Origin of the sequence: Arenibacter sp. ARW7G5Y1, assembly GCF_003201775.1 — a bacterium.
Lineage (GTDB): Bacteria > Bacteroidota > Bacteroidia > Flavobacteriales > Flavobacteriaceae > Arenibacter.
The window spans coordinates 57,672-115,342 of sequence record NZ_QJJZ01000007.1 but is presented as its reverse complement, the minus strand read 5'-3'; the positions used below and the strand labels follow the sequence as shown (position 1 = coordinate 115,342).

49 protein-coding genes (2 of these 49 cut by a window edge) are annotated in these 57,671 nt (G+C 39.0%); 28 read left to right on the top strand and 21 right to left on the bottom strand.

Translation table 11 applies throughout. The features are described 5' to 3' along the window. Nucleotides 1-377 carry the 3' end of a VCBS repeat-containing protein gene (locus C7972_RS11895; protein WP_110356404.1) on the top strand. It extends 1,546 nt beyond the left edge of the window, so only the last 377 of its 1,923 coding nucleotides appear in the window; its start codon lies beyond the left edge, outside the window; its stop codon occupies nucleotides 375-377. A 569-nt stretch (nucleotides 378-946) separates the two neighbouring features. On the opposite strand, the gene C7972_RS11890 is transcribed toward C7972_RS11895, so the two are convergent. From C7972_RS11890 to C7972_RS11845, 10 genes are all read right to left on the bottom strand, one after another. Further along, a complete protein-coding gene (locus C7972_RS11890) occupies nucleotides 947-1,285 on the bottom strand; it encodes an SdrD B-like domain-containing protein (protein ID WP_110356403.1) in 339 nt (112 codons plus the stop codon). A gap of 25 nt (nucleotides 1,286-1,310) precedes the next feature. Next, nucleotides 1,311-3,263 (bottom strand): SusD/RagB family nutrient-binding outer membrane lipoprotein, encoded by a 1,953-nt coding sequence (locus tag C7972_RS11885; protein ID WP_181422867.1) that lies wholly within the window; start codon nucleotides 3,261-3,263, stop codon nucleotides 1,311-1,313. A gap of 58 nt (nucleotides 3,264-3,321) precedes the next feature. Next, complete coding sequence (locus C7972_RS11880) at nucleotides 3,322-6,633, bottom strand: SusC/RagA family TonB-linked outer membrane protein (protein ID WP_110356401.1); 3,312 nt, start codon at nucleotides 6,631-6,633, stop codon at nucleotides 3,322-3,324. Between the two features lie 356 nt (nucleotides 6,634-6,989). Next, a complete protein-coding gene (locus C7972_RS11875; RefSeq protein ID WP_220020894.1) occupies nucleotides 6,990-8,477 on the bottom strand; it encodes an alpha-L-fucosidase in 1,488 nt (495 codons plus the stop codon). An 11-nt stretch (nucleotides 8,478-8,488) separates the two neighbouring features. Beyond that, nucleotides 8,489-10,732, bottom strand: a complete 2,244-nt coding sequence (locus C7972_RS11870; RefSeq protein WP_181422866.1) for a DUF4838 domain-containing protein — start codon at nucleotides 10,730-10,732, stop codon at nucleotides 8,489-8,491. Between the two features lie 18 nt (nucleotides 10,733-10,750). Continuing rightward, nucleotides 10,751-12,991 carry a GH92 family glycosyl hydrolase gene (locus C7972_RS11865; protein WP_110356399.1) on the bottom strand — a complete coding sequence of 747 codons (2,241 nt, stop codon included), beginning with the start codon at nucleotides 12,989-12,991 and terminating at the stop codon, nucleotides 10,751-10,753. A gap of 128 nt (nucleotides 12,992-13,119) precedes the next feature. Further along, a complete protein-coding gene (locus C7972_RS11860; protein ID WP_110356511.1) occupies nucleotides 13,120-15,447 on the bottom strand; it encodes a family 20 glycosylhydrolase in 2,328 nt (775 codons plus the stop codon). A 58-nt stretch (nucleotides 15,448-15,505) separates the two neighbouring features. Next, nucleotides 15,506-16,573, bottom strand: a complete 1,068-nt coding sequence (locus C7972_RS11855; protein ID WP_110356398.1) for a carbohydrate-binding family 9-like protein — start codon at nucleotides 16,571-16,573, stop codon at nucleotides 15,506-15,508. A gap of 56 nt (nucleotides 16,574-16,629) precedes the next feature. Then, nucleotides 16,630-17,595 (bottom strand): glycoside hydrolase family 130 protein, encoded by a 966-nt coding sequence (locus C7972_RS11850; RefSeq protein WP_110356397.1) that lies wholly within the window; start codon nucleotides 17,593-17,595, stop codon nucleotides 16,630-16,632. Nucleotides 17,596-17,676: 81 nt separating this feature from the next. Further along, on the bottom strand, nucleotides 17,677-19,554 hold the full coding sequence (locus C7972_RS11845; RefSeq protein ID WP_110356396.1) for a sodium:solute symporter family protein: 1,878 nt from the start codon (nucleotides 19,552-19,554) through the stop codon (nucleotides 17,677-17,679). 315 nt (nucleotides 19,555-19,869) lie between these two features. On the opposite strand from C7972_RS11845, the gene C7972_RS11840 reads away from it, so the two are divergent. From C7972_RS11840 to C7972_RS11810, 7 genes are all read left to right on the top strand, one after another. Then, nucleotides 19,870-20,955 carry a sensor histidine kinase gene (locus C7972_RS11840; protein ID WP_110356395.1) on the top strand — a complete coding sequence of 362 codons (1,086 nt, stop codon included), beginning with the start codon at nucleotides 19,870-19,872 and terminating at the stop codon, nucleotides 20,953-20,955. Beyond that, the gene (locus tag C7972_RS11835) at nucleotides 20,952-21,668 is read left to right on the top strand and encodes a LytTR family DNA-binding domain-containing protein (RefSeq protein WP_110356394.1); all 717 of its coding nucleotides are present in this window, start codon (nucleotides 20,952-20,954) and stop codon (nucleotides 21,666-21,668) included. Before C7972_RS11840 ends, C7972_RS11835 begins: the two co-directional genes overlap by 4 nt. A 178-nt stretch (nucleotides 21,669-21,846) precedes the next feature. Continuing rightward, on the top strand, nucleotides 21,847-24,171 hold the full coding sequence (locus C7972_RS11830; RefSeq protein WP_258364835.1) for a PSD1 and planctomycete cytochrome C domain-containing protein: 2,325 nt from the start codon (nucleotides 21,847-21,849) through the stop codon (nucleotides 24,169-24,171). Between the two features lie 2 nt (nucleotides 24,172-24,173). Beyond that, the gene (locus tag C7972_RS11825; protein WP_110356392.1) at nucleotides 24,174-25,667 is read left to right on the top strand and encodes a DUF1501 domain-containing protein; all 1,494 of its coding nucleotides are present in this window, start codon (nucleotides 24,174-24,176) and stop codon (nucleotides 25,665-25,667) included. A 15-nt stretch (nucleotides 25,668-25,682) separates the two neighbouring features. Then, the gene (locus C7972_RS11820; protein WP_110356391.1) at nucleotides 25,683-27,740 is read left to right on the top strand and encodes an FN3 associated domain-containing protein; all 2,058 of its coding nucleotides are present in this window, start codon (nucleotides 25,683-25,685) and stop codon (nucleotides 27,738-27,740) included. 94 nt (nucleotides 27,741-27,834) lie between these two features. Then, a complete protein-coding gene (locus C7972_RS11815; protein ID WP_110356390.1) occupies nucleotides 27,835-28,398 on the top strand; it encodes a YeeE/YedE family protein in 564 nt (187 codons plus the stop codon). A gap of 120 nt (nucleotides 28,399-28,518) precedes the next feature. Further along, nucleotides 28,519-28,932 carry a YeeE/YedE family protein gene (locus C7972_RS11810; protein WP_110356389.1) on the top strand — a complete coding sequence of 138 codons (414 nt, stop codon included), beginning with the start codon at nucleotides 28,519-28,521 and terminating at the stop codon, nucleotides 28,930-28,932. A gap of 164 nt (nucleotides 28,933-29,096) precedes the next feature. On the opposite strand, the gene C7972_RS11805 is transcribed toward C7972_RS11810, so the two are convergent. The 5 genes from C7972_RS11805 to C7972_RS11785 form a co-directional block, all read right to left on the bottom strand. Then, complete coding sequence (locus C7972_RS11805; protein WP_110356388.1) at nucleotides 29,097-29,372, bottom strand: ATP-dependent Clp protease adaptor ClpS; 276 nt, start codon at nucleotides 29,370-29,372, stop codon at nucleotides 29,097-29,099. Nucleotides 29,373-29,393: 21 nt separating this feature from the next. Beyond that, nucleotides 29,394-30,230, bottom strand: coding sequence for a 50S ribosomal protein L11 methyltransferase (gene prmA / locus C7972_RS11800; RefSeq protein ID WP_110356387.1), 837 nt, complete (start codon nucleotides 30,228-30,230; stop codon nucleotides 29,394-29,396). Between the two features lie 238 nt (nucleotides 30,231-30,468). After that, nucleotides 30,469-31,221 carry a triose-phosphate isomerase gene (gene tpiA / locus C7972_RS11795; protein ID WP_110356386.1) on the bottom strand — a complete coding sequence of 251 codons (753 nt, stop codon included), beginning with the start codon at nucleotides 31,219-31,221 and terminating at the stop codon, nucleotides 30,469-30,471. 78 nt (nucleotides 31,222-31,299) lie between these two features. Next, a complete protein-coding gene (locus C7972_RS11790) occupies nucleotides 31,300-32,397 on the bottom strand; it encodes a BT_3928 family protein (protein WP_110356385.1) in 1,098 nt (365 codons plus the stop codon). 65 nt (nucleotides 32,398-32,462) lie between these two features. Further along, nucleotides 32,463-33,011: a DUF1599 domain-containing protein gene (locus C7972_RS11785; protein ID WP_110356384.1), complete on the bottom strand. Its 549-nt coding sequence runs from the start codon at nucleotides 33,009-33,011 to the stop codon at nucleotides 32,463-32,465. Between the two features lie 108 nt (nucleotides 33,012-33,119). On the opposite strand from C7972_RS11785, the gene folP reads away from it, so the two are divergent. Beyond that, nucleotides 33,120-33,959, top strand: coding sequence for a dihydropteroate synthase (gene folP, locus C7972_RS11780; protein WP_110356383.1), 840 nt, complete (start codon nucleotides 33,120-33,122; stop codon nucleotides 33,957-33,959). A 110-nt stretch (nucleotides 33,960-34,069) separates the two neighbouring features. Next, nucleotides 34,070-34,855 (top strand): diadenylate cyclase, encoded by a 786-nt coding sequence (locus tag C7972_RS11775; RefSeq protein WP_110356382.1) that lies wholly within the window; start codon nucleotides 34,070-34,072, stop codon nucleotides 34,853-34,855. A gap of 22 nt (nucleotides 34,856-34,877) precedes the next feature. Here C7972_RS11775 and C7972_RS11770 read toward each other — a convergent pair whose 3' ends face one another. Next, entirely contained in the window at nucleotides 34,878-36,644 is a 1,767-nt protein-coding gene (locus tag C7972_RS11770) for an ABC transporter ATP-binding protein (RefSeq protein ID WP_110356381.1), read from the bottom strand. Continuing rightward, complete coding sequence (gene truA / locus C7972_RS11765) at nucleotides 36,637-37,389, bottom strand: tRNA pseudouridine(38-40) synthase TruA (RefSeq protein ID WP_110356380.1); 753 nt, start codon at nucleotides 37,387-37,389, stop codon at nucleotides 36,637-36,639. Before truA ends, C7972_RS11770 begins: the two co-directional genes overlap by 8 nt. Before the next feature lie 222 nt (nucleotides 37,390-37,611). Between truA and C7972_RS11755 the strand changes: the two genes are divergently transcribed. Further along, nucleotides 37,612-38,109: a metallophosphoesterase gene (locus C7972_RS11755; RefSeq protein WP_110356378.1), complete on the top strand. Its 498-nt coding sequence runs from the start codon at nucleotides 37,612-37,614 to the stop codon at nucleotides 38,107-38,109. A 173-nt stretch (nucleotides 38,110-38,282) separates the two neighbouring features. Here C7972_RS11755 and C7972_RS11750 read toward each other — a convergent pair whose 3' ends face one another. Then, nucleotides 38,283-38,693 (bottom strand): DUF4293 domain-containing protein, encoded by a 411-nt coding sequence (locus tag C7972_RS11750; RefSeq protein ID WP_110356377.1) that lies wholly within the window; start codon nucleotides 38,691-38,693, stop codon nucleotides 38,283-38,285. 198 nt (nucleotides 38,694-38,891) lie between these two features. Between C7972_RS11750 and rho the strand changes: the two genes are divergently transcribed. The 4 genes from rho to C7972_RS11730 all read left to right on the top strand — a co-directional run bounded on the left by rho (nucleotide 38,892) and on the right by C7972_RS11730 (nucleotide 43,496). Beyond that, nucleotides 38,892-40,589 (top strand): transcription termination factor Rho, encoded by a 1,698-nt coding sequence (gene rho / locus C7972_RS11745; protein ID WP_110356376.1) that lies wholly within the window; start codon nucleotides 38,892-38,894, stop codon nucleotides 40,587-40,589. A gap of 237 nt (nucleotides 40,590-40,826) precedes the next feature. Continuing rightward, nucleotides 40,827-41,519, top strand: a complete 693-nt coding sequence (locus tag C7972_RS11740; protein ID WP_110356375.1) for a hypothetical protein — start codon at nucleotides 40,827-40,829, stop codon at nucleotides 41,517-41,519. A 31-nt stretch (nucleotides 41,520-41,550) separates the two neighbouring features. Then, nucleotides 41,551-42,240: a hypothetical protein gene (locus tag C7972_RS11735; RefSeq protein ID WP_110356374.1), complete on the top strand. Its 690-nt coding sequence runs from the start codon at nucleotides 41,551-41,553 to the stop codon at nucleotides 42,238-42,240. A 638-nt stretch (nucleotides 42,241-42,878) separates the two neighbouring features. Continuing rightward, on the top strand, nucleotides 42,879-43,496 hold the full coding sequence (locus C7972_RS11730; protein ID WP_110356373.1) for a nitroreductase family protein: 618 nt from the start codon (nucleotides 42,879-42,881) through the stop codon (nucleotides 43,494-43,496). A 16-nt stretch (nucleotides 43,497-43,512) separates the two neighbouring features. On the opposite strand, the gene C7972_RS11725 is transcribed toward C7972_RS11730, so the two are convergent. After that, a complete protein-coding gene (locus C7972_RS11725) occupies nucleotides 43,513-44,874 on the bottom strand; it encodes an NAD-dependent succinate-semialdehyde dehydrogenase (protein WP_110356372.1) in 1,362 nt (453 codons plus the stop codon). A gap of 522 nt (nucleotides 44,875-45,396) precedes the next feature. Between C7972_RS11725 and C7972_RS11720 the strand changes: the two genes are divergently transcribed. The 10 genes from C7972_RS11720 to C7972_RS11680 all read left to right on the top strand — a co-directional run bounded on the left by C7972_RS11720 (nucleotide 45,397) and on the right by C7972_RS11680 (nucleotide 53,216). Beyond that, nucleotides 45,397-46,281: a mechanosensitive ion channel family protein gene (locus C7972_RS11720; protein WP_110356510.1), complete on the top strand. Its 885-nt coding sequence runs from the start codon at nucleotides 45,397-45,399 to the stop codon at nucleotides 46,279-46,281. Between the two features lie 140 nt (nucleotides 46,282-46,421). Next, complete coding sequence (locus C7972_RS11715; RefSeq protein WP_031443085.1) at nucleotides 46,422-46,583, top strand: DUF1328 family protein; 162 nt, start codon at nucleotides 46,422-46,424, stop codon at nucleotides 46,581-46,583. Between the two features lie 70 nt (nucleotides 46,584-46,653). Beyond that, on the top strand, nucleotides 46,654-46,845 hold the full coding sequence (locus C7972_RS11710) for a hypothetical protein (RefSeq protein ID WP_110356371.1): 192 nt from the start codon (nucleotides 46,654-46,656) through the stop codon (nucleotides 46,843-46,845). Nucleotides 46,846-47,050: 205 nt separating this feature from the next. Continuing rightward, nucleotides 47,051-47,371 carry a hypothetical protein gene (locus C7972_RS11705; protein WP_110356509.1) on the top strand — a complete coding sequence of 107 codons (321 nt, stop codon included), beginning with the start codon at nucleotides 47,051-47,053 and terminating at the stop codon, nucleotides 47,369-47,371. 216 nt (nucleotides 47,372-47,587) lie between these two features. Continuing rightward, nucleotides 47,588-48,151 (top strand): AraC family transcriptional regulator, encoded by a 564-nt coding sequence (locus tag C7972_RS11700; protein WP_110356370.1) that lies wholly within the window; start codon nucleotides 47,588-47,590, stop codon nucleotides 48,149-48,151. Nucleotides 48,152-48,163: 12 nt separating this feature from the next. Further along, the gene (locus C7972_RS11695) at nucleotides 48,164-48,610 is read left to right on the top strand and encodes a response regulator (RefSeq protein WP_110356369.1); all 447 of its coding nucleotides are present in this window, start codon (nucleotides 48,164-48,166) and stop codon (nucleotides 48,608-48,610) included. A 12-nt stretch (nucleotides 48,611-48,622) separates the two neighbouring features. Further along, nucleotides 48,623-51,202, top strand: a complete 2,580-nt coding sequence (locus C7972_RS11690; RefSeq protein WP_110356368.1) for an ATP-binding protein — start codon at nucleotides 48,623-48,625, stop codon at nucleotides 51,200-51,202. Nucleotides 51,203-51,815: 613 nt separating this feature from the next. Next, nucleotides 51,816-51,956, top strand: a complete 141-nt coding sequence (locus C7972_RS23800) for a hypothetical protein (RefSeq protein ID WP_181422865.1) — start codon at nucleotides 51,816-51,818, stop codon at nucleotides 51,954-51,956. A 41-nt stretch (nucleotides 51,957-51,997) separates the two neighbouring features. Beyond that, on the top strand, nucleotides 51,998-52,159 hold the full coding sequence (locus C7972_RS24420) for a lmo0937 family membrane protein (RefSeq protein ID WP_110356367.1): 162 nt from the start codon (nucleotides 51,998-52,000) through the stop codon (nucleotides 52,157-52,159). Between the two features lie 25 nt (nucleotides 52,160-52,184). Continuing rightward, a complete protein-coding gene (locus C7972_RS11680; RefSeq protein ID WP_110356366.1) occupies nucleotides 52,185-53,216 on the top strand; it encodes an AraC family transcriptional regulator in 1,032 nt (343 codons plus the stop codon). Nucleotides 53,217-53,441: 225 nt separating this feature from the next. Here the strand turns inward: C7972_RS11680 and C7972_RS11675 are convergent, their stop codons facing one another. Together C7972_RS11675 and C7972_RS11670 are read right to left on the bottom strand one after the other, a co-directional pair. Further along, nucleotides 53,442-53,933, bottom strand: coding sequence for a Dps family protein (locus tag C7972_RS11675; protein ID WP_110356365.1), 492 nt, complete (start codon nucleotides 53,931-53,933; stop codon nucleotides 53,442-53,444). A 342-nt stretch (nucleotides 53,934-54,275) separates the two neighbouring features. After that, a complete protein-coding gene (locus tag C7972_RS11670) occupies nucleotides 54,276-55,847 on the bottom strand; it encodes a hypothetical protein (protein WP_110356364.1) in 1,572 nt (523 codons plus the stop codon). Between the two features lie 194 nt (nucleotides 55,848-56,041). On the opposite strand from C7972_RS11670, the gene C7972_RS11665 reads away from it, so the two are divergent. From C7972_RS11665 to C7972_RS11655, 3 genes are all read left to right on the top strand, one after another. Then, nucleotides 56,042-56,512 (top strand): hypothetical protein, encoded by a 471-nt coding sequence (locus C7972_RS11665; protein WP_110356363.1) that lies wholly within the window; start codon nucleotides 56,042-56,044, stop codon nucleotides 56,510-56,512. Nucleotides 56,513-56,735: 223 nt separating this feature from the next. Then, on the top strand, nucleotides 56,736-57,479 hold the full coding sequence (locus tag C7972_RS11660) for an SDR family NAD(P)-dependent oxidoreductase (RefSeq protein WP_110356362.1): 744 nt from the start codon (nucleotides 56,736-56,738) through the stop codon (nucleotides 57,477-57,479). A 50-nt stretch (nucleotides 57,480-57,529) separates the two neighbouring features. Beyond that, a protein-coding gene (locus C7972_RS11655) for an SDR family NAD(P)-dependent oxidoreductase (RefSeq protein ID WP_110356361.1) crosses the window boundary here: on the top strand, nucleotides 57,530-57,671 show its 5' end (the start). The gene runs 647 nt beyond the window's last position; the window shows 142 of its 789 coding nt (coding positions 1-142); the start codon lies at nucleotides 57,530-57,532; the stop codon falls past the right edge of the window.

Here is a 57,671-nt window from a genome sequence, read left to right as displayed (position 1 = left end):
AACGGTTCAAAAAGAGAGGTAAACTATATCTAAAACCAGGTCAACGTATCTTCAAAAATGCAGATGGTAGTATTGGCAACGATTTGCTGCGCTTAACGGAACGGGAAGCAGGAGGTAGTGGTCGTAGGAAAATTCAATTTACGGATTGGGATGGGGATGGGGACCTAGACCTTTTGGCCAATAGTGAGAATATTGAATGGTACGAAAACATAGGCGTAACCAACGATAGTACTGTTTATAAGAAAAGAGGGAACCTGATTAACACCAAATTGGCTGGCCATACCACCAGTCCAACCGTGGTGGATTGGGACAAGGATGGTAAACCAAACTTATTGATCGGGGCAGAAGACGGACATTTTTATTATTTAAAAAATTAAAGTCGAATATTCTAAAATTGTGGCTATCTAGTCGACAGCTAAAAGTGGGATTAATTTAAATTGGATAGTTTTAGTGAATTTTACATACACATACATGTATGTATAACATCCACTTCCGATTGAGTAAAACCGTATTCCCAAAACATTTGATCGGAGAAAAAAATACTATTCCCGTAACCCCAACATATCCCACTCAAATAGGCTTGGCAAGCTAGACATATTATTTTTAGGGAAGAATCATGTTTAGCGTTGTTAAATGCGATAAAGTAAAAGCCTAGACATTGCTGCATCGGGATCTGAAGAAACAAAACTGGCAATGAAATTATTATTATAAAACAAGGACTTTCGATACGCGATATAATGGTCTGGGAATTGTAGAGAATCCTAAAAATATCTGCCCGATTTCAAAACCGAACCTCTCTTCGCTATAGCTCCACAAGTTACATGGAGTTTTAAACTTTAAGTGGCGCCTTATTAAAAAAAAGAGCCAAGAATCTATTTATTAAATAAATTCTTGGCCTTTCCTCAGAACTGTTAAATTAACAGGTTTTTTTAATTTTTCTTAATGTTTATTTGGCATTAAGTGTTAAAGCAACCTCTTTGACAATTTCTCCACTGACATAAATAATTTGAGGAGTATTACCTGTATCCCAAACAACATCACCAACGGTAATTGTCGCTCCAATATAATAATTACCCTCATCGAGACCGGTAAAAGAGAAATTCCCCTCACCATCAGTAGTTGTATCAAATAGCAATTCCGTACTTTCAGAATATAACTTAACTGTTATTCCTGATAAAATCTCACCACTATCCGCACTTGCTGACCCAATAATCGATGCTTCATTATTTTTATTACATGAAACAAATAAGGCCAATGACATTATTAAAAAAAGTATCTTTTTCATTTATTTATATTATATAGTTAATAGTTTATTCCAAAACATTTTTCCATTTGTTTTGACGACCTGTAAACCAAAGTGGTAGATTGTAATCATCATGTTGACTGATTCTACTCCAGTTTTCTGGATCGGTCGCCTGAATGCTTGGGTCATAAAGAAAACGTTCTTTCCACTGAAACACTTCATAAGGAGAACCTGGGTTATCTCCAAGGTATTTTACCAAGCGACGTGCAGCCGCATAAGGAGTCTCAAAATTGAACATGTTGTAGTGCAACTGTAACTGATTAAAAATGGCCTCTACCTTATCCTCATTAGACAATCCAGAAAAGCGCTGTGTCTCATAATTAGCATAGGCGCCAGGGTCGATCTCCATGGCTGGTCTATCCCTATCAATTCTAGTCTGATCCATATTACTTGGGAAAGATGGAGTTGTTTGCTTAGAATACTTATTATTGGTATTCAAATTGTACCAATATTGACAAGATAGTTCAATTGCTTTTCTATAATGATCCTCTGCCGATCCGTTGACGGTACCAAATCCCCTAACGGCAGCTTCAGCTAAAGAGAGCTCGGTCTCAACCGCATGAAGCGTAGGATATCTTACATCAAAATTGTACTGTGGTCGAACATTGTATTCGGATATCATATTATTGTCCGTACCAATTGTCCAGCCTATATCACTGTATTGACTACAATGCTCACGAAATGCTTTCAGGAGAAAGGCTTCCCTTTTGGACAAGTCAGCGGCAGCCTCTTCGTTCAAGGTTATCTTCTGTTCATTGCCAGGAGTACCAAAAGATATCTCAGTTACTCCTATATCGGTCATTATTGGATGATTAATATAATAAGCCCTCATAGCTTTGCTGAAATAACTATTGGGGTCCGAACCATCATCCCAGCTAGTTTCAGCTCCAACATAGCGCCCAAGTATATCTTTTGAATATATATAAGCTATTCTAGGATCAACCGTACCGTTTAACAATCCTTCTTCAGAATTGTCCCCATCGAAATAATAAAGAGTTTCACCGTTTACAACTACGCTACTTTCAGTAGGAGTACAATGCATTACATCCTGTAAGAAATGTTTAGGAGCACGACACTCATCCGCCCTTTCCCTAAAAGCCCTAGTAATACCAAGCTCTACCTGCAAACGGTAAGGCTCAACAATAGCAATATCAGCTAAACCAGCTACATCAGTATATTGATCAAAAAGTGGCTTTCCGTTCAACTCTGCAAGTACAGTAGATGTAATCCCTGGTTCCATCTCACTAATATTCATGGCCCATCTTAAACGAAGAGAGTTAATATACTTACGCCACTGCATAATATCTCCGTTAAAAATAACATCTTGTTGTTGAAAAGATGTCAATTCAGCAGAACCTAAATCTACATTCGCCAAATAAGCTTCAATTTCCTTCAATTCCTCAATAATAATAGGATATATATCCTTTTGCCCTAAATATTGGGCTTTTTCCCCGTCAAGTGCTCCTGCAGAACCCGTTTGAAAAAATGGGATTTCATCATATAAGTCTGTAGCACGTTGATAACCGTATGCTTTCATCACATGTAACAATCTCATGTAAAGCACATCTAGGTTCGTACGGTCTTCTTCGGGTATTTTATTAAATTCCTTTTGAGCCCATAGCACTTGTTTTATCCAAGCACTATTAACATTATTAAACACCCCCCTATTGAAAGAATTAGACCCCCAATCATTTTCAACATTTTGAAGAGTATAAGAAAGACCGTAATCACTCACAGTATAATAAAGTTGAACTCCAGTTCCCATAATTCTAGATCCACTTCGCAATTGATGATAAGCGGAGCCATAATCTCCTCGTAAGAAAAATCCACGAGTAAGTTGGGATGTAAAATAACCAGCTATAATACTTATACCTGCATTATCAGCTTGTTGTTTCGAAAACCCATCAGGATCTTGATATAAATCCTCCAAATTATCCTGACATCCAACGGAATTCGCCAAAAGCAAGATTGCTAAGATTGATTTTAAAATAATATTTTTCATAATTTTTATTTATTAATTATAGTTTAGCCTTAACAGACAATCCAATCGAACGCTGTGCCGGAAGTGCAGTTGTACCTGAAGCTCCATCGGACCAACCTGTACCGTTTGACGACTCTGGAATCGTATTTGGAGCAGCTTTATAAAGATACGCAAGATTATTTGCAAATACAGAAAGTTCAATATCCCTCAATCCAATTTTTTCGGATAGATCTGGTAGTCTATAACCCAAAGAAACATTACGTAAGGCTATATAATCACTTTTAAATAAGCGATCTTCTGGAAAAAACCCGTTAGAAAAATAGGAAGCGTAATAATATTCCTCTGCCGAAACAACCTGAGAATTTGCTACTCCACTTGCATTTACACCCGGTAATAACACACCATCATTAAATGTGGGTCCACCGCTAGTATTCGCCCCAATCACTTTCTGACCACTACCATCTAAATGGTAGGCTATTCCTCCACTCTGCGCATCTCTATAGCTCAAGGACTCATTCAATACTCCCGAAGCCATCATATAAGTTTCGCCTTCATGGATAAAAGTAGCCCCAAATGAATAATCCATATTTACTATAAGGCTAAAGTTTTTATAGTTGAAACCACTAAATACCCCTCCTGTTACGTCAGGTAGCAATTTACCTACTTTTCTATTGCTCTTCGTGGAATAACTATAACGTTGTCCATTACTATCTACAATTCGTTTACCATTATTAGGGTCATTGTCATCTGAAGGATTGATGTAATTCTGCCATCCACTTTGTTGATAAATCACCCCATACTCACCCCCAACTTCGGCTACGGCGTTCAATCCATTTGTACTCCAAAGGGATAAAGAAGTTAGATCCCCATCAAGTCTCTCAACCTTTGTTTTACTTGATGCAAAGGTCATATCCAAATTCCATTGAAAATCATTACTTAAGATAGGCTTTGTTTTAAGAGCCAATTCCCATCCAGTGTTAGCTACATCTCCTGCATTTAACCTGATATTATTTACACCAAGTCCCGGAGGAGCCGTAACTTTCATAATTTGATCATAAGTATTTGAATGGTATAATGAAAAATCAACACCCAATCTATTGTTTTCAAAAAGATAGGCTTCAAGTCCAACCTCATATTCGCGCTTACGCTCCGGCTTCAAGTTTGGAACAAAATTTTCATCAATTGGAGGAAGGTCACTAGGTGGAGAAAGAATAAAACCACCACCAGATGCGGAAATTCCCAAATTAACATTACTGAAATAACGTGGTCCTGGACGTCCAACATCGGCCCAAGAAGTTCTTAATTTTAAAAATTTAAACACTTCTGGTAAATCGAAAGAATTGGAAGCTATCCAAGTTGCACTGGCTCCAGGGTAAAAATAACTGTTATTCTCTGGTGGCAAAATTGAAGACCAGTCTTGACGTCCTTGAACTTCAACATATAGCTGATCATCCCAATCTACTTGGAAAGAGCCAAGTACACTATACAATATGTCTTCCCCATTATCGAATGTATATTGAGGTTGAACACCTGAAGGAAGGTTGGAGAACGAAAAGTAATTAGGAATAACCATACCTCCTATCACTGAGGCGCCTTTAGACTCTAAATAATTATTTCTTATAGCACCACCAACAAAACCTGAAAGCCCAAAATCTTTAACATCTGTATCGAAATTTAAAGTAGCCTGTCCGTAAGTTTTACGAATATCCCTACTTTCATCTGTAAAAACCGAACCACTGTTAGGCCCTATCAAACTCGGATCCTGTAGCTTACCTTTATAAACACTACGCTCATTGGTATTATCCAAACCTCCCAAAACGGTAGCGCTTAAATAATCATTAAAAGTTAGGTCCAAGGTAAGCGACTGTATATTGTGAACTCTATCAAAGATTGATTCATTCTGAGTCCAATCCCATAAAGTACCAACTACAGAAGACCTACCCCCTGAAATAAAATTGCTTCTTAAATCTGGATTTGCAAAATAATTATATCCGTTTTCGGTAACCATATAACTTTTCAACAAATCAACGTCAATATCTCCTGAATAAGCTCCTAAACTAGATCTGGCTCCTTGAGCATCAAAGGACCCCGCGTAAGCAGAATTAAGATTTGTTGTAGTATAATAATTCCCTACATACTTCAAAGTTATGAAATCGTTCAAATCGTAGGATGCACTTATACTGAAAGTGTTCTTTTTATACTCTGCATTTGGAATAATTGGTTTCACATTCATATTGGTGTACGAAAATCGTACAGACCCATTATCGTTCCCAGAACTTACGGCAACATTGGAAGTTTGCTGTATACCCGTTTTGAACAATTGGTCGTAAACGGATTGCTTATTTGCTACCCATGGTCTCTGGGACCCATCCCACCAGTTCAACATAACGTTGGGATCAAATTTTGGACCAAAAGCAGCTCCCGATACGTCCAATGCTCTTTGGTTATTTTCATCTAGATAATAACCCTCTGCATCTGTTTGACTATTACTTGCGCTTCTACCTGTACCGTACTTAGTTTGTAGTTTTGGCATAAATGCGCTTTTATCCATTGAAGTGGTAAAAGAAGCCGAAACTCCAAGTCCTCGACTTTTGGCGCCACTTTTGGTAGTTATCAATATAACCCCATTGGCCCCTTCACTTCCGTATAAAACAGAGGCTTTTGCCCCTTTCAGAATTTGAAATGATGCAATATCATCTGGATTTATGTCATTAATCCCTGTTCCGTTATCCCTTCCGCTTCGCTCATTATAACTTATATTGGTATTCTCATCATGAATAGGAATCCCGTCAACCACAATTAAAGGTCTGGTTGTTGAGTTCGAATCAAATGAAACAGCATTTCGAATATTGATTTTCATTCCTCCAGAAGGTCCAACAGCCGTTGAGGCCACGCTAACCCCAGAAGCTGCTCCATATAATGACTGCAAGGCATTAACTGGAGTACCACTAGCCATAATACGCTCCGAATCAACTTGGGCTACAGAATAACCAAGAGCCTTGGCATCCTTTTTAATTCCCAAAGCTGTTACAACAACCTCTCCCAATTGCTCCGCATCTTCTTCAAGTACAACTTTAATCGAAGTTTGAACACCTACAGCTATTTCTTTTTTGGTATATCCTAAGGAAGAAAAAACCAATGTAGCATTATCACCTACATTAAGTGAATAGTTACCATCAAAATCTGTTGAAGTACCATTAGTAGTCCCTTTCTCCACAACGTTTACACCTGGTAGAGGGGTACCCAAATCATCGGACACTGTACCGGTGACCGTTTTGTTCTGCGCCATCATTCCCTGTACAAGGAGAAACGAGGCCAGTAATAAATAGTAATGAATTTTTTTAATCATACTAATAATTTTTAGTTAGTTAATCAGAAGTTAATTTAGGGAGTTACCCCAATGTTAATTAATTCATAAATTTTCGTATTCTTGGGTAGGTAAGGAAATTAATTCGACTAATGACAACTGCCAAAAGCCTAATGACGTATTTTCGAAAACGTTTTAGTATTCTTAAACAACACTATTTTGATCTTTATTACAAAAAAAACACCCTGATAGTTACGATTACCATCAGGGTGTTAAAATAGTTTATGATAAAATAGGTCAATTACCACCGGGAACAACTTCCATTCAACGTTGGCCTGTTCGCTTATTGGATTCTTATTCCATTACAATCCAATAAACTCCCGACCTATTACGATCTCTTATTTAATTTTGATAACAAATGCTTCGGTGTCCAACAATTTAGCGCCCAAATCCTTTGGAAGCTGAATAGCCATGCCCTCGTTTTTTTGGGTCCATTTCAATTTCTGTTTACCCCCCAGGAGCTGTGCCTTGGCACCTCTTGACGCAACATAATTTGGAAACACTATTTCGGAAGGTAAAGATGTCTGTCCCTTTTCCACTAGATACGTAAGATAGATCGCTCCATCAGGCTTGGCGGTAACACAAACGTTGTCAAATTTAAAGGGAGCCATGGATCGGGTACCATAAATGGCCTCCTTGTTCACCGACATCCAATCGCCAATTTCACTCAGCAATTTGTAAGCCCCTTCATCCCACTCCCCTTCTGGGCTGGGAGCAACATTCAACAACAAATTACCTCCTTTGGCCACTATATCCACCAAAGTATGTATGGCCTCACGTCCGGACATGTATTTGGCATCAAAAGAATAGGACCAACCACCGCCAGCTATGATACAGGATTCCCAAGGATAGGGAAGCGGCTTTTCCGGCACCCTATTTTCCGGGGTCAAATAATTTTGATTCTTACCGTGAACGGCCCGGTCCACCACTATTAATCCCGGCTGTTTTTCCCTGGCTTTGACCACTAATTCATCCATTTTTATATCTTGGTTAACGATACGGTTCTTTAAATATCCGTTGTCATTATTAACTAGCTGCTGCTCGTACCAACTGGTAATTTCGGATTTAGGTGTTTTGGCCACCCAGCCGCCATCCAACCACAAGATATCCACCTTGCCGTAGTCTGTTAACAATTCCAATATCTGATTATGGGTAAAGTCTATGTATGCCTGCCATTTCTCAGGATTGGCCTCTGGTTCATAATTAACATTCCTATCCCGAGGAGGGTAATAAGGATCCCAATAGGTTGGGGTATTCCAATCCGGTTTGGAAAAATAGGCTCCGGCCCATAACCCCTGCCCTCTAAAGGAATTAAAAATTTCCTTGGTGATATTGGCTTTAGGGTTGGTTGAAAATGGGGTTTTTGGATCCGTTATTTTGTAATCTGTGTATTTGGAATCGAACATGGAAAAGCCATCGTGGTGCTTGGTAGTGAATACCACGTACTTCATTCCCGCATCCTTTGCTGCCTTGGCCCATTTATCAGGGTCAAACTTCACAGGATTGAAAGTTTTTTGCAAATCCTCATATTCCCTTTTATACGTATTATAATCACTGGGATTAGAACCTTTGGTCCGTTCGCACCAACCATATTCCTCGGGACAAAGCGACCATGATTCCACTATACCCCACTGACTATAAGTTCCCCAATGCATCAGAAGGCCAAATTTCATATCCTGCCATTGTTCCAATTTCTCAAGCACCAAGGGATCGGTCTCGGGCACATATCGCTCGTCCTCATAGATGGCCTGTGCATCCATTGCTTGGGAAATGAAGGCCAAGATAATCGCCGTCATAAGATTTTTAAATCTAATTTTTGTATTCATTTATTCCGGATTTAATTAATTATTATTTCATCGGCAAATAGCCAAGAAGGCAGTCCAGCAGCATGGTGCCAATAAGGTGTTTTTGTGTTTGTAGCCCTAACCTTGATATATCGAGCATTCCTTTTTTCAAAATCCAATTTAAAAAATTGAATATCGTTGACCTTGCTGTCCTTGGTTAAGGGAAAAGGATTGTTAATAGTCCCAAAACTTTCAAAATGCCGGTTATCAAGGGAGCCTGAATAGGTAACCTTCCCAGGAAAAAAAACTATATGATTGGTAACCTGCAAAAAGGCCAAAGAAATAGTACTTATGTTCATAGGCTCCCCTAAATCCACAACCACCTCCATATCATTTCCTTCGTACCCCAACCAGTTGGCATAAAAACTGCTTCCCCCCAGAGCCCCATCGGTAAGTGCCATAGGGTCTTCCTTAGCGTATTTTTTTGGTTTTGTTATGGTAACCACTTTTTTGCCCATGGCAACATTGGGCATCCTTATTACTTCCAGTGCCGACATATAATTTGCCAGATACTCCGTTACGGTAAAACCCATTTCATTCATTAGGGTAATATTGTTCTTGGCCGTGGTGGCCTTAAAATTATCCAGTAGTGTGGTCACCAGCGGATTTATTATCTTTTTACCTTCCTCATTGGGGATCAAAAGCCGATAATTGTCGGTAATATTCTTCCTACTGGCCTCCAATTCGGCAAAATCCACCCCCAAACGTGCCACTTTTACCCGGGCCAAAATTTCGGGTTTTCCTGCCACCGCCTTTTCTGCAGCGTCAAATAATTGGGAGTATTCGGATAGCATCCCTGGACTTAAATAAGATGAAATTGCCTCCGATGGATCTCCGTAGAGAAATAGAAAGAAATCCTTGTCTTCCTTTAACTTGGTATGGATTACTTCAATATATTTTTTTATATGCACCCCGGCTTCTTCATAATAACCAGTGGCAAAATCCGTCAAGAGGGCATCAAAATTTAGATCGGGATTCCAAAGCAGTTTTGCCGTTATATAGGATCTTAGTTCAAATAGTTCGCTAGGATTGTTACTGTGTTGTTCAAAAACCCATTTTGCATTGTTGTCCCGAAACAATTGAATATTGGGCTGCAGTGTATGGATATTGGGAAATGGGGCAAAAAAATTGGTAAACTGTGTTGTATAATCCCAAATTCTAATATTGTTCGTTAGTTTACCCCATCCTATTAAATCGTTTGCAAAATCGTTACACTTCCCTGCAATGGGCGCACTTCTATCGCACTCAATAGAGCAAAGTGTTATCAATACATTTTCCAGAGGTTTTGTTTTGCATGGCTTTCTCGTATATTGATAGGCCAATGTGGAAATCATTTTATCCGGAAAAGTAGCTGCAACCTCATTTACAAATCGAATCATGGTGCCCGATGGACTGCCTTCTTCTTCATTGATTTTACTACAATCGTCGCACTGGCAATATTGTTGATTATCATCCTGGCTAACGGATATTACCCCTGCCTTGGGAAATTGCTGAAACAAGGAAGCTACAGAGTCCTTTACAATAGCCAACACATCAGGATTGGTCAAACACAATTGGGTAGGCAACCTTTGGTCGCCCCGCAGCGCATAATATTCCGGATTGGGTTTGTAAAATTTTTCCTCGGGCAAAAACTTGTGGAACGTATGTACCCTGGCACTAGGGACATAAGTGGGAAAGGATTCATCCGTTACCTTTTGTTGTTCCGCATATTCCGGATTGTCATAAAACAATCTTGAATGGACCGTTCTGGTAGTAATATCAGGGGTATACGTATAATTCAATGCGGGAAGATCTATATTTTTGGAAGTAGGTATTTTCTCCACCTTGGGTGCATACCACCTACAACCAAGATAACGCTCCAAGAATTCGTACACAGCATATTTTGTAGCCCTATCCGAACCTCCTCCTACCCAAAGGTTTTTTTCCATGGTCCTTATGGATATCCCTTGCTCCTCCAAATTCCTTTCATTATCAATACCCAGATAAATTTTATGCTTTTCAGTACTTTGGGAAGCTTTATCGACTATTTCCAATTTTGCACCACTAATTTTATATAAATATCGCTGCAATATTTCGGCAGATTTCTGATTACTTTCCGAGGCCCTACCCATAATTACAATTTCATAATCTGACTGGCCCGCATGAACCAATTCAATTCCATCCATATTGCAGGACGATAGGATCGATACTATTAATAAGAGACTTAGGGTTTTTAAATGTGCCTTTAAAATATTCATTCTCAATGTCATTTTAACCTATTTGTACAATTTCAGCTCCAATGTTTTGCCATTTACCAATTCATCATGTCCTATGAAATACCCCATATGGGGTTTTCCGTCTATCCTTATCTTTTCAATAAACCGGTTCTGCTCTGAAAAGTTTGAAATTATAGTAATTTTTTCCTGCTGATAATAATCACTATCCAAATGTATGGTTATCTTATTAAACCGTGGCGTTGCTATAGTGTAAATTGGATTTGAAGGACTTATGGGATAAATACCCATCATTGAAAACACGGCCCAAGCGGACATGGTACCCGTATCGTCATTCCCCGGGAGTCCGTCCGGCGCATCCCTATAATATTGATCTAGCAAATCCGAAACTATTTGCTGGGTCCGTCTTTCCTCTCCCTTCACATAATTGAATAAATAGGGATAGGCAATATCCGGCTCATTGGCCATATCATAATGCCCCTTATCAAAGACATCCTGCAATTTATTTACATAATGTTTTGGCCCACCCATAAGTTTCATAAGGCCCTTGGCATCATGGGTGACCATAAATGAATACTGCCATGCATTGCCTTCAATAAATCCCGGATTTTTCACAAAGTTGGCTCCGGCTTCCGGATTATAGGGACTTAACCAGGATCCGTCATCATTTCTAGGTCTCAGTAAATTAAATTCCCTATCGAAAAGGTTCCTGTATGAGATAGACCTTTTGGAAAAACGTTTATAGTCCTCTTTTTTACCCAATATTTTGGCCAATTGGGCTATGGCATAGTCCGAAATATTATATTCCTGGGTGGTTGATACAGATCCACTATTGGTGGTTTTGGTGGTGAGGTATCCTTTTTTCAAATAATCTTTTAGTCCAGGGCGAAGGGGATTATTTTCAATCTGATCTGCACTTTTGACCATAGCTGCATAGGCCTTTTCCACATCAAAATCCTTTATACCCTTCAAATAGGTATCGGCGATGACAATTCCGGCCGGATCCCCTACCATAGTAGTCGTTTCCGTGGCGTTCAACTCCCATTTTGGCAGCCACCCGCTCTCATCATAGATCTGCAACATACTCTTCACCATATCGGATTGTTGTCTTGGATAAACCAAACTCATAAGCTGATGCAAATTCCTATAGGTATCCCATAGGGAAAATACGGTATATCGGGTATCCTGGGTCCTTAAAATTTCCCTAGTTCCCATTTTGGGATAATCGCCATTATAATCATTCAGGGTACTGGGATGGATCAAAGTGTGATATAAAGCGGTATAAAACTTAACCTTATCCCCTTCAGCACCCCCTTCTACCTCAATCTTGGACAAATATCTGTTCCAATTCTCCTTGGACTCTGTCAAGATTTGGTCAAAACTTCGCGTTGATGTTTCCTTTTCCAAGTTTTCCCGGGCGTTTTCAATACTGACATAAGAGATTCCAACTTTCATTTCCACTACCGTGGGCTCTTTAAAGTTATATCGCATATAACTCCCTATACTATCGCCTATAACTTCCATGGTATACCCTGGCATTATCCTAGTTTTTCCATTATAGCCCATCCATTCGGCTTCGGTACCTGTATAAGTAGTTGGTTTCTTCCAAACCCCATACTCGGTCGCAGGCTTGGAAAACTTTGCCACAAAATAAACGGGGTATGCTTCTTCTGGTTTGTAATAACAAAATGAACCAACAGAACGAACTCCTTCAATTTCTGTGGGTGAAACTACCCTAACAGCGGCGCCTTGTTCATTGGTAAGTCCCAAACCAAGATTTATTAAAATATTGGCATCCCCTTTCGGAAAGAAATATTTGCTCACCCCTACCCTAGTAGTTGCCGTTGCCTCCACTTTTATATTATAATCATCCAACGTATTGGAATAGTATCCTACTTTGGAAACCTCATTGGAATAGGAACTTCCGTATTTTAGATAATCAACTTCAAGCCCCCCTGTAGTGGGCATGGCCAATATTACCCCTAATTCCGGACAGCCCACCCCACTTAAATTAACATGGCTGAATCCTGTTAAGAAGGTATTCTCCTGCACGTAAGGGGTAGACAGCCATCGACTGTCTTTTTCCAAGGGCAAATTTTTAGGTCCAGCCACATTAAAGGGAGATACACTCACCATACCTCTTACCGCTATAGGCCCGGGATTGGTAGTCCCAAAATTTGAAGTCCCTATAAAAGGGTTCACATACTCTACCGGTTGCTTTTGGGCGTAGGCTCCAAGAGCACAAACTACCAATATCAATACTAATTTATTCTGTAAACCCATCCTTATGTTTTGCTATATATGTTTGTTCTGAATATGTGCCATCTTAAATTTACACATACAATCCCTATCAAGAAAGCCTCACCTGAATTTTGGTGGGGGTTATGGGTGTGTTTTCCCAAGTCCCCAAACTATTCCACTACCACCTCATCAATAAACATCCATGAGCCACCTCCTGATGGCGGAGATCCTAAATTTGTTGCCTTAACTTTAATATATCTAGCGGTTTGTTTCCCTAGTCCAATTATAAAATCTTTTAATTCCGAACCATTGTTTGCCGTATATTCCCTTTTTACAATTCCTGCACTTCTGTATGATTTGCCATCATCCGAAAGAAAAATCTCGACCTGGATAGGAAAGTAGATTCCGGAACCTTGGTTTTCCAAGGCTCCCACCGTTACTTGTTCCATTTCCGTAGGGGACTCCATATCAATCACCAACTCCATATCATCACCTAACCATCCCTGCCATTGTCCGTCGTGAAAATTCTTGGACCCACGAACTACATTTACCATCCCCAATTCTTTGGCTCCCTGGTAACTATCGTGATATTTATTTAAATAGGTTACAGGTTTACCCACAGCTTTATGATAGGTAATTGTTTTTTCAAACAAGGCACCGGCAGGTCTATCTTCCTTAAAAACTTGTGCCTTGAGGGTTGTTGTCTTTGTGATTTCTATAGGATCGGTGTATTTTTCCGATGTTGTGGTAATGTTACTACCATCAAGGGTATAACGGATCTCCGAACCCGGAAATTCCGATATAAGTGCTATGGAAATAACGGCACTTTCGGGATTGACGGTAGTTTCTGTTGTAACCTGGTAGACACTTTTGGCATAATTGACACCCATGATTCCATATCTCTGGAATAGACTACCTACCCTGTTGGAAAAATCATTCCAATTCTTATTATCCTTACTACTCCAAACAGCTTCTGCCAAAGCGGCCAAACGCGGATAGGTCATATACTCCGCCTGGTCATTGGTCGGGACATATTCCGTCCATAAATTAGCCTGACCTCCTAAGACATGCTTGCCCTGCTGCTCGCTCATCCCTTCAACCACAGGGTCAAATTGATAGACCTTACTAAGGGACAGGTTTCCTCCCCAAGCCAAAGGCTCAACATCTTGGTCCCCTTGGTAATAATCAAAATAACAATGTGAGTTAGGGGTCATCACTACATCGTGACCAGCTTCGGAGGCTTCCAAGCCACCTTTTACCCCGCGCCAGCTCATAACAGTGGCGCCCGGAGCCAAACCGCCTTCCAATATTTCATCCCACCCCAATAAGGTTCTTCCCTTACTGCTTAAAAAACGTTCCATACGTTGTATAAAATAGCTTTGAAGTTCCTCAACATTGTCCAAGCCTTCCGCGGCTACTCTTTTTTTGCAATCAGGGCATATCTTCCAATTGGTCTTGGTAGCCTCATCCCCACCCACATGGATGTATGGGGACGGAAACAATTCCATCACCTCCCGTAAAACGTTCTCCAAAAATTCAAAAGTCGAATCCTTCCCAGCGCAATATATTTCAGTTATGGGCCATACCCCTCCAGAGGGTACCATGATCGGATTTTGAAAACATGATAACTCAGGATATGCCGCTATAGCACTCATTACATGGGCCGGCATTTCTATTTCCGGAACCACAGTAATTCCCTTACGACTGGCATAAGCCACAATTTCCTTAATATCCTCTTGCGTATAAAATCCGCCATAAGTGGTCTCCGTACCCAAATCCGGTGTAGGTCTTGCATTCCATGGCTTGTCTTCCTGGTCTACCCTAAACCCGCCTACTTCCGTTAATTTAGGGTACTTTTTTATTTCTATTCGCCAGCCCTGATCATCTACCAAATGCAAGTGCAGGGTATTCATTTTTAATAAGGCCAATTGATCTATGGTAGACAGAACATATTCCTTTTCAAAAAAGTGTCTGGAAACATCCAACATAAACCCTCGCCATTTAAAACGAGGACTATCCTTAATTTCAACAGTGGGAATATCCCAATTAATATTGGTGACCACGCTTTTATTTTCTATGGCGACTGGAAGTAATTGCCTAATTGTTTCCAAGCCATACAAAAAACCATTATAATCATTGGCCCTAATAACCACTTGATTATCGGTGACCTTTAGACTATAGCCTTCCTCCGCCAAGGACGAATCCGTGGATAACAGGACAAAGTTACTACTTGGTGCTGTGGGTACCACCTCCAGGTCCCATCCGGCAGCCGCGGTAAATCTATCCTTCAATACGTCCAGAGTCTCCTCATGATCCTTTGGCGCCACCAATTTGGTTTCCTTGTTAAAGCGGAAAGCCCCTTGGTTAAATGTCATTTCCAAAGGTTTGGGAACGATATTTATATCACCCTCCGTAAATATGGTTTTGCTTTCCTCTTTACAACCCATTAGGACCACCAAAAGAATTACACTAAAGCTTTGAATTACTGTCTTTTTCATTATACTCCCTTTATTCATTTCCCTTGACCACCCAAAAATTTATAAGAACGCATCACTATTATTCATCGACACTTCGAAATTTACCATCCTCGCTTATCGTCAATATTTTTCCTGTAAATGGGCTTTTAACCCAAATATCATATCCAAATCGGTGCTTGTCCAAATTGGGTTTTATAGACTTGCCCAATATAATCGTAGGTGCTGACACCCGTTTTTCGGCATTCTTTTTTTCTTGTAGAACCCCTCTGTATACCGAATACAAATACCATTTTATATAATCGTCCTTTGGAATGGAAAAACTATCCTTTCCTCCTACTTCTTCTGAAGAAAAATAAACATACCCCCAGTGCTCCGGTTCATGCATATTGATAACTCCTTGAGGTGACCAAACCCAATTATACTCGGGCATAAACTTGCCATTATTGTCCTTTTTCCTGGAATACCTCCCGTCCGTTAAATCAAATTTCCAATTTACCCTGGAAAAGTTGATCCTCCAAAAATCGTTTTCCGGCACATTATTACTATTGCTTGCTTCGGTGATCACCGTCCATGGAATAGCTATTTCAACGGTCCATCCTTTGTCCAAATCGGATGAATCATTCAGTGTACCATCAATACTTACCGCTGATTTTACCCCTTGTATATCCCAACTGTCTATTACTTTGCCATGATTCCTATAGGGTTTGGTTAGAAACAAATCCCACAATGTATTATGGGCATTCATCTCATATTCGTAATAATTGTGGGTATCCCCATCGGGGTCTATAAAAATCTCAAAATCATTATTGTAAAAAATAACGGTGTCCCGTTGTTTTAAGGTAGCCCAAACATGGGGCTCCTCCATTTCTGCCAAAACATATAGGTACTCATTGTCCCACAACATTTTCATTCTGGTCCTATAATCAGGTATCAATTTTCCTTCGATATCGATATAATCTTGGGACCAAGGTGCTTTTTGCCAAGAAGCGTCTTCCCCTTTCCCGTCTATAGTCAGTGTTTCACTTGCCTTAAATGCAACATAGTTTCTTGGTATAAGCTCTTGACCCTTTATTGCGGTAAAGCCAGCGCATAAAAACAATAGTGCCAATGACCAAGTTCTGGTTTGGATGGAAAATGTGGTCTTCATATTTTGATTTTTATTATTTCTATTTAATAAGCAAAAGCCGTGTAGGTCCCCACGGATTACAAACTATTCTCCTTTGTGAACTTTAGAATTTCGGATATACGCCCAAAGGCCAAGCCCGTAACCGTATCCGCAGCTCCATAATAAATGGCTACCTTATCCTCTTCAATTGAATACAGTGCGGCACATGGAAACACCACGTTTGGTACATCGCCCACACATTCATAATTGGTCTGTGGGGATAACAGATAAGGTTTGGTCCTATACAGTACCTTATCTGGATGCTCCTTGTCCAAAATAGCCGCTCCCATGGAATATCTAAATCCGTTACAGGTATTAATTACCCCATGGTAAAAGGTTAACCACCCCTCATCGGTAAGTATTGGAATTGGCCCTGCCCCAATCTTGGTGCATTGCCATGCGCTATCCACAAAAGGGGTCACCTTCATTACACAACGATGTTCCCCCCAATATTTCATATCCGGACTATAACTAATATATATGTCGCCAAAAGGGGTATGTCCATTATCACTTGGGCGACTCAACATTGCATATTTGCCATCAATTTTTTCTGGAAATAATACGCCATTCCTATTAAAGGGCAAGAAGGCATTTTCACATTGAAAAAATTCTTTGAAATCGAAGGTATACCCAATACCAATGGTTGGTCCGTTGTATCCGTTACACCAGGTGATCCAATACCTATCCTCAATAAAGACCACCCTAGGGTCGTATTTATAGTCAGATTCGATCATAGTGGTATTACCTGCCTGAAACTGAATAGGATCATGGTTAATATCCCAGTCTATCCCATTTTTACTGAATCCGGCAAAAATGTTCATCTGCACCGCCTTGTTATCACAGCGGAAGACCCCGGCAAAGCCATCTTTGAACGGCACTACCGCACTATTAAAAATACTGTTGGAAGAAGGAATTGCATCCCTCTTCACCACTGGGTTCTCCGTATATCGCCAAACTACATCAGTACTTTGGGCAGGCCTTTCTTGCCAAGGAATGTTACTCACTTTATCTTATATTTAAAATTAAACTTTATCCTACTAATTTAAACTATCCCAGACTTTAATATGGGGCATATCAATTATATCCTAATTGGGTATTTTTCTAACCTTATCCAACCAAGTGAATTTTAGAATTGCAGAGGTAATGCCAAAAACAACCAAGGCTATAATTGCCTTTGGGTAATCCCTGATCATAAAATATATTGGAAGAACGATCATACTGGACTGCCAAATAATACCAATGATACAGTTCATCATATCCCGCCAAAACTCATTATTCTTTTCAAAAGCAGGGTCTTCCGCTTTCAGTTCTTTATATATCGGACTCCACCAACCCCAAGGTTTCACATTTTTATAGAACGACTTTAATACTTCCTTATCGGTAGCCGGGCTAAAATAGGTTCCCAAAAACGATCCTAACATGGAAACTCCAAAAATTATCGGAAAAAGATAAATGGCATGAACATGGGAAAGATTATACAATAAACCATCCTCCACAAAATTGCCCTTGTTGTTATCCAGTACAAATTGCAGGGAAGCAACAATCAAGCCGGACAACATACCCCAAAAATAGCCCCAGCCATTAAATCGCCACCAAATCCATTTTAAAAAATTTGCTGCTACGTAACCTCCAAAAAGGGCACTTGTTATCCAAAGGGTGAGGGAATTGATGGAATCCGCGAAAAAGCCCATAACAACACCTAAAATCACCACTAAAAACGACGCTATATGACTCACTTTAATATAATGCTTTTGCGATGCTTCGGGTCTAAAATACTTTTTATAAATATCATTGACCAAATAAGCAGGGCCAGCGTTGACAAAAGCGGAGAAAGTAGACATAAACGCTGCAAGCAACCCTGCCAACAACAATCCCTTTATCCCTACCGGAACGTGAAAGTTAATTACTTTGGGAAGTAGCACCTCCAGTTCAGCTCCTGTAAGCGAAGGGTTAGCGATCATTTCCGGGCTTAGTACCACTAAAGCAATGACCACTATCCCGGATATGAGCAAATACCTGGGAATGAACAATACCAAATTGGTAAACCCGCTCATATAGGCAGCATCTTTGACTGTTCTGGTAGACAATATGCGCTGAAGGTCATAACTAGGGGTAGGGCCTGCTATACTCGCAAAGAAACCTTTAAAAAGCGTCATTCCTATCAAGGCTCCAAACATTTTATACCCCTCGGAATCGATCAAATTATTAAATGCCTGAAAATCCTTGTCCCAATGGGTTCCCAATTCCCAACCAAAGAACAGATTTTTCCATTCGGCACTTATTACCGAATTGATCTCTACATCCGTGAAAGCAAAAAAGGCATAGCCCGCTACCAGCACTCCGGCAACGACCATAATGATATATTGCAGTACTTCGGTAGCTACCACCGAGAACATCCCTCCCTTTACCGTATAGATCGTGGTCAAAAATATGATGATCATGGCATAGGACTGTTCTGAGTTCAACAAAACCATTTCCCCAATATGCAGGGTCATATCCCAAGGCAGGATAATGGTCAAAAATTTACCCACGCCTTCAAAAAAATAAGCAATAAATCCAACGGCAGCAACAATAGCAAATACAGCGACTATACTGTGGGAAGCCCTCCCTGCCCTATCGTCTCCAAAGCGGGTAAGTATCCATTCCGATCCGGTCATAATATTTGATCGCCGAATCCAGACGGCTAAAAACATCATCACAAAAATTTGATTCCAAATTGGCCATAGCCACATGAACATGAAGCTCTTTACTCCATACAAAAATAGTATCCCTACCATCCAAGCAGTACCCGAAACATCGAACATACCAGAACCATTACTAAGCCCCAAATAATACCATTTTATGTTGTTCCCCCCTAAAAAGTACGACTTGAGCCCCTTGGATGCTTTTTTTGAAACCCAAATACCTACAAAGAGGGTCAACACTATATAGGCAACAATTATGGCTACATCAATTACATTCATTTAATTTATTTTTAAGGTTGAAGCCAAAAACGTGTCAACCCGTGGTTTTTTTTAAATAAAAACGGTTAAAAAATATTACAGCCTTGTGTTTTTTAGCTACTAACGACAAGAACTCTTATTTTTTTTATAAATTCCCCAAATTTTCAAGACTGTATTGGCGATTTTTCAAAAAAGTAAACAAAAACCAACATGGGCATTCCATTTACCTGAACTAAATATTTAATTTTTTTTCAGGAAGAGGAATAAAATTAGACCAACAACCAACCCGTAAAGCCAAACGCCAATTTTTAGAAATCAAGACTGTGATCAATTCTCATGACAATTAAAAATCTAAATCATAAATTACTCAGTAGAAATAGTTCCGGTGATTTCAACATCAACTATAGGCACCATATCATTTTTTGGGCCGTATATATTTTATTCAATATTTTCCGCTGGGGAAATCTGCATCAGGATTTTGCCTATTCCATAAAAACCAACTTGTTGGGATTCCCCATACATATGGCCCTGGCATACCTCAATATTTATTTTTTAATGCCCAAGTTCGTTTATAAAAAACGATATATCACTTATACTATTTTACTTCTGACATCTTTACTTATAGGACTTTTGGTAAAATTCAACCTTACTTACTACTTGGTAAGCAACAACGTAATGCCCGAAGCCGGAGATGTTGAAAGCCTTACATTAAATTATGCCATAGTTACCATGCTGGGGGAACTTTATGTAATGTCGTTTGTTACGGCCATAAAAATTACGGTAGATTGGTTAAATGAAAACAGTAAACTCCATGAACTGGAAAAAAGACAGCTGACCACTGAATTAAAATTCCTGAGAGCACAGGTTTCCCCTCATTTCTTCTTTAACACTCTTAATAACATTTATTCGCTAACTTTAGAAAAATCGGACAAGGCTCCCCAAGTGGTCCTAAGATTATCAGAATTAATGCGTTATTTGCTATATGCTACGGACAAACCCTATCAGGATTTGACCAAGGAAATTGAATGTATCCAAAACTATATCGATCTGGAGCGTATCCGATTTGACAATTCCTTAAAAATTGATATGAACGTTTCTGGCGATATTGAAGGAAAGGGTATTGCCCCCATGCTCCTAATGCCCTTTATAGAGAATAGCTTTAAACATGGTGCCAGTAAAAATATTGGCAGTATGTATATCAAAATTAATTTGGAAATTGTGGACGACATCCTGAATTTTGAAATAAGCAACAACATCCCCCAAAATAAGTCGAGCAACAGAATAAACCCAGAAGTTGGCGGAATAGGACTTGCCAACGTAAAAAAACGTTTGGAACTGGGTTATGAACCCAAAGATTACAACTTATCAATCTTTGAAAAAGACAAAATGTTTAATGTTATTCTTAAATTAAAAGTGCAATGAGTTTTAAGGTAATAATTATTGACGATGAACCACTGGCAATCAACATATTAAAAAACTATGTAGAACAAATCAAGGAATTGGAACTGATTCAGACCTTTACCAATGCCATTGACGCCTCTACCTTTTTACAAAGAAATGAGGTAGATATCGTATTCCTCGATATCAATATGCCCATAATGAACGGTCTTGACCTGTTAGGCAGTGTAAATTCTAAGGCCATGGTAGTTATGACAACGGCCCATGAAGATTATGCCCTTAAAAGTTTTGAATTGGAGGCCATAGACTATTTAGTGAAACCCATACCTTTCCATAGGTTTTTAAAAACCGTCAATAGAATTATCAATTTAAAGGAAGGAGGCGCCAAAAATGAAACGCCTGCGACCAATGATAATCCCAGTATTTTCGTAAAGGTGGATAAGAAAAAATTGCAGAAAATTTATTTGGATGACATTATTGTAATAGAAAGCTTAAAGGATTACATCAGGATAAAGACCAAGGCCAGCAAACATATCATCCACAAAACCCTTAGCAGTTTTACCGATGAACTCCCTGCGGACAAATTTATCAGAATACATAGATCCTATACCATAGCCATTAACAAGATCGATGCCATTGAAGGCAACAGTGTAGAAGTACAGGGCATTAGATATACCATTGGGCGTAGCTATCTTAACGAAGTAAAGAGCAAAATTTTACATGACGGATTGGAATAAACCGTCCAAAATACACTTAATTCTTTTTTTTGGCAGCATTTAGCTGCTCGGGATTGTCATTTGTCGAAATTTAACGTTAAATTATTGCAAACCATCTATCTTAGAAGGTATTAATTTATTTAAAGTCAAAATGTTGTCCCATCCCGTAAGAAAATTTTTTGTCCGCTTCCCAAAACGGTTGTATTCAATACTGGCATTCCTTCCTGTTTTAATTGCCTTTGGTTGCAACACTGGGGCACAAACGTCCGGAACAACCGACAATGCTGATACCAATGGAAGAATTCCCGATAAAATAGACTTTACTTTTCACGTAAAACCGATCCTATCGGACCGATGTTTTAAATGCCATGGTCCCGATAAAAATGCCATAGAGGGTGGACTATCCCTAAACACTGCCCAAGATGCCTATATGGCATTGGGCAAAAAGAAGGATCATTACGCCATTGTTCCTGGCGATATAGAAAACAGTGAATTGGTCAATAGGTTATTTACAACAGACGAGTCCTTGCTGATGCCGCCCCCGGAATCCAACCTAACCCTCACCAAATACGAGAAGGAAATCCTAAAAAAATGGATAGAACAAGGTGCCGAATACAAAGAACATTGGGCCTTTATTGCTCCAGAAAAACCGAGCATCCCCAAAACAAATAATACTACATGGGCCCAAAATGAAATTGATCAATTTGTTTTATCACAACTGGAACAAAACGGCTTGGAACCCAGTAAAAAAGCTTCCAAGGAAAAAATGCTAAGAAGAGTGTGTTTTGACCTTACCGGGCTACCACCAAGCGTGGAACAGATAAACGCTTTCGTCAACAATGATTCCCCTACTGCTTATGAAGAAATTATTGATTCCCTGCTAAACACGGTCGATTATGCAGAGAACATGTCCGCCGAATGGATGGATATAGCCCGATATGCGGACACCCATGGATACCAAGACGATTTTGAACGTATCATGTGGCCATGGCGAGATTGGGTAATTCACGCCTTTAAACAGAACATGCCCTATGACCAATTTGTAACCTATCAATTGGCAGGAGATCTTTTGCCCAATGCCAATGCGGAACAAATTCTTGCCACCGGCTTCAACAGGAACCACAAGATCACCTTTGAGGGTGGGGTTATACCCGAAGAATATCGTATTGAGTACGTAGAGGACAGGGCGGTGACATTTGGAACCGCCTTTCTGGGTCTAACGTTGGAATGCGCCCGCTGCCATGATCACAAATATGATCCTATAAGTCAAAAAAACCATTTTGAATTGTTCAGTTTCTTCAACAATATTGACGAATTGGGACTGACCCCCGGGGGGGCGGGAAAAATTCCAAAACCCTATATGACCATTACCGAAAAGGAGAAAAACGGTGTATTAAGTTTTGTTCAACTCCAAAAATCCTCCATGAAGGAAGTTCCCGTTATGGTCATGAACGAAATGGAGGAAATTAGGCCCTCCTATATCTTGAACAGGGGTGTCTATGACCAACCCACTACTCAGGTCTATCCCAATACACCAGAGTCCATTCTACCTTTCCCTGAGGACTATCCCAAAAATAGATTGGGACTGGCCAAATGGTTGTTTCACGAAGACAATCCTTTGACCGCTAGGGTTACCGTAAATAGATTTTGGCAACGTATGTTCGGCAGAGGTTTGGTGGCATCTTCCTTCGATTTCGGCAACCAAGGCTCCTTGCCAACACATCCCGAATTGCTGGACTTTCTGGCCATCAAATTAAAGGAAGAAGGTTGGGATACCAGAAAAATATTAAAATATATGGCCCTTTCCGCAACCTATCAACAAAGCAGCAAGGTATCCAAAAAATTACAGGAATTGGACCCGGAAAACCGTCTCTTGGCACGTGCGCCAAGGTTAAGGCTAACAGCCGAATTAATTAGGGACCAAGCCCTGAAGATCAGTGGACTGCTCAACAAAGAGGTTGGTGGACCAAGCGTTAAGCCGTATCAACCCGCCGGAATTTGGGAAGCCACCACTGGTGGAGGTGGAGGAAGTACGGCCACTTACATAACCAGCACCGGAAAAGATCTATACAGAAAAAGTTTGTATACCTTTTGGAAAAGAACCGTTCCCCCGCCAAGCATGATGACTTTTGACGCGGCATCCAGGGATCTTTGTACGGTAAAACGGCAAGAAACGAACACACCCTTACAGGCATTGGTATTGTTAAACGATCCACAAATAATTGAGGCATCGCGGCTAATTGCCAAAAACGCCATTGATCGCAATACAGAAATAATTGATCAAATAAAATACATTTTCAAGCTGGCAACATCCAGATCTCCGGATGAAGATGAGTTATCCATGCTGAACAATTATTACACCAGTATGCTCCAAAAAGTGGATGAAGAAGGAATAGACCCACAGGACTACCTGTCCATTGGCGATTATGAAATAGACGAGAGCTATTCAAAAAAACAATTGGCCGCATTGGCGTTAACGGCACATACCATTTTAAACTTAGATGAAACTATAACCAGGGGTTGATCATGAGCGAAAAAAAAATTATAGAAGAACGATCCTTGATTTTAAACCGAAGGTCATTTTTAGGAAAAACGGCCTTGGGAGTAGGCGGGGTAGCCCTGGCATCCCTTTTGGGTGCCAACCTTTTTAGAAAGAATAAAAATGGCATACTTACCAAGGATGATAGTTTGGAAGGGGTGAAAGGAATTTTAAATTCACTGCATCACCCTGCAAAAATTAAAAGGGTCATATATCTGTTTCAAAGCGGAGGGCCTTCCCAATTGGAACTTTTCGACTATAAACCACTTCTGAACAAAAGACGTGGGGAAGATTTGCCGGAATCTATCAGGAACGGGCAACGGCTTACGGGGATGACGGCGGGACAGGACAAATTTCCGTTGGTCGGTTCCCTACATAATTTTAGCCAACACGGCAAGAACGGCACCTACATTAGTGATATTCTACCCTATACTGCTAAAATGGTAGATGAACTCTGCATTATAAAATCCATGTATACCGAAGCCATCAATCATGATCCTGCGGTGACCTTCTTCCAGACAGGGTCCCAACAACCCGGAAGGCCTAGTATTGGATCCTGGCTAAGTTATGGCTTGGGCAGTGAAAATGAAAACCTCCCGGCATTCACCGTTCTATTGTCGCGGGGTACAGGAAGGCCCAACGGGCAACCTTTGTACACTAGGCTTTGGGGCAATGGATTTTTGCATTCCCTGCACCAAGGCGTTCAATTTAGGGCTGCCAAGGATCCTGTGTTGTATTTAAACGACCCCAAGGGCATTACCAAGGAAGTGAAACGTGAAATGCTGGACAATTTGGCCGAATTGAACGACAAGCATTATCAAGATTCAGGTGATCCAGAAATAAAAAGTAGGATTGTCCAATATGAAATGGCGTATAGGATGCAAACCTCCGTTCCCAATGTTATGGATACTGCCAATGAGCCCGATTATATCTATGAAATGTACGGACCTGAAGCCAAAATACCGGGAACCTACGCCGCAAATTGTCTTTTAGCCAGAAGATTAGCGGAGCAAGATGTACGCTTCATCCAACTCTACCACATGGGTTGGGATCAACACGACAATCTCCCTGGAGCCATTGCCAAACAGGCAAAAGACGTTGACCAAGCTTCTGCTGCCCTGGTGGCCGATTTAAAACAACGCGGATTGTTGGAGGACACCTTGGTAATTTGGGGAGGGGAATTTGGAAGGACCAATTATTCACAAGGCCTTTTAACAGATACCAATTACGGTAGGGACCACCATCCAAGATCTTTTACCATTTGGATGGCCGGAGGTGGTGTTAAACCTGGTATTGTGTATGGGGAAACGGATGATTTTGGATACAATATTGTAAAGGATCCGGTACATGTCCATGATTTCCAAGCTACAATGTTGCACTTATTGGGAATAGACCATGAGAAATTAACCTATAAGTACCAAGGCAGAAGGTTTAGACTAACAGATGTGGAAGGCCATATTGTAAAGGATATCCTAACCTAAACCTATAACCAAAGAATGATATTACAGATTATAAGCCTTGGCCGTCTACACCCCCTATTGGTACATTTGCCCATAGGCATATTAGTACTGGCTTTTCTAATGGAACTATACTTTAGAAAAAAAGATTCAGGCACGGAACAAAAAATCATCAACTTTACCCTAGCCATTGCTGCTATAAGCACAGTATTATCTGTAGGCAGTGGATGGCTATTGGGCGAAAATGGCGGGTATGACGAAACCTTGTTGTTTAGACATCGATGGATGGCAGTTGGATTGGCCATAGGAAGCTCATTGCTATATATTATTAAAAAGAATCCAAAGACCTGGATCAAGAAAATATACTTACCCCTTTTTTTCGTGGTTATGGGACTTTTAGGCCTAACTGGTCATTATGGTGGAAGTATGACCCATGGGGAGGATTATCTATTTAAAAATGAAGAGAACACCAAAGTGGTCATAACGGACGTTGATAATGCCCTTGTGTTCAATGACATTGTAAAGCCAATTCTGGATGATAAGTGTGCAAGTTGCCATAATCCCAACAAGGTTAAAGGAGGTCTGATCATGACCAACAAAGAACAATTGCTTATAGGGGGCGACTCCGGCAGTCTATTCATGGCCGAAAAAGGTGAATCTCCCAGACTAATTCATCATATAAAACTCCCCATGGAAGACGAGGAGCATATGCCACCCAAGGGCAAGGTCCAATTGACCAATCACGAAATTCAATTATTGGAATGGTGGATAGGCCATGAAAACTGTTTTGATTGTGTGGCCGGGACTTTGGATAAAACAGAAAAGATCAGTGATATTTTAAATTCCTTGGAAGAGGACACTTCCCCAAGGGCCCTTATTGCGAAAGAGGTGGCAATGGTTCCTGATGAATGGTTGGCCTCTATAAACAACAACGGATCCATTATTACAAAATTGGCAGAAAAAAATCCACTTTTGATAGCCAACCTGTCCGGCAATAAAAGTTTAGGAAAAAATGATCTGAAAGCATTAAAAAAACATGCCGAAAACATAGTAGAACTCAATTTGGGCAACTCCAATTTTAATGACACCCTTTCTTCATATCTAACCTCCTTTAAGAATCTCACCAAACTTCAATTACAGAATACGAAGATCACGGATAAGTCCATGGAATCCATAAAGGATCTTAAACACCTGGAGTCCCTAAATATTTATGGAACCGATATTACAGATCAGGGTCTGCAAAAATTGACAACCCTGAATGGATTAAAAACATTATATCCATGGAATTCCAAAATCACCAAGGAAGCTCTGGATAGTTTTAGCAGCACGTATAAGGAGGTCACTGTGGTAAGCATCCAGGAGGATCTCTTTACCCCCTCTAGTTTGGAACCGCCAACCATAATTGCGGATACGGATTTCTTCAAGGATTCCGTTGCAGTTACCCTGGATTATTTTTTTAAAGGGGTAGACTTATATTACACCTTGGATGGTTCCACACCCGACACCACATCCAATAAATATATTGAACCCATTATACTCACCAGTTCCGTCCAGCTCAAAGCTGTTAGCCATAAATCTGGTTGGGAAATAAGTCCTGTAAAAACGGTAAGTTTTAAAAAAACGAATATTCTACCCAATTCCATAACCCTAAACAACAAACCCAACGAAAAATACAAGGGCAATGGAGGAAATACCTTGATAGATCTAAAACGGGGGACCATCAATTTCATTGATGGCAATTGGATCGGTTACGAGGGCAGCGGATTTTCCGCCACTCTAAAACTCCAAAAAGAAGAGGTAATATCCACAGTGTCGGTAGGGGCATTTTCTTCACCCGAGAAATGGATTTTTTATCCAACGGGTTTCAAAGTATGGGTGTCCCGGGATGGCGATAATTTTAAGCTGGTCCATACAGAGAAAATCCCAACGGAAAAACCCAACTCGGATACTAAGTTCCAATTTTTCGACCTTAATATTCCACCAACCAAATCCACTTTTGTTAAAGTGGAGGTAATGAGCCAACTCAAGAACCCGTCCTGGCATAACAATCCCGGGGGAAAAAGTTGGTTATTTGTAGACGAGATAGTACTTAATTAAGAATAAGGAATCCTTAGACCTCCAAAATCCCTTGTGTAACAATTGTTACATAGAGAATTTTAGATAACTTTATATTTGCATCTTAAGAATTAATATGGATTATATACTTCAACCCTGGCCTTGGTATGTCTCCGGGCCCTTGATTGCCCTGGTAATGCTAATTTTGGTATATTTTGGAAAAACATTTGGCATGTCCTCCAATTTACAGACTCTTTGCAGTATGGGAGGGGCAGGAAAATATTCGGACTATTTCAGGTTGGATTGGAAGGCCCAGCGCTGGAATCTGACCGTTGTTTTGGGAGCAATAATTGGCGGCTTTATAGCAACCCAATTCTTATCGGACGGATCGGCAATTGCACTAAGTGCCGAAACTATTTCGGACCTAAATGCCTTAGGGTTTAGTGAGGTTGGGGAAACTCTTTTGCCCCCAGAAATATATAGTTGGGAAAATGTGATGAGTATAAAAGGGATTTTAATCTTGGTCATTGCAGGCTTTTTGGTAGGCTTTGGAACCCGGTACGCCGGAGGGTGTACTTCTGGCCACGCCATAACTGGCTTGAGCAACCTTCAATTACCCTCGCTCATAGCCGTAATAGGTTTTTTTATTGGGGGCCTCATAATGACCTTCTTTATTTTACCCCTTATTTTCGGAACATAAATGCGAAGAATTGATATTCATGACCCATGTGAATGTCATGATTTCCAGTTCACAAGTAAAAATAACAACAATTGAAAAGCCTAAAATTGTTTTCATTAAAAAGTACATAAGATAAATAAAATGAAATTCTTAAAATTCTTGTTGGTAGGTATCTTTTTCGGGATAGTTCTGGTAAAATCGGAGGCTGTATCCTGGTATCGTATTTATGAAATGTTCAAATTTCAAGCCTTTCATATGTACGGAATTATTGGGTCTGCAGTATTTCTAGGGGCTCTATTTATTTGGCTCTTTAAAAAATATAAGTTGAAAAGCATTGAAGGCAAAACCATGGATTTGGCAACAAAAGATAAAGGGGTTGCAAGATATATTCTTGGCGGCACCATCTTTGGCTTAGGTTGGGCATTGGCAGGGGCTTGCCCTGGTCCTATGTACATTTTAGTAGGTACCGGTGTTTTTAGCATGTTGATAGTAATTGCAGGTGCCTTGCTGGGTACTTTTGCCTATGGGTTACTTATGAAGAAACTACCTCATTAAAATGATACAAAAGGCCACGTACCCGAGGCCATTTTACCAATAGCCGGAAGCCCAATTTATGAATTCAAGTAAGGAATGGAATTAACCAGGCCTTCTCTACATTGGGAAGTCCGTTTCCATTGTTTGCTTGAAATAAAGTAAAAAGGTTTTAAAGCAACGGCTTACTAAATAATTTCAGCACTTAATCCTGCATTCAAAAGCTTAGCACACCTAGGCTTTAAATCTTTATATTCCCCTGTCTTAACAGTACATTTACCATTGTAATGTACAATTAGGGAACACTGTTCCGCCTGCTCCGGAGTATGGTCACAAGCCATAATTAAAGTTTCAATAACATGATCAAAAGTATTAACCTCATCATTGAACAAAACAATCTCATTTTGCTTAACAGTCTCCTCTTCCAAAAGTAATTCTTCCGAGACTTTTTCCTTTGTACTCATAGAATTCAATTTTAATACCTCCTAAAATACATATTTTACGGCAACCCAATTATTCTTTTCCAGATTTTTTTCAAATTTTAGCCCAGCCATCCTACATCTTTCAGAAATCTGAGGTATATCCCCTTTATAAAATCCGCTCAGGAACAAAAATCCACCCTTGTTTAAGCATTTAACATAGGTAGGGATGTCTTCCAGCAAAATATTTCTATTAATATTGGCTATAATAATGTCATATTTCTGGTCTACCAGTAAATCTGCAGTGCCTTCGTAAACATTAATATGATTGCAATTGTTCCGTTCAACATTTTCTTTGGCATTGAGGTAGCACCAGTTATCTATATCTATAGCATCTATGGCAACTGCTCCTTTCATAGCTGCTAAAATGGCCAAAACCCCGGTGCCGCTACCCATATCCAAAACGGATTTCCCTACAAAGTCATGGTCCAACAAATGCTGTAACACCATATAGGTAGTTTCATGATGACCGGTCCCGAAACTCATTTTTGGTTCAATAACAATATCATATTCTACCTTAGGCTTTTCATGAAAGGGCGCCCTAACCACACATTGCTGCCCAACTTGGATAGCGTTAAAATTACTTTCCCAGGTAGCGTTCCAGTTCTCCTGCTCTATCTCCGAATAATCATAGTCAATAGAAAACAAGGGATTGGTAAGAATCTGTAGGTCATCCAGGATCGTTGGATACCAATCTTCTTTTTTAATATAGGCCTGAACCCCTTCTTCGGTTTCCACAAAGCTTTCAAACTGTACCTCTCCCAATTCGGCAATAAGAATATCCGAAGCTGGTTGTACTGGGGTTACCTTAAAATTATACTCTAGATATATAGAATTCGACATTTAATCCCAACATTTTAATTAGTCACCCTTTTTCAATCAATTATCTTGGGACATGCCTATTAGGCATCCATGGAAAACTGCTTTTTTTCTACCCAAGCGTTGGTGCTTTCAAATACCCCTTAGTGGGTAAAAGGACCCGCTGAAGTATCAAGGGGTCCTTTAAATTATCTTGTAGCGCCCAAACCTCCGAATAAAGCATTCATCAACGGCTTGAATCCCACTATTTTTTATTAGCTTTTTAAGCTATTGCCTTTATTATAGCAATAAAGTCGTCCGCAACCAAGGCAGCTCCCCCAATTAAACCACCATCCACATCCGGTTTAGAAAAAATCTCGACCGCATTATTTGGTTTCACACTGCCCCCGTAAAGTATGGAGACATTGTTGGCTATACCTGCATCATAGGCATCTGTTATAGTCTTACGAATAAAGGCGTGCATCTCCTGTGCCTGTTCAGGGGAAGCAGTTTCCCCAGTCCCGATGGCCCAAACTGGTTCGTAGGCCAGAATTATCTTGCTCCAGGCAGCGGCATCTAAGGAAAATAAAGCATTTTTCAACTGGCTTTCCACAATTTTAAAATGGTTACCGGACTTACGATCTTCCAATTCCTCTCCGAAGCAAAACATCACCCTCATATTTTTTGCCAAGGCAGCGACCACTTTCTTGGCCAAAATTCCATCGGTTTCCCCAAAGTATGCCCTTCTTTCCGAGTGTCCTATAATTACCGTGTCTACCCCTATTCCCAACAGCATATTGGCAGATATTTCACCAGTGTAGGCACCACTTTCAGCAAAATGCATGTTCTGGGCAATTACCTCAATGGTGGACGATTTTAGTTTATTTACCGCTGCGTTCAAATTGACAAATGTAGGAGCTACCATCACTTCTGCCTTAGTATCTGGAAGTTTAGCGGAAAGTTCTGCCAACAACACTTCCGTTTCCGCTAAATTTTTGTTCATTTTCCAATTTCCTGCTACTATTTTACTTCTCATTTTGATTTTAATTTATGTTGTTCACTTTTTATGATCGAGGCTAATTGGCCTTTTAATTTTAGAGGCATTGCTACCAAATTATTCAAACGTTAAATCTTCCAAGTCGTTGTAATGGACTTTCTGTACAATGGTACCTTGCTTCAACACCAACACACCAGGATTGGAGCGTACAATTGTTTTTAAAGTGGTTTCATCAGTGAAATAAAAATCAAATCCCAATTGATATTCCTTTTTCATTTTTTGGGTATAATCCTTACCTGAAGCGGACATTCCTATGACCTTATACCCACTCTTTATAGCCTTATCCGTTATCTCCTTTATCTTACTATAAGAGCTATAATGACTTTTTGCAAGATCATATGCTATCACCATTACCAATTTAGGTTCCTGTAGTAGGGAAGCCGACAAATCCTCACCATCCCGTTCTATGGTAAAATCATGGATTGGAGGCTCGTATCCCTTTTGGATCTCCTTGGTTTCCACATCTACAAACTCACCATCTACAGTTGGATAGTCCCCATTGGTTACCACCACCTTTTCCTCTCCATCAACGTTAAATTTCCAACTGTACTCAAAAATCGCTGCCGGAGCATTCTCCGGAACACCCATGCCGTCCTCTATGTTGGCCCCAATTTTATAAGGCCTAAAATCCAAGGCCGGTAAATGATTAAGAACATAATAGGCAAAGATAGCACTTACCAATAAACTAAGGCCAATAATAAGTCTATTGGCGCTATCACCTAAAGGCGAGCCAATATATTTAACTTTCAAAAATAGTACAATAATGAGCAGCAATAAAACTACATCCTTGATAAAGGATTCCCAAGGTGTTAATTTAATGGCATCCCCAAAACAACCGCAATCTGTAACCTTATTAAAATAAGCGGAATAAAAGGTTAGGAAGGTAAAAAAAATGATCATCAAAAGTAGGCTCCACACAGTAATCTTGGTTCTAAAACCAATTAATAACATTACTCCGAGCAAGACCTCCAGAATTACCACAATAATAGAGATCCCCAAGGCATAGGGCATTAAAAACCCCAAATCCAGTACTCCCGGACTGAAATATTCCTCCAACTTAAAGGAAAAGCCAACGGGGTCGTTCAATTTAATAAAACCACTGATAATAAATAAAACACCTACAATTACACGACACAGAGTCACTATATATTTCATATTCCAATATAATTCCGATTATTATTCAATTGACATTATCACTTATCAGCTTTTATAAATAGCACTTAGGATGTTGTCTTTTCCCCAAGATGTATCATTGCAAACACGGCATAGTTGATCATATCCTGATAGTTGGCATCTATACCTTCACTTACCAAAGTTTTGCCTTTATTGTCCTCTATTTGCTTCACGCGCAATAATTTTTGTAAAATTAAATCGGTCAAGGAACTCACCCTCATTTCCCGCCAAGCTTCCCCATAATCATGGTTCTTATTCTCCATTAAGGTCTTGGTGATGGAAATGTGCTTATCAAACAAGGCCACTGCTTCCGAAGCTGAAAGATCCGGTTGATCCACTATCCCTTTTTCGATTTGAATCAAGGCCATTACGGAATAATTAATAATTCCAATAAATTCGGAAACTTCATCCTCGTCTACCTTGCGGACTTCATTTTCCTGCAAACTCCTAATGCGCTGTGCTTTGATATAAATTTGATCTGTTAGGGATGGAAGCCTTAAAATTCGCCATGCACTACCGTAATCTTGCATCTTTTTTAGGAATAGGTCCCTACAAATTTTAATAACGGCATTGTATTGCTCGGAAGTATTATGCATGTAATCTTTCTAATTTGTGTAAATTTCGCTTAAAATTTTAAACTATTCAAAAATCGAGATTTAAACTTAACTACCAAAAGTTTTACTCCCATTTATCTTATAAAAAAAATGACCATTAACTGTAAAGGAAATTTAGTGGACCTAAGTACTCCCAGAGTAATGGGGATTATCAATATTACTCCCGACTCATTCTATGATGGAGGTAAGTATAAAAACAAATCGGAGATTATTGCCCAAGTAGAGACTATGTTGGCCAATGGGGCAAGTTTTATAGATATTGGGGCCTACAGTTCCAGGCCAGGTGCGGTGCATGTTGATGAAAAAGACGAACTGGAAAGAATTACACCTATCGTAAAATTATTGCTCAAGACCTTCCCGGACATCCTTTTATCCATAGATACCTTTAGAAGTAGGGTTGCGCATGAATGCCTTGCCCTGGGAGCCGCAATAATAAACGATATATCCGCAGGTGAAATGGATCCAGAAATGTTGGCAACAGTTGGAAAGCACCGGGCACCCTATATTATGATGCATATGAAAGGTACTCCTGGTACTATGCAGGACATGGTCCATTACGAAAACCTACTATTGGATATATGCTATTATTTTTCCGAAAAGGTTGCCACGGCACGGACGTTTGGTATTAACGACATTATTATTGATCCTGGATTTGGATTTGCTAAAACCCTGGAACAGAACTACGAAATTTTCAAAAAATTTAATCTATTGCACTCCCTTAATCTACCCATTTTAACAGGGGTCAGCAGAAAGTCCATGATATATAAATTACTCCATACCTCCCCTAAAGAAGCTTTAAACGGCAGCACCGCCTTGCATATGTTTGCCCTATCCAAGGGCTCTCAAATATTAAGGGCACATGACGTTAAGGAGGCTATGGAATGTATTACATTGTTTAAAGCCATTAATGGCACCGGGAATCAACTGTGACCATTTTCGAATTTCGACCATTGAAAAATTGTTCAAAAAAGGGCCAAAACATTTTTTCGAATTTGATTTGAGGTTATAGCTTATTTCCTATTTTTACAAAAACCACAGGATTGGATTTTTTAAACTTCTTAGATTTTAGCGTTACCGATATTATAGACATCTTTTTGGTGGCTATACTTATGTATTATGTTTACCAATTGGTTAGGGGCACCGTAGCCATTAATATCTTTATTGGTATTGTGATTGTGTGGGCATTTTGGAAATTGACGGAAGTTCTTGAAATGAAAATGATCAGTAGCATGGTAGGCGGGTTTATGCAAGTGGGCTTAATTGCCCTGATCATTGTTTTCCAGCAAGAAATCAGGAAATTCCTCTTAATGGTAGGCTCCACTAATTTTGCTTCAAAACGCAATTTTCTAAAACACTTTAAATTCTTAAAAGAAGACGGACTTACCATCGGTACCAATGTAGATGCTATAATTGGGGCTTGTGAGAGAATGGCTAGCACAAAAACGGGAGCTCTTATCGTTATTGCCAGAAATAATTCCTTGGATTTCGTGAAATCTACCGGAGATAAAATGTATATAGAAGTAACCCAGCCCATTCTGGAGAGTATATTTTATAAGAACAGCCCCTTACATGACGGTGCGGCGGTTATTGAGGATAATTTTATTGTGGCTACCCGAGTAATTCTACCTGTCTCCAATGAACGTACCATACCCTTGCGTTTTGGGCTAAGACATAGGGCGGCCGTTGGCATTACCGAAAAAACCGATTCCCTGGCAATAATTGTTAGTGAGGAAACCGGACTAATCTCCTATATTAAAAATGGGGAATTTGTACTGTTTAAGGATTTGGATGAATTGGCCAGTCTAATCAAATCCGATCTACTTTAACAGCAAATTGAAATTGGAATACCTAAGCTACCTCTTCAGCCAAAAATTGGGATTCATATAAGTTTTGATAATACCCTTTTTGCTTTAATAGCTCCTTATGTGTTCCTGTCTCCACTATTAATCCATCCTGCATTACCAATATTTTATCGGCCTTCTTAATAGTTGCCAACCGATGGGCTATTATAATGGAAGTACGCCCCTCGGTAATCTTCTCGGTTGCCTGTTGTATCAATTGTTCGGAATACGTATCCACCGATGAAGTAGCCTCATCCAGCACCAGAATACTCGGATTACTCACATAAGCCCTCAAAAAAGCAATTAGCTGTCGCTGACCACTGGAAAGCATGGTTCCCCTCTCCTTAATATTGTAGGAATACCCTCCCGGAAGACTGGAAATAAACTCATGGACCCCTATCTGCTTGGCCGCCAATTCCATATTCTCTATAGTGATGGTATCATTCTTTAGAGAAATATTATTGGCAATGGTATCGGCAAAGAGAAATACATCCTGCAATACCACGGCAATTTTTGACCTTAAAGAACTTAATTTGTAGTCCTTGATATTGATACCATCAATAAAAATAGCCCCTGAATTAATTTCGTAGAAACGATTGAGCAAATTAATAATGGTGGATTTTCCCGCTCCGGTGGCCCCTACAATGGCAATAGTCTCTCCGGCCTTTACCTTAAAGGAAATTCCGTGAAGCACTTCCTCATTTTCCAAATAGCCGAAACGTACGTTACTAAATTCAATATCACCCTTTACCCCATCCCTATCTATGGTCCCTACATCTTGTATATTACTGTCCGTATCCAATATTTTAAAAACCCTATTGGCCGCTACCATTCCCATTTGTAGGGTATTGAACTTATCCGCAATTTGCCTCAGTGGTCTAAACAACATACTGGACAACAATATGAACATAAAAATAGTTCCATATTCCTCCTTACTAATATTGGTAACATTCTGCAGACCTCCGTACCAAACAATCAATCCAACAGTAATTGAGGATACAATTTCAGCAACTGGAAAAAAAATGGAGTTGTACCATACTGTTTTTAACCAGGCATTTTGGTGTTTTTCATTGATTTCCCTGAACTTCTCCTTCTCAATTTCTTCCCTTGTGAACAACTGCACTATTTTCATTCCTGTGATACGTTCCTGAACAAATGAATTAAGATTGGAAACCTGTGCCCTTACCTCAATAAAAGCGACCTTCATAGCCTTTTGAAACAGTCTTGTAGCATATAGGATTATGGGCAATACGGCAAATACAATTAACGACAATTTCCAATTGACCACTAGCATCACTATTGCCACCACCAACATTTTAAGCAAATCTGATACGATGACGAAAAAACCTTCGCTAAAAATTTCACCAATCCTCTGCATGTCCGTCACCGCACGGGTAACCAATAAACCAATGGAAGAATTATCAAAATACTTCATCTTAAAGCCCATAAGATGGTTAAAAAGTTTTATTCTAATATCCTTTATTACAGATTCTCCCAACCAATTGGCGTAATAATTAAAATATAGCTGACTTAAAACTTCCCCCAGCAGAACCCCTACCATAGCCAGGGTCAAGGTCAATAATTTTTGACCATCCTTATTGGTAATGGCGTTATCAACTATCTCCCCTACCAAAATAGGAGTTAGTACGGCAAAACCCGACAGTAAAATTGCAGCGATAGCAACTCCGTAAAATGTAATCAAATATGGTCTAACGTGCCTAAGCAGGCGCTTAAACAATCTATAATCAAATGCTTTCCCCGTATCCTTATCCATTGTGATCAATAATATTTTTTGGATATTTTATTGCTGTCAAATATAATCCTTTTGCAGGTACCGATACCCCAGCCTTCCCCCTATCCTTACTGGCCAGTATATAATTCATGTCCGTTGGGGAAGATTTGCCCAAACCAACATCTACTAAGGTTCCAACGATGGCGCGGACCATATTCCGCAAAAATCTATCGGCGCTGATGGTAAAAACCAACTTCTCCCCATCTTTTGTCCACTGGGCCTTCCTAACATCACAGAGATAAGTTTTTACATCGGTGTTGGACTTTGAAAAACACTCAAAATCCTTATGTTGCACTAAAATAGCTGCAGCTTTGTTCATCTGCTCTATATTTAACGGATATTTCACATAATAGGCCCCTTCTAGCAAGAAGGGATTCTTTTTTTGAACAATCCAATATTCGTATGTACGCTCAGAAGCATCAAAACGGGCATGTGCCTCCACCGGAACCTCAACTATGGAAGCAATGGCAATATCTTCTGGAAGATAGGCGTTTAAACGATGTATTAATTCTGTTGCCTCAAAAAGTATATTGGAATCAAAATGGGCATACATCTCCTTGGCATGGACTCCAGCGTCCGTTCTCCCTGCACCCGTCAAGGACACCGTTTCCCGTAGCAATAAGGAAAAGGCATTTTCCAAAACCTCCTGTACGCTTATTGCATTGGGCTGTTTTTGCCAACCGTGATACGACCTTCCCTGATAAGAAAATTGGACGAAATATCTCAAATGAATGTTTTAGTTTTGTGGTAGGCAAAGATACTTGTTCCAACGGAGAAAAACAGATAGCTGAAATGTTTTAATATAATATTCTGATAATATAATACCACATCCATTGGCACAATTCCTTTATGTTTACAGCTCCAAAATTCCAATGCAAGACCCATAGGCAAAAACAGGTTTTCCATTTGCAATGTGCCTTCCAGGCCATAAATTAAAAGAAATATACACATGAAAAAAATACTCCTCCTTTCCGATACCCATGGCCATATGGATGAAAAGATCCTTAAATACGCCAAGGTCGCGGATGAAATATGGCATGCCGGGGATATTGGAAATTTGGAGGTTATGGATACCTTACAGGAACTAAGACCTGTAAAGGGTGTTTACGGCAATATAGATGACAACAAAATTCAGATGGAATATCCATTGGACAACAGATTTACCTGTGAGGAGGTAGATGTCTGGATGACCCACATAGGTGGATACCCCAACAAATACAATGTGCGAATAAGGGAGGAGATCAAAAAAAATCCCCCAAAACTCTTTATTTCAGGACACTCCCATATCCTAAAAGTAATGTGGGACAAAAAGTTAAACCTACTGCATATGAACCCAGGGGCATGCGGTATACACGGCTTTCACCAAATCAGGACCATGCTACGGTTTAAAATAGACAAAGAGAATATTAAGGATTTAGAGATTATTGAGCTTGGAAAAAGGGGATGATTACCATGGTCTATAAGATACTAAAGTACAAACCACAATATCCCGCTAAAAAGTGGGATTAGTTCAACCAGCAATTTTAAATTCGTTACAAGTAACTTTTTCAAACTGAGTTTCACAAAAAAAACCCGGGCACTACCCCGGGTTCACGCACTAATACTACTAAGATGTTAGGCTTAACGCAATCGATCAACAGATTTTACAAGATCTTCATCCTTTTTTATTGCCCTGTTGGCCAGGACTAAAAAAACGATAGAAAATACAGGAATCAGCATCCCAATACCCTTCTCTGAAACCAAGGTTTCTCCGGATAAGTTTAGTGATCGGTAAACGAAAAATCCTAGTAAAAAAAGATTTAATATCATATTCAACCTGTTTACCACAAATTGATTTTGTCTATTCTTAAATAAAACTATTGCCAGCAGCCCAAGGACTGCAACAGCATAAAAAGCAATGGAAACAAACACTTCATTTTCCGCAAATATCTCATTTCCTTTAGCATCCGACCACAGATTTACAAAGAACGGTACAACCGCCCCTAAAAGTATAACTACGATTAAATAAATGGTCTGAATTCTTTGAATCATGCTTTGTAAAACAATTGAGACACAAAAATAAGCGTCTTTTTAAAAATTATCACCCTAATATTGAAAATAATTTGTAATATTGCTACGTTATAAGTCAGATTACTTACCAACAGGGGATTTCATTCCCTTTATTATCCAAAAACAAAAACTACATACACTTCAAAATTTTCGTAATAAGTATAATTTATTCAAAACTTAATGTTTGAGATTTCAGATTTAAAATCAAAAAAGCTTCCCGAGCTTCAGGAAATAGCCAAGGGCCTAAATGTTGCCAAATTTAAAACTTTAAAAAAACTTGATTTGGTTTACCAAATTTTGGATGTACAAGCATCAAATCCAAAAATTGTTCAAGAAAGAACCGATGTAACAAAAGAAGTAACAAAAGAAGAAAGCAGTACTGCAAAGCCTAAACGGTCCAGGATAATCAAGTCGAAGCCCAAAGAGGCCGAGACCAAAACTGCCGAACCCGTAAAACCAGAGATAAAATCTGTTGCACCAACAGAAAAATCGAGTACCCCTGAAGAAACCACCAAAGTGGTCGAAGATAAAAAAGAGGATACTAAACGCGAAAGAAAACCTCGCCAACACAATAATCCTGTTCCGGCAAAAAAGGAATTTCAAAAGAGTGCACCCCAGCAAAATTCGATCCAGCAAAATCCCCCGCAAGCCAACAAACCTCAGCATAAAAAAAATCCACACCATCAAAAAGGTAATATTGACAAAAACAATAGCAATTTTGATAAGGACCTAAAAAACAAATACAAAGAACCTGAATTTGAGTTCGACAGTATTATAGAAAGTGAAGGTGTCCTGGATATTATGCAGGATGGCTACGGGTTTTTAAGGTCTTCGGATTACAACTACCTTTCCTCTCCAGATGATATTTATGTATCCCAGTCCCAAATAAGATTATTTGGATTAAAAACCGGAGATACCGTACTTGGTAATGTACGTCCGCCAAAAGAAGGCGAAAAGTATTTCCCACTTATCAAAGTGAACAAGATAAACGGGATAGATCCCCAAATTGTTAGGGATAGGGTTTCTTTTGAACATTTGACCCCATTATTCCCACAGGAAAAATTCAATCTTGCAGAAAGACAAAGTACCATTTCTACAAGAATAATAGATTTGTTCAGTCCTATTGGAAAAGGCCAAAGAGGAATGATCGTGTCCCAGCCCAAAACTGGTAAGACCATGCTTCTGAAGGATATCGCCAATGGTATTGCCGCCAATCATCCTGAAGTTTATCAAATTATTCTTTTGATAGATGAACGTCCTGAGGAAGTTACGGACATGCAACGTAATGTTCGAGGTGAGGTAGTTGCCTCTACTTTTGACAAGGAAGCAACAGAACATGTTAGGGTTGCCAACATTGTATTGGAAAAAGCCAAACGCTTGGTAGAATGTGGCCATGATGTGGTTATCCTACTGGATTCCATTACCCGTCTTGCCCGGGCCTATAACACGGTACAGCCTGCCTCGGGAAAGGTCTTGAGTGGTGGTGTAGATGCCAATGCGCTGCATAAACCAAAACGATTTTTTGGAGCTGCACGTAATATTGAAGGCGGAGGTTCCTTAACTATTATTGCAACCGCACTTACCGAAACCGGTTCCAAAATGGATGAAGTAATCTTTGAAGAGTTCAAAGGTACAGGTAACATGGAATTACAATTGGATAGAAAAATTTCCAACCGTAGAATATTCCCGGCCATCGACCTTACTTCTTCAAGTACAAGACGGGACGACCTTTTACTGGATGAAAACACAATTCAAAGAATGTGGATCATGAGAAAGTATTTAGCGGACATGAATCCGGTTGAAGCAATGGAATTTATTGAACAACGATTTAGGCAAACCAAGAACAACGAAGAGTTTTTGTTGACCATGAATCAATAATCCACCGAGCGTATACTCCCTAAAAATTAGGGACAGTCTTAAAATCCCATTTGGCATTATGGCCAAATGGGATTTTTTTGTAACCTATACCTAATAAAAAAATACATTTATTTTTTACGCAATTTTTTTAGATGTACAATAATCTGTACTTTAACAAATAATTTAACAAGTGTTTTCCCCCAACACTTACCACTAAATGATTACTTTAATTAACAACTAATTGTAAAAATCTAAATTATGAAAAACCTAAAAAAAACTTACGCAATATTATGCGTTGGAGCCCTCATTACTTTTGGTTTCACTTCCTGTGAACAGAAAAAGGAACAAAAACCAGTGAGCGAACCTGTCCCCACGGAAGTTTCCGCCCCTAAACAGATTGTAAGCGTTTCCCAAGCAAAAACCATGTACGATGCCTATGGCGAACGCAGGGTACGCCTAATTGAAGGGTTTGAAAATGAACTTGCACCTGAGAAAAAATTTGATGTGGCACGTTTTGGCTATTATGACTACCATACCATAAAGGAATATATGAACTACATTGAACAAGAAGCAAAAAAGGCCAATGTGGAAATTTCCTCCCTACGCTTTTATTTTTCCAATTACCCGGATAAAAAGACCTTTGAGGATGGTAGGGCAATAAAACATCCAAAACAAAATTCATTTTTTATCATTCCAGCAGTTAAGGACAAAAATGATAGGGAATACGGGTTCTATATTAGGGAAGAGGACGATGGTAAAAATGTCCCAGTTTTACTTACTGATAATTTGGAACCAAAAAAGGACGGTGGAACGGACAATATGCAGTCTGGGGAAAGTAAATCCGAGGCCTCCTTTTTACCTACAACATCCCCTGCACCCTTCTATGCCAAAAATAAAAGTCTGGTGCTAAACGAGGCCAATATGGTTCCCCCTCCATACCATGAGGATTAACAAGCCCCATTAACCCCTTATCTAAGCAAAAATGGAAATATTGGATACTATATTGGAGAATGCCAATCAACCTCTCTATGTTGTAACCTTATTGATAGCCTTAATAAAATATCCCAAATATTACAGTACTCCCTTAAAGTATTTTCCCATACTTTTAATGTACACCTTCTTAACCGAATTATTGGGCTATTTAACTAAGAACTATGAGGTATTCCATATTTCCATTTTTTCTACTTTTGTGAAGCACAATGTTTTTATATACAATATTTACAACCTAGTTTTTTTTAACTATTTTTTCTATGTCTATTGGAGCTATATAGAGAATAAAAAATATAAAATTTACATTTTAATTGCCGCGATGTTCTATATGCTCGCTTCGCTTATAAATCCCTTTCTTCAAAACTTTAAATTGGAAGCACAGGTATACAGTTATTTGGCTGGAGCTTTTGCCCTTGTTATTTGTATCATCCTCTTTTTCTTGGAGCACCGGAATGCGTCAAAAAAATTGGACTATAGATATACAGGCATTAAATGGATAAGCATTGGACTATTAATTTTTTATTTGGGCTATGCCCCCATCAAGGCTTCAAGATTTTATAATTACACCAATCAATTGAACGAGTTTGTTCATACCAGAAGAATCCACCTAACACTGATCGTATTGATGTATGTTAGTTTTATTATCGGATTTCTAAGAATGAAACGTAAATTTTGGATTTAACCCGGCCCTAGAAAGAACTCTATCCTGCTTCTAGGAAGGGAAACAACCCGCCACATTATCCCGGACACACAATTTATAGACCTTGTATCCTTGCCAATTGAATACATTTGACCCCCATCAAACATTGGGATAAGAATCAATTATTATAGGATTTGAGTCAACATGTACTTCCATAAGTTATTAAACTTGTTATAACATTTAAAGCCTTCACCGTTTAAACTCCCCAATTGGTAATTCCTTGGGGACGCTGCCTAAGAAGAACGGATCTGAAGTACAGATTACCCTGTATCACCGGTAAATGCTTCCTAAAATATTATAGCGTAAATAAGACACATTTACCATAGACAACCCAAGAGGCAGCTATTGGATTGGGCCAAGACATGACATAGTCAATTCTATAAAATGGACAACCAATAGTATTAAACCCTAGAGCGGACCTTTTACATACTGGTCCTAATGAAAAAGTTACTATAACAGCACCAATTTGTTACATGAGAAAAAAATCGATAATAAAAGGTATTAAACCTCAGGGCCTGTCTGCCGAAAAAGGCGGGATTCGTTCAACTTGCAATTTTAAGGGCGTCTTACTGACTTCTCAAAATTGAGTTTCACTAATAAACTTTGCTAAAAAAAGAAACATGACAGCTATGGAACAAATACAATTGGAAAATATAGCCGATTGCGATTATGAAATATTTGCACTTTTAAAACAGCGATATAGCCCTCGGGTTTTTAAGGACAAAAAAATCTCTGAACAACATGTACACCAACTCTTTGAAGCTGTACGCTGGGCTGCAAGTTCCCAAAACCAACAGCCATGGCGATTCCTATATGCGGAAAAGGGTTCTAACGCCTACGCACAAATATTGGACAACCTAACAAATTCCAATAAGACCTGGGCCAAAAACGCTCCCCTTTTAATACTTACGGCATATAAGAAGGAAACCAATAATGGAAAAGAAAATTTCCACGCCCTTCACGACCTGGGCCTGGGCCTTGGGGCTATGACGGTACAGGCACAGTATATGGGAATAGCTATGCACCATATGGCCGGTCTGGATTATAAAAAAGTCCAGCACACCTTCAGTATCCCCGAAGAATTTCATATTGCTACGGCCATTGCCCTAGGATACTATGGTGGGGAATTGGAAAAACTGCCCCCAAATCTTCAGGACATAGAAATTAAAGAAAGGCAACGAATGCCTCAAAACCAATTCGCATTTAAAAATTGTTGGGAGACAGACCAAACTAAATAACACGCCTTATCCAATACTATTTCCTTATATATACCGTCTTTTTGTTCACAAACTCCAATATACCTTCCATGGAAAGCTCCCTACCAAATCCCGATGCCCTTGTCCCTCCAAATGGCAACCTGGGATCGGACTTTACCATTTCATTGATAAAAAACGCGCCATCGGGGATATCGCCAATTATTTTCCGGGCAGATTTTATATCCTGGGTAAATAACATGGACCCCAGACCAAAAGTAGATTTTGAAGCCAGGGCAACGGCTTCCTGCCTATCTTTTGCCTTAATCACAGCTGCCACCGGGCCAAATAACTCCTCGTCAAATGCTGGCATACCAGGAACTACACCGGTAATTACCGTGGGTTCATAATAGGCACCCACCCGTTTATTCCCAATAAGGACCTCTGCTCCTTGGTCCAAGGAGTCATTCACTTGTCCTTCCAAGCTTTTGGCCAAGTCCTCTCTGGCCATTACCCCAATAACTGTTTGTTTGTTCAATGGATCCCCTGATTTAAGGGTTTGGATTCTGTTGGAAAATTTCATTAGAAACTCCTCATATATTGCCTCGACCACTATGAATCTTTTTGCCGCAATACAACTTTGTCCGGTATTCTGCATTCGAGCCATCACCATGGTATCCATATATTTTTCCAAATCCGCATCTTCCCATATTATACAAGCATTATTGCCCCCAAGTTCCATAACGCATTTTTTTAGATGCCTTCCTGCCTGAGCCGCAATTGCCCTACCTGCCTTCTCACTACCCGTAAGGGTAACCCCCTGAACAATAGTGTTTCCAATAATAGTTTCAAGCTGTTTATGGTCCGCCAAAATAGACTGAAAACAGCCCTGTGGATAGCCTACCGATAGAAACAGTTCCTGTAGAGCCAAACTACAGCCAGGGACATTGCTGGCATGTTTTAATATTACAGTATTACCAGCAGTGAGTGTTGGTGCTGCGAAACGAATGACCTGCCAAAATGGGAAATTCCATGGCATTACGGCCAATACACAACCTATGGGGTCGTAGCTAATAAAGCTTTCGTCAGCCTCGGTTTCTATAAGATCATCCGCTAGAAACCTAACCGCATTCTTGGCGTAGAATTCGCAGGCCCATGCACACTTTTCAATTTCGGCAATACCTTGGCTTATAGGTTTTCCCATCTCTTTCGACATTAACTCGGCATAGGATTTTTTATTTTTCAACAATTCCTTGGCCAGTTTTTTTAATAGCCCCGATTTATGCTCCAGACTTTCATTTTTCCAGTTCGGAAAGACCCGTTCGGTCTTATCCAAAACGTTATTGATATCATCATCTGAAAACATTTTATATTTTTCCAATCGCGTGCCATCATAAGGGTTCACTGATTCCACATATTCCATATCCTTTTTATATATAGTTAATAATAAAATTAAAATAGTATTGGTGCTTTATGTTGCTCCCAATAAATCGATATTTAAAGATAGTCAATACTCATTTTCTTACTGTTCCTTTACGGACAAATAGTATCCCAAACGCTAATAAAGGAAAATAATAAAACAACCATGAGAACAATAGCTGCTAATAATGTACTGTCATAAGAGTCAATAAAATTTAGAATACAGCACAACTTTTTTAAGTGTACCTGGTAACTTTGAAATCAAGAAAAAAAAAAGCATTGCCAAAATTTGGTGATCTTTTGAATCCTAAATTTCTGGGGACATTTAGGGATAAACATATTTTTCATTGAATTACTACGAATAAAAACAGTAATTCAGTAAAGATGGTTAGGTTGGTTGTTAATGGTTCCGATACGCTTAAGTATCGGAACCATTTTTATTGAAACCGCTGCAATTATATCCGTATATTTAAAGGTAATTGAGTTAATCCCCAAAACCTTTGAAACTACAACTAAAAATGAGGACATGGATCTAAAGATAGACGAAGCCTGGGAGAAAATGATCAAGAGACTGGCATCCTGGGCAGACAGTTTAATAGTGAATTTGCCCAACATTATTTTAGCACTGTTCGTTTTCACCATTGTAATCCTACTATCGAAATATTTTGCAAAACTCACATGGAAACTCTTGGAAAAAAGTAGTTTGCAAAAATCCATGAAGAACGTAATTGCCAAATTAATTTCAGTTTTAATCATTCTAACTGGATTATTTTTAGTGCTAGGAATCCTGGACCTTAGCAAAACGCTAAATACAATTTTAGCCGGTGCAGGGGTAGCAGGTCTTGCTGTAGGTCTGGCTTTACAAGGCGCTTTGGCCAACACTTATTCCGGTATTGTACTTTCCTATATTAAACATATAAAATTTGGGGATTGGATAGAAAGCAACAATTATGAAGGTGAGGTGATCGATATTGACCTTAGGGCCGTAACCATCAAGCAATCGGACAATAATCTAGTTTATATTCCCAATAAATTGGTTTTGGAGAACCCAATAAGAAATTTCTCTACCACAGCCCAGTCACGTGTAATCCTTAAATGCGGTGTTGCCTATTCCTCCAATTTGGAATTTGTACGCAATTTGGTATGCAAGACTATTATCTCCAATTTTGACAGTGTGGAAGATACCAGGGAAGTAATTTTTCTTTATACCGAATTTGGAGATAGTTCCATCAACTTTGAAACTCGATTTTGGATTCAATCCACCTCCTCCCTAGAGGTACTAAAAGCCAAAACTATCGCCATGATAGCCCTTAAGAAAGCATTTGACGATAACAACATCAATATTCCATTTCCTATTCGAACGTTGGATTTCCCAGACTACTTCAAATCCAACAATCCCATAAATGATTGATTAAAAACAATTTACAATTAAATCTTTTGTGTTAACCATTAATGTGATAACGTTAAACAACTCAATTGATTATCCCGAGATTTGTGTCAGAGATTGTTAAAAGAACAATTTATAGTATTAACCTAAAAAACACATATATCATGCTACGATGGACAGTAACATTTGTAATATTGGCAATAATCGCCGCAATTTTCGGATTTGGGGGAATAGCAGCAGGAGCTGCCAGTATTGCTAAAATCCTATTTTTTATTTTCTTGATTCTCTTTGTAATTTCTTTATTTACAGGAAGAAGTAAGATCTAAGTAAGACACTTTTTTAAATACATTAAAAACAAATCAAGTACGTAACGTACGTAATCCTAAAACTATAAAAATGAAAAAATCGATAATATACTTTCTATTCACACTCCTATTTACTGTTTCTTTAGCCACCTTTAGCAGTTGTAGGGAAGAAAAAACCACAGGTGAAAAAATTGAGGATGGCATAGAAAACGTGGGCGATGATATTGAGGAAGGTGTGGAAGAAATTGAGGATGAAATAGACGATGCCACGGACGACAATTAAGAAATTCTCTTTGGTTGGTTAGATTTTATTTTGAACGGACATTTTCCATCACGGAGCTTGTCCGTTTTTTTCGCTCCACAGAAATAAAACATGTACAACATCTTTCAATACAAGTTTTGCCAATAATTTTTGGTTGCATAAAATAGATCCTTTTACCAAGGATTCAATGAAAAGAACTATTTGAGAATAATTAAAAAATATGAAAATGAAGAATCAGTTTGCAAAGAACGAAAAAGAAATTATAGACGAATATCAAAAAAAAGGCTTTAAGGGCAACTACCGGGTAGAAAAAATGAAACTTATAGATCTAAAGACAAAAATTGGATATTCGCCGGAAAATGTCACTATTTTGGAGGAATTTCGCTTCGAAGGGATGAGCAATCCATCGGACATGTCCATTTTATATATTTTGGAAACAAACGACGGCAGTAAAGGCACGGTATTGGCCAATTATAGTCCATCGAGCAATATTGAAACAGCTGAATTTTTTAAGGAAATTCCAGAAAAAAATTACCTGACAAACTAATATATATATTACCTAAATAAGCTACGTCAGCTAGGAAGGTTAAAGGTATCGTTAGGGGCAAAGTTTGGCTTAGGTATCAATTTGGAATTCAATTGTTAAATAATTCCCTGAGCAGTTTAATTCAATTTAAAAATTCATCATCTTTGTGTATAACGCCTTTATCGTTTTCCCCTATAAAGAGGAATCGATGTTACAGGCCCATATTATATGCAATTAATGAGAATTTATCTAAAATTTGATTTTAACCTTGTCTGTAAAGCTGTTCTTCAGGAACAATTGGACGCCTTGGGAATGAAATATACCATTCATGGTGTTGGTGAAATTGAATTTAGTAGACCGCCTACACCAAAGGAAGAACAGGAAATGGCCTCGCTCTTGGGAAATTACGGCATAGAAATTATGGATGACCAACAAATGGCCTTGGTACAGCGAATTAAAGATTCCGTTACAGAATGGATCAATGATGTGGAGAACCCTAAGCTTTATAATTTCTCCACCTATCTTTCTGAAAAACTGGATTATTCATATACCTATTTATCCTCGGTATTCTCTGAAGCTACCTATTCTTCCATAGAGAACTTTGTGATTTTAAAAAAAATAGATTTCGCCAAAAGTTTAATCCTACAAAATAACCTAACCTTAACTGAAATAGCGTATAAGCTAAACTATAGTAGCGTATCACATTTATCGGCCCAATTTAAAAAGACGACGGGACTTACCCCTTCCGCCTTTCAGAAAATAATCCTGAAACGGAAAGAAAGAGCCTTAACCCAAAAATAACCATACCAAAACATGCCTCTACATACGCTAAACATAGCCTTGGCCGATGATGACGATGATGACAGAACATTGTTCAAGGAAGCTATGAACGAAATAAAAATTAAGACTAAATTATCGCTTTTCAACAATGGGAAAGAGTTAATGGATTATTTGATCCTACCCAATGTGATATTGCCTGAAATAGTCTTTCTAGATTTAAACATGCCCATTAAAAACGGAATGCAGTGTCTCTATGAAATTAGAAACCACCCTAGACTCCATGATCTATTGGTAGCTATCTATTCAACATCCTCATCAGAGGCCGATATTGAAGAAACTTTTGTGAACGGGGCTAATATTTATATTAATAAGCCCACTAGTTTTGGTGCTCTTAAACAAGCTATTGAAAAGGTTCTACAGCTCAACTGGCAATACCATACCTCGGCCTTGAACAAGGATAATTTTTTATTACGGATCTAAAGGAGTTACGGCATGCCAATAAGAAAAATAACATCCTCTCCAAAAGTTCTTGCCGTCTCCCTTATTTTGGCCATTGCCCTTCTCATGTTTCTCGGGAGCATCAGTTACAAACAAATTGTACAACTTGGGGAATCGGCAGATATGGTTTCCCATTCCCTGGAGGTGGACATGGAAATAAATCAGCTATTTTCCTACTATGCCCAAATGCAGTCCACGGAACTTAAAAACTTGCTGTCCCAAGATACCTTGGGTATTTCTTCCTTTGAAAATTACAAACCGGAAGTACAGGAGTCTTTTCAAAAACTAAGAAGATTAACCCAAGACAATGAACTACAGCAGAAAATACTATTTTCTGTACAATCCTGGCAGGACAGCCTTTATAATTCCCTAAAAATTATAGCAGATATTCCATTTCAAAAAACAAATTATTCTGCCAGTGATAGAGAAAAAATCACTAAGGTTTCAAAATACATTACCCAATTGAATCTGCTCAGAAATCAATTGTACCAAGAAAAGCAGATACAACTTGCCCAACGTAAGGAGGAATATAGGTCCCAAATTTCATTTACGCCATTAATGACCTTGCTCCTGGGTATGTTTGCCTTATTTATCTTTATTATTTCATTTCTACAAATTAACAGACAGCGAAAAAAAACAGTTACTGCGGAGAAATTTCTTCAAAATATTTTGAGCAGCACAGACAATATTATTAGTTATTTTTTGCCTATATATAATACTACGGGACAGGTAAAAGATTTTACCATTGTATTTTCCAACGAAAAAATTGAATCGGTCCTCGGACAAAAATCCCACCAAATAGAGCAATGTAAAATGTCCGAATTAATTCCCATTAATTTTGAGAACGGCATTTTTGACGAATTGTCCAAAGTTATTACAGAAGGAACTACCCGTAAATTTGAAAAATATTTTGAATTTAATGACAATAAGTTTTGGTTCAAGACCACGGCCGTTAAAATGGAAAATGGGGTTTTAACAACTTCTGTGGATACTACTGCGGAAAGAAAGTTTACTCAAAATCTAAAGGTTTTGAACGAACAACTGGAAAAGCAGAACCATAACTTGATCGAAACCAAATCCTTCTTGAACAATATCCTGGAAAGCACCAGTAACACCGTTAGCCATCTAATTACCGAAAGGGATTCAAATGGCCATATTATAGATTTCAAATATTTATTCACCAACACCGAAAGTGAGAACCTTACAGGAAAACAGGTGGATGAAGTGATTGGAAAGTCCATCTCCAAAATTTATCCTTTTGTACATGAAACCGGACTATACGACCTCATGGTAAAATGTGCCAACAACGGCAGCATTGAAATACATGAAACCGAATATCCCTTAAAAGATAAACGCGTGTGGGTCCATACTACCATCAATAAGCTAAACGATGGTATTACACTAACTTCTTATGACAGTACTCAAATAATTAATGCCAAACAACGATTATTGGAGCTTAATGAACAATTAACAGTACAAAATTCTATTCTGAATGATGCAGAAGCGGTGGCCAAAATAGGTAGCTACCGATGGAATATAGAAACCAAGGAAGCCACCATGTCCGATAACTTTTTCAGGTTATTGGATTGCGAACCCAATGAATTTGAGCCGACACCTGATAACTATAGACACTTTGTGCACCCAAAAGACCTCAAGCTTTACGACGAAAAATTAAACTTGGCCTGGGAGAAAAAAATAATCGGCAATTATACATATCGTATTATAACCAAAGGTGGGAAGGTAAAATACCTTCACAATACGGGCCATTTTTTAAAGACCGAGTTTATTGGAGTGGTAAAGGATATTACCAAAGAACTTAAAAATGAACAAAAGCTAAAGGACAAGAACCTGGAACTAAAACGCACCAATAGTGAATTGGAATCCTTTAACCGTGTTGCCAGCCATGACCTTCAGGAGCCTTTAAGAAAAATACAGATGTTCATATCAAGGATTACGGATTCCGATTCCTCCAGTTTTACAGAACAACAACTGCAATACATAGACAAAGTAAAATCTTCCGCCAACCGTATGCAGACCCTTATAAAATACCTATTATCCTATTCCAGGCTAAGCAAGAAAAAAAAGGACTTTGTACAAGTAGACCTGAATCTAGTGTTGGATAAAGTTCAGGAAGATCTGGAGGCCCCAATTAGGGAGTCCGGGGTAGAATTTATTCTTGGCGATCTGCCCGAAGTGAGAGGTATCCCTTTTCAGATAGAACAGCTTTTCAACAACCTGATTTCAAATTCCATCAAATATCACAGTATTCTCGATACTCCGAAAATAGAAATCGAATGCGAGAAAATGGAACGCAATTCCATTCCTGATGACTTTCACAAGAAAGCCAAGGAGTATTACTGCATTTCCGTGAAGGATAATGGTATTGGCTTTGAGCAGGCCAATGCCCATAAAATATTTGAACTCTTCCAACGCCTTCATCAAAAAAACGAATATTCGGGCACAGGAATAGGATTGGCTATTTGCAAGAAGATTGTGGAAAAACACAAAGGGCATATTGCGGCCTATGGGCTTATAAACAAAGGTGCTACCTTCAACATCTACTTACCGGTTTAAAATCCCAATACGGTATAGAATCCAAAGGATACTTCTCCCCCCATTTCACATCAACAATAAAAGGCATTAAAACTCAGGGCAGGCCTGTCTGCCGACATAGGTAGGCCTGTCTGCCGACAAAGGCAGGCCCTGAACCCAATAATAGGAATTGACCCTAGGGGCGAGGTATTGAACCTAGATCCCGCCGAAAAAGGCGGGATTAGTTCAACCTGCAATATTAAGTGCGTCTTACTGACTTCTCAAAATTGAGTTTCACTAATAAAACCAATAGCATTAAGTACGCTCTTTGGTAGTTGTATACCCACCTCTTACCTATAGCCTAAAAACAGTATCGAGTTCTGTCTCGCCCCAAGCTTGGGCCCAACATATTACTAGCCTGTTCTTCAAGAAATATCCTTACCTGTGCTCCCTGATATTTAAGCGAAATTCCGCTACACAAACAACGATGGTTCTTAATGGTCATTGATTGAACCTACCAAATTTTTGCATTTTTTTAAGGAAATAAGGTCGATTTAATGGAATTATATAACAGAATATAAAAATTGTATAACACAAAAGGAGCCCTCTGTAACGAACTTTGTTTCAAACAATAAGAACTATAAACACAACCAACATGAAAAAGACATCAGAACCATATCAACTCAATTCAAAAATCGGAAAAAGCTGGACTTTGGATTCCATGGACAACAAAAATTATGACCTCCCGGATAATTTCATCATGGGTATGACCAATGGCAAATCAGAATCAAACTGAGATAGATATCCATTTAATCGGTAAGACCAAGTGGCTTAATTATGATAAAAAAGAAAATGTCCAAAATATTGATAATCGCAGCAATACTATTGCTCTTTCTATGGGCCATTGGCTTTTTTATAGTAAACGTAGGCTTTTTAATACACCTGCTCCTCCTACTTGCTGTGGTACTATTTATTGCTAGGGTAATAAGAGACAAATAAAGTAATAATTCTAAAATACGGAAACATGAAAATTGTATATCTTAAAACGAACAACATAGCCAACATATTTAATCAGTTACAACAAGACTTGGGGGGAACGTTAAAAATTCGCCCACAGGAGTACAATTTAGAACTTGACAATAATTTGGTCAGCGGTGTCATAAGCGGAGTTTCCTTTAAGAACAATATTTCCTTTATGGAATATGACATTGTCTTTAAGGAAGATATGCTTCTCATCAATAATATGCCAATTACCAACCCTATTCACTTTATGTACTGTGCCAAGGGAAAAATTAGTCATAGTTTCGGTATCAAAGGAGAAAAAAGACTTCTGAACCAATTCCAAACAGGAATCTTTTCCAGTGACCCTAGCAAGGCCACGACCTTGTTCTTTAGGAAAAATGAAGTGGTTAAGCTTTCCAATATAATGGTAGACACCCATGAAGTTGCCCAAGATGATGATGATACCGACCTACTGAGAAATCAGTTACTTAGAACATTTATGCCCAAATCAGGACAGAACATTTTTGCCTACACTGGTTCCTATAATCTTAAAATAGCCGAAAAAATGCAGCAGTTAGGGGCCATCACCCAAAAAGGACTGGTCCGAAACCTATTGATAAAAGGTATTGTGCACGTTATTTTGGCCATGGAAATCCAACAACACAAGGAAGATAAAAAGAAAGCAAAAAATAATTTCGGTTCCTTGACCAAAGATGAAATGGATGATATAAAAGAGCTGTCCAATTTTATTAAGAACTATCCGGAAATTCAATATAGCCTGAAATATCTTAGCAACAAATCCGGTCTTTCACCAGCAAAACTACAGGAAGGTTTTAAACTGCTATTCGATAGAACGGTAACTGATTACATTAGGAATGTAAGGGTGGAGACCGCAGAACACCTTATTAAAACTTCCGACCTCAACATTTCAGAAATAGTATATAGTGTTGGCCTAACTAGCAGAAGCTACTTCTCCAAAATATTCAAAGAAAAATACAGTTGTAGTCCTAAACATTATCAGGACCATCAAAATTCGTTAGCTGTTACAGCCTGATATATTTAATAAGTTTATTTACACAACCAGTCTTTAGACTGGTTTTTTTGTTTTATCAAATAGGTCCCAACCCACACATCCCATTTGACTCTCCAATTCCCATCATCACTGGCTACGGAATATTAATTACTGAATGTTCGAGACTGCGCTTAAACTCCCATATTTTACAAAAAAACGGCAGGATAAATTCCCGCCGTTTTTCAATAATTTAAAAAGTCCAATCGCCTATTTAAAGGTCTTGAGGGAAGCCCTTAACATCCAGGACATTTGCTCATGTAATTGCATGATTCCGGTTATAAAATCGGCGGTACCCTCGTCATTGTGCTCCTCCGCATTTTCACTGATACTTTTTCTAATGAACTTGATAATTGTCTCATGATCTTCCAATAAAACTTCCATAAAACTGGAACTATCGTTCTTTTTTGGGCTTTCATCCTTCAAATGTGATAGTTTTAAAAATTCGTTCAAAGTCCCGGGAGAATAAAACCCCAACATGCGGATTCTCTCGGCAACCTCGTCTACAATTTTCTCTATCTTATTGTATTCTTCCTCAAAAAAAACGTGTTTGGTATGAAAGTCTATTCCCTCTACATTCCAATGTGCATTCCGCAATTTGGTATATAGCAAATACTCATCTGCCAAAAGTTTGCCCAGCATTGCCACTACGGCTTTTCTATTGTCTTTTTTTATTCCGATAGTTGCTTGTGTTGTTTCCATAATACTTAACTGTTTTTATTTTTTGTTAATAAATACAAGTTAAGGGGCTTTCACCAGAAACCTTGATGCTAACGATTATTTCATTTGCTCTATTTGGGCAAGGTTTATAGGAATCCGATTAACATGGTACAAAGAACAAAAATCCATTGCCATAAGGTAGCTTTAGAGTCCTTACTTGAAAAGGAATAGCGAGGCATTCTACAGTGCTTTTAATGCCTGTTTCAAGATAGGATTGCAGTCCGAAGAGAGAAAGAGAAGGAGAGCGTGTGTATGATCCAAAAAAGTAGCCCCTATTTCTGGAACTCCCATCCAATTTTTAGCCATGGTTATTTATGTTAAAAATTAATCTTTTTCCCCATCACCGGTAAGTGTATTTACCATCCCGTCCATTACATTGAGCCACAAATAATTAAAGAAAGATTTGGTTTTATCCCTCTCTGCATATATTTCCCCATATCTATAGCCCATTTTATCTGATTTGGAACCATCATTGGTAAATATATTCCCTACGAAAGTCAATAATTTGTTCACTCCCATCCTATCCTTTTTAAGGACCGTAAAACGAAAATCCTCATAGTTCATTTTCATATCCCCACTGGCACTAACCGCATCGCCACTAAGCGTAAAATACAGCTCTTCTACATCGCCCTCGGCCTCCGCACGAAGATTGGATCTCAGAAATTGATTAATACTTTTAGACTTAAAATTGGTAACCACGCCAGACACAAAAAATGGATCGTTTCCCTCTTTGGAATCAAAATTCCATGTTAGTTCTATCGGAGCTTCGCCCATCAGTTTTGCCTTGGCCATAATCTCGGTCTTTTCTTCATTTTCATAAATATTGGAAACATTACTCATTGAAGCCTTAAGATCGGAAAATACAATCTCTCCCGGAACCGTTCCTGTTTTCACCAATTCCGAATAGGCTATATATCCATCCTTGATCCTAACCTCGGAAATATTTAAATCTATCGGCAACTCGCGTAACATTTGGCTGTACAGTTTTTTTTGTTCGTAATCATCCTGTACAAGCTTATCGCGATAGATTTGCATTTTTGGGTTTTGGAAGACGACCGATTTGGTATTCAGGAAAAAACGTTCGGCCCTAAATCCGAAATCCATATTCACCAGCCGGACCTTAGGGATTTCCAAATCGATGTAATCATGTTCTTTATCCAATTTTTTGGAGAGAGTTCTCTTGTTATACTTGGACTTCAAAGATAAATTGCTCAATTGCAACACCCTCTTATCGATGTTGGTACCACTTAGGCTAAGCGCTTCATAGGGTCCAAGGTCAGCATACACCTTTCCTGTATTCAATTTGTAATCTCCATAGGAAAATGGGATTTTATGAGTTACCGTTTCCTTGTCCAGTTGTAGATTTTCCAGAGACAAATTGAAGTTTTCCACTGTAAATTTTATGGTGTTTGTCTCATTTTGAATATTCACGATTTCACCGTCCTCAATTTCCAAATGGTCCAAAACAAAAACCTTCTCTGTTCCAGTCTCCAAAGGCTTATCTGAAGTAATTTTGTTGGTCGTATTATCGTTATAATAACGCACCTTGGGGTTAAGCAACTTTATTTTATCGGCCCCAATAGTGTTTCCCAAAATATAATTGTAATAGCCAAAGCCTTCCATGCTTATGCTTTCCAAATGCATTTCCGTATGTTCATTACCAGCGTTCCTATTACTTATATCCAAGGTAACATCGGTTATTAGCAAGGAACCTGTAAGTAGGTTTACTTCTATTTTATCATATACCAAATGAATGTGGTCTGGTATTTTTTTATTCAGGAGATTCTCCACATATCTCTTGGCGCTAAATTGCAGGACGGCAAATAAAAGTAGCATAAGGGCCATTGCAATAGCGATGATCCAAACTATTTTGTTTTTTGGTTTGCGGTCGGCCATAATCAGTTGGAGAGTTAAAAACTATTATTCCCAAAGTTCGGTCTTACAGTTTTAATTAATGACCCAACAAAATTAAATATTGACTTTTTCCAAAGTCGGTCCCTTTCAATATCAATGGAGTTATAATTTGTTTTGATGGGGACAATGGGAAATCCTCAACATATTTAATCTTGTAAAAAATAAATTTCAAAATCATGAAAAAAATACTGAGTATATTAACAGTTATATCTATGACCATAGCAGCGGCCAATGCCCAATCAGTTGCCAAGAACGCCCTAGGTCTAAGGCTCGGGGACAATGACGGATTTGGAGGGGAAGTGTCCTATCAAAGAGCTATATCCAATAACAACAGGCTCGAATTTGACCTAGGTTGGCGCGATTCCAACAATGTTGACGCCTTTAAATTGGTCGGACTCTATCAGTGGGTAATGCCTATTGAAGGTTTGTTTAACTGGTATGTTGGTGCAGGTGCGGGAATTGGCTCCTTCGATTCCCCTGGTGGAGACGGTGCCTTTGCCCTTATTGCCGGAGATATAGGTATAGAATGTAATTTTGATTTTCCTCTTTTGCTGTCCTTGGACATACGCCCAGAGTTGGGTTTTAACGATAGTTATTCCGATGATCTGGATTTGGATATCGCTTTGGGTATCAGGTACCAGTTCTAAAACAATTGAAATAAAAGATAGCATTTACCCTAGTATCAATTTTCTTGATTTCTAGGGTATTTTGGTTCTATAGCCACATATGGCCTACCAATACTTTTAATTCCCATGTTGGTAATAGGGGGGTCTTAAGCTTTCCAGTTCCAATAATACTTGTTACTTCATTAGAGTTTGTCTCCAAAGTTTTTTAAATTACTGAATTAAAATCGGTCAAACTTTTATAAAAATGAAAAAACTGGAAGGACAGCTCGTAATCGTTACGGGTGGAGCAAGAGGCATTGGTGAAGGAATCTGCAAGGTATTTTGCAATGAAGGCGCCACGGTGGCCTTATGGGATGTATTACAAGATGGGCAACAAACCGCAAAAGTAATTGCGGACTCCGGTGGAAAAATATTTTATCAAAAAGTAGATGTTACCGACCAAGAATCTGTAGACAGAGCGGTTGCCAAGATTATTGAAGAATATGGTAGAATTGATGTTCTGATCAATAACGCAGGTATTATCCGTGACCGTTCTATCCTAAAAATGAGTCGTGAGGAATGGGATCAGGTAATGCGTGTCAATGTAGATTCGCTTTACATTACTGCTAAATCCGTAGTACCCCACATGAAAGCAGCCAATTATGGACGTATAATTTCAGCATCGTCCATAAATGCCTTTCATGGCGCTTTTGGGCAAACCAACTACAGTGCCAGTAAGGCAGCCATAGTAGGCTTTACACATTCGCTTTGTAGGGAAGTTGGCAAATACAACATAACGGTAAATGCCGTTGCCCCTGGCTTTATTAAAACTGAAATGACGGATTCAATGCCAGAGGATGTTATACAGGCAGGGATTTCGATGATTCCCGTAGGCCGGATCGGCACCCCGGAAGATATGGGACACGCCTATTTGTTTCTGGCATCAAAAGAAGCAGGATTTATAAGTGGCCATACCCTACATGCCAATGGTGGTGCCATGCCTGTTTAATGTATGCCCATACCTTTATGATATCATAAGAACTCCAATAAAACAAGTAGATGCAAACAAGAATAAAACAAAAATTCGATCTAAGGAACAAAGTGGCCATTGTAACGGGTGCCAGCAAAGGCATAGGTGCATCTATTGCCAGAGGGCTAGCCGAATACGGTGCCAAGGTGGTGATTAGTTCCCGTAGCCAGG

Bases quoted from the DNA above. Each gene is read 5' to 3' on its own strand.
- C7972_RS11735 (WP_110356374.1), top strand. From the start codon at position 41,551: ATGGAAATATTGGATACTATATTGGAGAATGCCAATCAACCTCTCTAT.
- C7972_RS11715 (WP_031443085.1), top strand. From the start codon at position 46,422: ATGCTACGATGGACAGTAACATTTGTAATATTGGCAATAATCGCCGCA.
- C7972_RS11870 (WP_181422866.1), bottom strand. From the start codon at position 10,732: ATGAATATTTTAAAGGCACATTTAAAAACCCTAAGTCTCTTATTAATA.
- C7972_RS11720 (WP_110356510.1), top strand. From the start codon at position 45,397: ATGGATCTAAAGATAGACGAAGCCTGGGAGAAAATGATCAAGAGACTG.
- C7972_RS11845 (WP_110356396.1), bottom strand. From the start codon at position 19,554: ATGAATGTAATTGATGTAGCCATAATTGTTGCCTATATAGTGTTGACC.
- C7972_RS11840 (WP_110356395.1), top strand. From the start codon at position 19,870: ATGACAATTAAAAATCTAAATCATAAATTACTCAGTAGAAATAGTTCC.
- tpiA (WP_110356386.1), bottom strand. From the start codon at position 31,221: ATGAGAAGTAAAATAGTAGCAGGAAATTGGAAAATGAACAAAAATTTA.
- C7972_RS11680 (WP_110356366.1), top strand. From the start codon at position 52,185: ATGAAAATTGTATATCTTAAAACGAACAACATAGCCAACATATTTAAT.
- C7972_RS11660 (WP_110356362.1), top strand. From the start codon at position 56,736: ATGAAAAAACTGGAAGGACAGCTCGTAATCGTTACGGGTGGAGCAAGA.
- folP (WP_110356383.1), top strand. From the start codon at position 33,120: ATGACCATTAACTGTAAAGGAAATTTAGTGGACCTAAGTACTCCCAGA.
- C7972_RS11670 (WP_110356364.1), bottom strand. From the start codon at position 55,847: ATGGCCGACCGCAAACCAAAAAACAAAATAGTTTGGATCATCGCTATT.
- C7972_RS11880 (WP_110356401.1), bottom strand. From the start codon at position 6,633: ATGATTAAAAAAATTCATTACTATTTATTACTGGCCTCGTTTCTCCTT.
- C7972_RS11690 (WP_110356368.1), top strand. From the start codon at position 48,623: ATGCCAATAAGAAAAATAACATCCTCTCCAAAAGTTCTTGCCGTCTCC.
- C7972_RS11865 (WP_110356399.1), bottom strand. From the start codon at position 12,991: ATGGGTTTACAGAATAAATTAGTATTGATATTGGTAGTTTGTGCTCTT.
- C7972_RS11805 (WP_110356388.1), bottom strand. From the start codon at position 29,372: ATGAGTACAAAGGAAAAAGTCTCGGAAGAATTACTTTTGGAAGAGGAG.
- C7972_RS11750 (WP_110356377.1), bottom strand. From the start codon at position 38,693: ATGATTCAAAGAATTCAGACCATTTATTTAATCGTAGTTATACTTTTA.
- C7972_RS11890 (WP_110356403.1), bottom strand. From the start codon at position 1,285: ATGAAAAAGATACTTTTTTTAATAATGTCATTGGCCTTATTTGTTTCA.
- C7972_RS11770 (WP_110356381.1), bottom strand. From the start codon at position 36,644: ATGGATAAGGATACGGGGAAAGCATTTGATTATAGATTGTTTAAGCGC.
- rho (WP_110356376.1), top strand. From the start codon at position 38,892: ATGTTTGAGATTTCAGATTTAAAATCAAAAAAGCTTCCCGAGCTTCAG.
- C7972_RS11740 (WP_110356375.1), top strand. From the start codon at position 40,827: ATGAAAAACCTAAAAAAAACTTACGCAATATTATGCGTTGGAGCCCTC.
- C7972_RS11855 (WP_110356398.1), bottom strand. From the start codon at position 16,573: ATGAAGACCACATTTTCCATCCAAACCAGAACTTGGTCATTGGCACTA.
- C7972_RS11785 (WP_110356384.1), bottom strand. From the start codon at position 33,011: ATGCATAATACTTCCGAGCAATACAATGCCGTTATTAAAATTTGTAGG.
- C7972_RS11815 (WP_110356390.1), top strand. From the start codon at position 27,835: ATGGATTATATACTTCAACCCTGGCCTTGGTATGTCTCCGGGCCCTTG.
- C7972_RS11755 (WP_110356378.1), top strand. From the start codon at position 37,612: ATGAAAAAAATACTCCTCCTTTCCGATACCCATGGCCATATGGATGAA.
- C7972_RS11825 (WP_110356392.1), top strand. From the start codon at position 24,174: ATGAGCGAAAAAAAAATTATAGAAGAACGATCCTTGATTTTAAACCGA.
- C7972_RS11790 (WP_110356385.1), bottom strand. From the start codon at position 32,397: ATGAAATATATAGTGACTCTGTGTCGTGTAATTGTAGGTGTTTTATTT.
- C7972_RS11700 (WP_110356370.1), top strand. From the start codon at position 47,588: ATGAGAATTTATCTAAAATTTGATTTTAACCTTGTCTGTAAAGCTGTT.
- C7972_RS11835 (WP_110356394.1), top strand. From the start codon at position 20,952: ATGAGTTTTAAGGTAATAATTATTGACGATGAACCACTGGCAATCAAC.
- C7972_RS11710 (WP_110356371.1), top strand. From the start codon at position 46,654: ATGAAAAAATCGATAATATACTTTCTATTCACACTCCTATTTACTGTT.
- C7972_RS11725 (WP_110356372.1), bottom strand. From the start codon at position 44,874: ATGGAATATGTGGAATCAGTGAACCCTTATGATGGCACGCGATTGGAA.
- prmA (WP_110356387.1), bottom strand. From the start codon at position 30,230: ATGTCGAATTCTATATATCTAGAGTATAATTTTAAGGTAACCCCAGTA.
- C7972_RS11695 (WP_110356369.1), top strand. From the start codon at position 48,164: ATGCCTCTACATACGCTAAACATAGCCTTGGCCGATGATGACGATGAT.
- C7972_RS11665 (WP_110356363.1), top strand. From the start codon at position 56,042: ATGAAAAAAATACTGAGTATATTAACAGTTATATCTATGACCATAGCA.
- C7972_RS11705 (WP_110356509.1), top strand. From the start codon at position 47,051: ATGAAGAATCAGTTTGCAAAGAACGAAAAAGAAATTATAGACGAATAT.
- C7972_RS24420 (WP_110356367.1), top strand. From the start codon at position 51,998: ATGATAAAAAAGAAAATGTCCAAAATATTGATAATCGCAGCAATACTA.
- C7972_RS11730 (WP_110356373.1), top strand. From the start codon at position 42,879: ATGACAGCTATGGAACAAATACAATTGGAAAATATAGCCGATTGCGAT.
- C7972_RS23800 (WP_181422865.1), top strand. From the start codon at position 51,816: ATGAAAAAGACATCAGAACCATATCAACTCAATTCAAAAATCGGAAAA.
- C7972_RS11875 (WP_220020894.1), bottom strand. From the start codon at position 8,477: ATGAATACAAAAATTAGATTTAAAAATCTTATGACGGCGATTATCTTG.
- C7972_RS11810 (WP_110356389.1), top strand. From the start codon at position 28,519: ATGAAATTCTTAAAATTCTTGTTGGTAGGTATCTTTTTCGGGATAGTT.
- C7972_RS11675 (WP_110356365.1), bottom strand. From the start codon at position 53,933: ATGGAAACAACACAAGCAACTATCGGAATAAAAAAAGACAATAGAAAA.
- C7972_RS11820 (WP_110356391.1), top strand. From the start codon at position 25,683: ATGATATTACAGATTATAAGCCTTGGCCGTCTACACCCCCTATTGGTA.
- C7972_RS11860 (WP_110356511.1), bottom strand. From the start codon at position 15,447: ATGAAAAAGACAGTAATTCAAAGCTTTAGTGTAATTCTTTTGGTGGTC.